Annotated in this window: 58 protein-coding genes and 1 pseudogene (1 of these 59 cut by a window edge); 30 read left to right on the forward strand and 29 right to left on the reverse strand. The window is 59.2% G+C overall.

Going from position 1 to position 55,902, the window contains the following annotated elements:
* Positions 1–73: 73 nt before the first annotated feature.
* A complete protein-coding gene (locus tag JH15_RS11560) occupies positions 74–1,021 on the reverse strand; it encodes an AEC family transporter (RefSeq protein ID WP_043530332.1) in 948 nt (315 codons plus the stop codon).
* Between the two features lie 207 nt (positions 1,022–1,228).
* Here JH15_RS11560 and kdgD point away from each other — a divergent pair, with 207 nt between their 5' ends.
* From kdgD to JH15_RS11595, 7 genes are all read left to right on the forward strand, one after another.
* Positions 1,229–2,146, forward strand: a complete 918-nt coding sequence (kdgD, locus tag JH15_RS11565) for a 5-dehydro-4-deoxyglucarate dehydratase (protein WP_043530334.1) — start codon at positions 1,229–1,231, stop codon at positions 2,144–2,146.
* Positions 2,147–2,213: 67 nt separating this feature from the next.
* Complete coding sequence (locus JH15_RS11570) at positions 2,214–3,224, forward strand: ABC transporter substrate-binding protein (RefSeq protein ID WP_231566423.1); 1,011 nt, start codon at positions 2,214–2,216, stop codon at positions 3,222–3,224.
* A gap of 105 nt (positions 3,225–3,329) precedes the next feature.
* Positions 3,330–3,773: a tripartite tricarboxylate transporter TctB family protein gene (locus tag JH15_RS11575; RefSeq protein ID WP_043530338.1), complete on the forward strand. Its 444-nt coding sequence runs from the start codon at positions 3,330–3,332 to the stop codon at positions 3,771–3,773.
* Positions 3,774–3,789: 16 nt separating this feature from the next.
* Positions 3,790–5,298, forward strand: a complete 1,509-nt coding sequence (locus tag JH15_RS11580; RefSeq protein ID WP_043530340.1) for a tripartite tricarboxylate transporter permease — start codon at positions 3,790–3,792, stop codon at positions 5,296–5,298.
* A 26-nt stretch (positions 5,299–5,324) separates the two neighbouring features.
* Positions 5,325–6,887, forward strand: coding sequence for a galactarate dehydratase (garD, locus tag JH15_RS11585; protein ID WP_043530342.1), 1,563 nt, complete (start codon positions 5,325–5,327; stop codon positions 6,885–6,887).
* Between the two features lie 53 nt (positions 6,888–6,940).
* The gene (locus JH15_RS11590) at positions 6,941–8,266 is read left to right on the forward strand and encodes an enolase C-terminal domain-like protein (RefSeq protein WP_043530345.1); all 1,326 of its coding nucleotides are present in this window, start codon (positions 6,941–6,943) and stop codon (positions 8,264–8,266) included.
* 152 nt (positions 8,267–8,418) lie between these two features.
* On the forward strand, positions 8,419–9,996 hold the full coding sequence (locus tag JH15_RS11595; protein WP_043530347.1) for an aldehyde dehydrogenase (NADP(+)): 1,578 nt from the start codon (positions 8,419–8,421) through the stop codon (positions 9,994–9,996).
* A 75-nt stretch (positions 9,997–10,071) separates the two neighbouring features.
* Here the strand turns inward: JH15_RS11595 and JH15_RS11600 are convergent, their stop codons facing one another.
* Positions 10,072–11,010 carry an AEC family transporter gene (locus JH15_RS11600; protein ID WP_043530349.1) on the reverse strand — a complete coding sequence of 313 codons (939 nt, stop codon included), beginning with the start codon at positions 11,008–11,010 and terminating at the stop codon, positions 10,072–10,074.
* A 440-nt stretch (positions 11,011–11,450) separates the two neighbouring features.
* Here JH15_RS11600 and JH15_RS11605 point away from each other — a divergent pair, with 440 nt between their 5' ends.
* The 10 genes from JH15_RS11605 to JH15_RS11650 all read left to right on the forward strand — a co-directional run bounded on the left by JH15_RS11605 (position 11,451) and on the right by JH15_RS11650 (position 21,240).
* Positions 11,451–12,446 carry a TRAP transporter substrate-binding protein gene (locus JH15_RS11605; protein WP_052384063.1) on the forward strand — a complete coding sequence of 332 codons (996 nt, stop codon included), beginning with the start codon at positions 11,451–11,453 and terminating at the stop codon, positions 12,444–12,446.
* A 54-nt stretch (positions 12,447–12,500) separates the two neighbouring features.
* Positions 12,501–13,043, forward strand: a complete 543-nt coding sequence (locus tag JH15_RS11610) for a TRAP transporter small permease (protein WP_043530351.1) — start codon at positions 12,501–12,503, stop codon at positions 13,041–13,043.
* A 2-nt stretch (positions 13,044–13,045) separates the two neighbouring features.
* Positions 13,046–14,326 carry a TRAP transporter large permease gene (locus JH15_RS11615; protein ID WP_043530352.1) on the forward strand — a complete coding sequence of 427 codons (1,281 nt, stop codon included), beginning with the start codon at positions 13,046–13,048 and terminating at the stop codon, positions 14,324–14,326.
* A 61-nt stretch (positions 14,327–14,387) separates the two neighbouring features.
* Positions 14,388–15,524, forward strand: a complete 1,137-nt coding sequence (locus JH15_RS11620; RefSeq protein WP_043530353.1) for a mandelate racemase/muconate lactonizing enzyme family protein — start codon at positions 14,388–14,390, stop codon at positions 15,522–15,524.
* Positions 15,525–15,527: 3 nt separating this feature from the next.
* A complete protein-coding gene (locus JH15_RS11625) occupies positions 15,528–16,391 on the forward strand; it encodes an amidohydrolase family protein (RefSeq protein ID WP_043530354.1) in 864 nt (287 codons plus the stop codon).
* A gap of 103 nt (positions 16,392–16,494) precedes the next feature.
* Positions 16,495–17,295, forward strand: coding sequence for an NAD-dependent epimerase/dehydratase family protein (locus JH15_RS11630; protein ID WP_043530356.1), 801 nt, complete (start codon positions 16,495–16,497; stop codon positions 17,293–17,295).
* A gap of 126 nt (positions 17,296–17,421) precedes the next feature.
* Positions 17,422–18,177, forward strand: a complete 756-nt coding sequence (locus JH15_RS11635; protein WP_043530790.1) for a FadR/GntR family transcriptional regulator — start codon at positions 17,422–17,424, stop codon at positions 18,175–18,177.
* A 319-nt stretch (positions 18,178–18,496) separates the two neighbouring features.
* Positions 18,497–19,306 carry an alpha/beta fold hydrolase gene (locus tag JH15_RS11640; RefSeq protein WP_043530358.1) on the forward strand — a complete coding sequence of 270 codons (810 nt, stop codon included), beginning with the start codon at positions 18,497–18,499 and terminating at the stop codon, positions 19,304–19,306.
* A complete protein-coding gene (locus tag JH15_RS11645; RefSeq protein ID WP_043530360.1) occupies positions 19,303–20,166 on the forward strand; it encodes an alpha/beta fold hydrolase in 864 nt (287 codons plus the stop codon). The genes JH15_RS11640 and JH15_RS11645 overlap by 4 nt, the downstream gene beginning before the upstream one ends.
* A 24-nt stretch (positions 20,167–20,190) precedes the next feature.
* Positions 20,191–21,240 carry a patatin-like phospholipase family protein gene (locus JH15_RS11650; protein WP_052384064.1) on the forward strand — a complete coding sequence of 350 codons (1,050 nt, stop codon included), beginning with the start codon at positions 20,191–20,193 and terminating at the stop codon, positions 21,238–21,240.
* Here JH15_RS11650 and JH15_RS11655 read toward each other — a convergent pair.
* Positions 21,237–21,812 carry a Smr/MutS family protein gene (locus JH15_RS11655; protein WP_043530363.1) on the reverse strand — a complete coding sequence of 192 codons (576 nt, stop codon included), beginning with the start codon at positions 21,810–21,812 and terminating at the stop codon, positions 21,237–21,239. The two genes, JH15_RS11650 and JH15_RS11655, sit on opposite strands and share 4 nt — an antisense overlap.
* 184 nt (positions 21,813–21,996) lie before the next feature.
* On the opposite strand from JH15_RS11655, the gene prmB reads away from it, so the two are divergent.
* The 5 genes from prmB (at position 21,997) to phaC (ending at position 27,155) form a co-directional block, all read left to right on the forward strand.
* Positions 21,997–22,950 (forward strand): 50S ribosomal protein L3 N(5)-glutamine methyltransferase, encoded by a 954-nt coding sequence (gene prmB / locus JH15_RS11660; RefSeq protein ID WP_043530365.1) that lies wholly within the window; start codon positions 21,997–21,999, stop codon positions 22,948–22,950.
* A 31-nt stretch (positions 22,951–22,981) separates the two neighbouring features.
* Positions 22,982–24,067 (forward strand): chorismate synthase, encoded by a 1,086-nt coding sequence (gene aroC, locus JH15_RS11665; protein WP_043530367.1) that lies wholly within the window; start codon positions 22,982–22,984, stop codon positions 24,065–24,067.
* A gap of 68 nt (positions 24,068–24,135) precedes the next feature.
* Positions 24,136–24,546: a DUF6489 family protein gene (locus JH15_RS11670; protein WP_043530369.1), complete on the forward strand. Its 411-nt coding sequence runs from the start codon at positions 24,136–24,138 to the stop codon at positions 24,544–24,546.
* A 152-nt stretch (positions 24,547–24,698) separates the two neighbouring features.
* Positions 24,699–25,187 (forward strand): phasin family protein, encoded by a 489-nt coding sequence (locus JH15_RS11675; protein WP_043530371.1) that lies wholly within the window; start codon positions 24,699–24,701, stop codon positions 25,185–25,187.
* 135 nt (positions 25,188–25,322) lie between these two features.
* Positions 25,323–27,155, forward strand: coding sequence for a class I poly(R)-hydroxyalkanoic acid synthase (gene phaC, locus JH15_RS11680; protein ID WP_043530373.1), 1,833 nt, complete (start codon positions 25,323–25,325; stop codon positions 27,153–27,155).
* 68 nt (positions 27,156–27,223) lie between these two features.
* Here the strand turns inward: phaC and lnt are convergent, their stop codons facing one another.
* From lnt to miaB, 5 genes are all read right to left on the reverse strand, one after another.
* Entirely contained in the window at positions 27,224–28,708 is a 1,485-nt protein-coding gene (gene lnt / locus JH15_RS11685) for an apolipoprotein N-acyltransferase (RefSeq protein ID WP_052384065.1), read from the reverse strand.
* 28 nt (positions 28,709–28,736) lie between these two features.
* Entirely contained in the window at positions 28,737–29,618 is an 882-nt protein-coding gene (locus JH15_RS11690; protein ID WP_043530375.1) for an HlyC/CorC family transporter, read from the reverse strand.
* Positions 29,615–30,139, reverse strand: coding sequence for an rRNA maturation RNase YbeY (gene ybeY, locus JH15_RS11695; protein WP_043530377.1), 525 nt, complete (start codon positions 30,137–30,139; stop codon positions 29,615–29,617). Before ybeY ends, JH15_RS11690 begins: the two co-directional genes overlap by 4 nt.
* On the reverse strand, positions 30,136–31,218 hold the full coding sequence (locus JH15_RS11700) for a PhoH family protein (protein ID WP_043530380.1): 1,083 nt from the start codon (positions 31,216–31,218) through the stop codon (positions 30,136–30,138). Before JH15_RS11700 ends, ybeY begins: the two co-directional genes overlap by 4 nt.
* Positions 31,219–31,345: 127 nt before the next feature.
* Positions 31,346–32,692: a tRNA (N6-isopentenyl adenosine(37)-C2)-methylthiotransferase MiaB gene (gene miaB, locus JH15_RS11705; protein WP_043530381.1), complete on the reverse strand. Its 1,347-nt coding sequence runs from the start codon at positions 32,690–32,692 to the stop codon at positions 31,346–31,348.
* A 238-nt stretch (positions 32,693–32,930) separates the two neighbouring features.
* Between miaB and JH15_RS11710 the strand changes: the two genes are divergently transcribed.
* The 3 genes from JH15_RS11710 (at position 32,931) to JH15_RS11720 (ending at position 34,800) form a co-directional block, all read left to right on the forward strand.
* On the forward strand, positions 32,931–33,260 hold the full coding sequence (locus JH15_RS11710; RefSeq protein ID WP_043530383.1) for a DUF1820 family protein: 330 nt from the start codon (positions 32,931–32,933) through the stop codon (positions 33,258–33,260).
* Between the two features lie 256 nt (positions 33,261–33,516).
* The gene (locus tag JH15_RS11715) at positions 33,517–34,110 is read left to right on the forward strand and encodes a TIGR04211 family SH3 domain-containing protein (RefSeq protein WP_052384099.1); all 594 of its coding nucleotides are present in this window, start codon (positions 33,517–33,519) and stop codon (positions 34,108–34,110) included.
* Positions 34,111–34,119: 9 nt separating this feature from the next.
* The gene (locus JH15_RS11720; protein ID WP_043530385.1) at positions 34,120–34,800 is read left to right on the forward strand and encodes a class I SAM-dependent methyltransferase; all 681 of its coding nucleotides are present in this window, start codon (positions 34,120–34,122) and stop codon (positions 34,798–34,800) included.
* A 48-nt stretch (positions 34,801–34,848) separates the two neighbouring features.
* Here JH15_RS11720 and JH15_RS11725 read toward each other — a convergent pair whose 3' ends face one another.
* From JH15_RS11725 to JH15_RS11750, 6 genes are all read right to left on the reverse strand, one after another.
* Positions 34,849–35,445, reverse strand: a complete 597-nt coding sequence (locus JH15_RS11725) for a YajG family lipoprotein (RefSeq protein ID WP_043530387.1) — start codon at positions 35,443–35,445, stop codon at positions 34,849–34,851.
* Between the two features lie 72 nt (positions 35,446–35,517).
* Complete coding sequence (locus tag JH15_RS11730) at positions 35,518–36,630, reverse strand: sulfate/molybdate ABC transporter ATP-binding protein (protein ID WP_043530389.1); 1,113 nt, start codon at positions 36,628–36,630, stop codon at positions 35,518–35,520.
* A gap of 2 nt (positions 36,631–36,632) precedes the next feature.
* Positions 36,633–37,454 (reverse strand): sulfate ABC transporter permease subunit CysW, encoded by an 822-nt coding sequence (gene cysW, locus JH15_RS11735; RefSeq protein WP_043530391.1) that lies wholly within the window; start codon positions 37,452–37,454, stop codon positions 36,633–36,635.
* Positions 37,454–38,311, reverse strand: coding sequence for a sulfate ABC transporter permease subunit CysT (cysT, locus tag JH15_RS11740; protein WP_043530393.1), 858 nt, complete (start codon positions 38,309–38,311; stop codon positions 37,454–37,456). Before cysT ends, cysW begins: the two co-directional genes overlap by 1 nt.
* Entirely contained in the window at positions 38,308–39,327 is a 1,020-nt protein-coding gene (gene cysP, locus JH15_RS11745; protein ID WP_043530395.1) for a thiosulfate ABC transporter substrate-binding protein CysP, read from the reverse strand. The genes cysT and cysP overlap by 4 nt, the downstream gene beginning before the upstream one ends.
* Before the next feature lie 125 nt (positions 39,328–39,452).
* Complete coding sequence (locus JH15_RS11750; RefSeq protein ID WP_043530396.1) at positions 39,453–40,628, reverse strand: MFS transporter; 1,176 nt, start codon at positions 40,626–40,628, stop codon at positions 39,453–39,455.
* Between the two features lie 108 nt (positions 40,629–40,736).
* On the opposite strand from JH15_RS11750, the gene rpe reads away from it, so the two are divergent.
* On the forward strand, positions 40,737–41,435 hold the full coding sequence (gene rpe / locus JH15_RS11755; RefSeq protein WP_043530797.1) for a ribulose-phosphate 3-epimerase: 699 nt from the start codon (positions 40,737–40,739) through the stop codon (positions 41,433–41,435).
* Complete coding sequence (locus JH15_RS11760; protein WP_269319793.1) at positions 41,432–41,755, forward strand: GIY-YIG nuclease family protein; 324 nt, start codon at positions 41,432–41,434, stop codon at positions 41,753–41,755. The genes rpe and JH15_RS11760 overlap by 4 nt, the downstream gene beginning before the upstream one ends.
* Here the strand turns inward: JH15_RS11760 and JH15_RS11765 are convergent.
* A complete protein-coding gene (locus JH15_RS11765) occupies positions 41,752–43,050 on the reverse strand; it encodes an NAD(P)/FAD-dependent oxidoreductase (protein WP_043530397.1) in 1,299 nt (432 codons plus the stop codon). The genes JH15_RS11760 and JH15_RS11765 overlap by 4 nt on opposite strands.
* Positions 43,051–43,273: 223 nt before the next feature.
* Between JH15_RS11765 and JH15_RS11770 the strand changes: the two genes are divergently transcribed.
* Both JH15_RS11770 and trpE read left to right on the forward strand, forming a co-directional pair.
* The gene (locus tag JH15_RS11770) at positions 43,274–43,939 is read left to right on the forward strand and encodes a phosphoglycolate phosphatase (RefSeq protein ID WP_043530399.1); all 666 of its coding nucleotides are present in this window, start codon (positions 43,274–43,276) and stop codon (positions 43,937–43,939) included.
* A gap of 18 nt (positions 43,940–43,957) precedes the next feature.
* Positions 43,958–45,457 (forward strand): anthranilate synthase component I, encoded by a 1,500-nt coding sequence (gene trpE / locus JH15_RS11775; protein ID WP_197053310.1) that lies wholly within the window; start codon positions 43,958–43,960, stop codon positions 45,455–45,457.
* 94 nt (positions 45,458–45,551) lie between these two features.
* On the opposite strand, the gene JH15_RS11780 is transcribed toward trpE, so the two are convergent.
* Positions 45,552–45,770 carry a hypothetical protein gene (locus JH15_RS11780; protein WP_043530401.1) on the reverse strand — a complete coding sequence of 73 codons (219 nt, stop codon included), beginning with the start codon at positions 45,768–45,770 and terminating at the stop codon, positions 45,552–45,554.
* Positions 45,771–46,343: 573 nt separating this feature from the next.
* Between JH15_RS11780 and JH15_RS11785 the strand changes: the two genes are divergently transcribed.
* Positions 46,344–47,558, forward strand: a complete 1,215-nt coding sequence (locus JH15_RS11785) for a tyrosine-type recombinase/integrase (protein WP_043530403.1) — start codon at positions 46,344–46,346, stop codon at positions 47,556–47,558.
* On the opposite strand, the gene JH15_RS11790 is transcribed toward JH15_RS11785, so the two are convergent.
* The 13 genes and pseudogenes from JH15_RS11790 to JH15_RS11840 all read right to left on the reverse strand — a co-directional run.
* Entirely contained in the window at positions 47,537–47,725 is a 189-nt protein-coding gene (locus JH15_RS11790) for a helix-turn-helix transcriptional regulator (protein WP_043530406.1), read from the reverse strand. The two genes, JH15_RS11785 and JH15_RS11790, sit on opposite strands and share 22 nt — an antisense overlap.
* A 133-nt stretch (positions 47,726–47,858) precedes the next feature.
* Positions 47,859–49,094, reverse strand: coding sequence for a polysaccharide lyase (locus JH15_RS17550; protein ID WP_052384066.1), 1,236 nt, complete (start codon positions 49,092–49,094; stop codon positions 47,859–47,861).
* A 63-nt stretch (positions 49,095–49,157) separates the two neighbouring features.
* Positions 49,158–49,343, reverse strand: coding sequence for a hypothetical protein (locus JH15_RS11800; protein WP_043530408.1), 186 nt, complete (start codon positions 49,341–49,343; stop codon positions 49,158–49,160).
* The gene (locus JH15_RS17810; RefSeq protein ID WP_081949000.1) at positions 49,340–49,915 is read right to left on the reverse strand and encodes a DUF3850 domain-containing protein; all 576 of its coding nucleotides are present in this window, start codon (positions 49,913–49,915) and stop codon (positions 49,340–49,342) included. The genes JH15_RS11800 and JH15_RS17810 overlap by 4 nt, the downstream gene beginning before the upstream one ends.
* A complete protein-coding gene (locus tag JH15_RS18095) occupies positions 49,902–50,054 on the reverse strand; it encodes a hypothetical protein (protein ID WP_156105295.1) in 153 nt (50 codons plus the stop codon). Before JH15_RS18095 ends, JH15_RS17810 begins: the two co-directional genes overlap by 14 nt.
* Entirely contained in the window at positions 50,051–50,599 is a 549-nt protein-coding gene (locus JH15_RS11810; RefSeq protein ID WP_043530410.1) for a hypothetical protein, read from the reverse strand. The genes JH15_RS18095 and JH15_RS11810 overlap by 4 nt, the downstream gene beginning before the upstream one ends.
* 39 nt (positions 50,600–50,638) lie before the next feature.
* Positions 50,639–51,736, reverse strand: a complete 1,098-nt coding sequence (locus JH15_RS11815; protein WP_052384067.1) for a DNA-methyltransferase — start codon at positions 51,734–51,736, stop codon at positions 50,639–50,641.
* A 43-nt stretch (positions 51,737–51,779) separates the two neighbouring features.
* Positions 51,780–53,477, reverse strand: coding sequence for a DNA cytosine methyltransferase (locus JH15_RS11820; RefSeq protein WP_043530412.1), 1,698 nt, complete (start codon positions 53,475–53,477; stop codon positions 51,780–51,782).
* A gap of 42 nt (positions 53,478–53,519) precedes the next feature.
* Entirely contained in the window at positions 53,520–53,711 is a 192-nt protein-coding gene (locus tag JH15_RS11825; protein WP_043530413.1) for a hypothetical protein, read from the reverse strand.
* Positions 53,708–54,547, reverse strand: a complete 840-nt coding sequence (locus JH15_RS11830; RefSeq protein WP_043530415.1) for a hypothetical protein — start codon at positions 54,545–54,547, stop codon at positions 53,708–53,710. The genes JH15_RS11825 and JH15_RS11830 overlap by 4 nt, the downstream gene beginning before the upstream one ends.
* Before the next feature lie 264 nt (positions 54,548–54,811).
* Positions 54,812–55,327, reverse strand: coding sequence for a single-stranded DNA-binding protein (gene ssb / locus JH15_RS11835; protein WP_043530417.1), 516 nt, complete (start codon positions 55,325–55,327; stop codon positions 54,812–54,814).
* 55 nt (positions 55,328–55,382) lie between these two features.
* Positions 55,383–55,583: a DNA translocase FtsK gene (locus tag JH15_RS18340; protein WP_269319796.1), complete on the reverse strand. Its 201-nt coding sequence runs from the start codon at positions 55,581–55,583 to the stop codon at positions 55,383–55,385.
* A 48-nt stretch (positions 55,584–55,631) separates the two neighbouring features.
* Positions 55,632–55,902 (reverse strand): annotated as a pseudogene (locus JH15_RS11840) (recombination-associated protein RdgC) (its annotated part continues 632 nt past the right edge of the window); the annotation flags it as partial.

Genomic DNA, 55,902 nt, shown 5'->3' on the forward strand with positions numbered 1-55,902 from the left:
GGTAATACCACCTTCGTGCAAGCTCGATGCATCAAGCAGCGCGCGCTGTCTGCACCAGTCGAATCGAGTCGAGTTAGATGAGGCCCAGCACGCGCAAGGCGAACACGCCGCTTGTCACGGTAAGGCTCGCCATCAGGGTGGTGATGGCGATGATATTCGCTGCCAGCTTGGCGTTGCCGCCCATGGCCTTGACCATGACGAAGCTGGCGGCGGCGGTCGGACTGGCAAAAAATAGGAATAGCAGGCCGAGTTCCCGATCATCGAAGCCTAGAAACCAGGCACCCAAGGTGGCCATGAAGGGCAGCGTCACCATTTTCATCACGCTGGCGCCCATCGCCGTGCCATGGGATTCCAGCAAGGCCCTGACTGAGAGCGTGGCCCCAATGCAGATCAGCGCCAGGGGGAGGGTGAGAGACGCAAAGTAATCCCCGGTCGTCATCAGCCAAAGCGGTAACGTCAATTCCATAAACTTGAATGGCAGAGCTACCAGTACAGCGAGGATGAGGGGATTGCGAATGATATGGACAGCGATGCTTCGCCAGTTCGTGGTTCTTCCGGGTCGATAGCTGGATAGTACGATCACGGACAGCACGTTATAGCTGAGGATGACCACACCGAGCAGCAGGCCGCCCGCGGATAAACCATACTCACCATACATGCTCGCGGCCAACGCCAGCCCGACGATGCCGCAGTTACCCCGAAATGCGCCCTGAACATACACGCCGCGGTCTTCATGAGGCACTTGCCATATCGCCCACGTCCAGCTCAGCAGAAACGTCACTAACGTGGCTGCGGCGAAGTAGGTCATCAGCGCGGGGTTGAAGGCAGTATCGATATCGGCTTTCAGCAGGCTGAGAAAAATCAGGGTGGGCATGGTCGCCTTGAAGACCAGTGCCGAAGCCGTGGATACGAACGCCTGGTCGATCCACCCTATGCGGCGTAGCCCAATGCCGAGGAACACCATGGCGAAGACGGGAAGGGTCACTTCAAGCGTGCCGAAGAAGATTTCGGTCAAATTCATGTAAGGCCAGACTCCCTGGCGGGGCGCTCATTTAGGGGTTTCTACAGTACTCAACTTTGGTCTAATTTTGCTAGGGCTTGCTTGTCACGCGGGGGTAGGGTGTTTAGTTTGTGGTTGTATGATGTATGACATGACCTAGCCAGCCAACATCCCAGCATTAATACGTCCGCCTACCAGGGTCGGCGAAACACGCAAGAGGGCATACCTGTGAAGTTTTCCAGACAAGACGTCAAGCAAGCGATTGGCGACGGGCTTCTCTCCTTTCCCATAACCGATTTCGATGCGGCGGGCAACTTCGATCAGGAGAGCTACCGTCGTCGTCTTGAGTGGTTCATCAGCCATGAAATCTCCGCTGTATTCGTTGCCGGCGGCACGGGTGAGTTCTTCAATCTTACCATGGACGAATACCGCGATATCGTGCGTGTAGCTGTGGAGACAGTCGATGGCAAGCTGCCCGTCATCGCCAGCGCGGGCCTCAGCATCGGCAGTGGCAAGGCCTATGCCCAGGCGGCAGAAGAAGCGGGGGCCGACGGCATCCTGCTGATGCCTCCTTACTTGACGGAATGCCCCCAGGACGGCCTGGTAGAGTATGCCCGGCAAATTTGCGACTCGACCAAGATCAATGTGATCTACTACAACCGGGGTAACGGCATCATGAATGCCGACTCGGTACAGAAACTCGCCGATAGCTGCGACAACTTGATCGGCCTCAAGGATGGCAAGGGCGATATCCAGGCGCTCAACAAGATCATCAAGACAGTTGGCGACCGGCTGGTCTACGTCGGCGGTGTCCCGACGGCGGAGATCTTTGCCGAGGCGTATCTCTCTATCGGCGTGAACACCTATTCTTCCGCCGTGTTCAATTTCGTGCCGGAAATGGCAGTCAAGTTCTATAAGGAGCTGCGCAAGGGCAATCGTGAAGTCGTCAAGCAGATCACTCGCGATTTCTTCATTCCCTTCGTGGATCTCAGAGATCGGAAGTCTGGCTATGCCGTCAGCCTGATCAAGGCGGGTGCGAGCATTATCGGCAAGCCTGCCGGTGATGTCAGAGCGCCTCTGGTTATGCCGACCTCCGAAGAGAGCCGTCAACTAGAAGCATTGATTGACGCCAGCAAGAAGCTGTAATCGCAACCCAGCTCATGAGGTACTTATGACAATTAATAAGATTCTACTCACGTTCGGTTCCGCTGCCATGGCACTGTCCATGACAACGGCAAGCAGTGTTGTCCTTGCTCAGGACGGCCCGCTGCGGGGCAATGTGCGTGTGGTTATCGGCTCCACCTCCACCGGTGGTGATACCTACCAGAACTCCAACATCGTCGTTGAGAAACTAGCAGAGCATCTCGACCTCAACATGAAAGTGGATGCGGTGGGTGCAAGCGCGGCCTTCCGGGCCCTCGATCGCGACTCACGCGGCAATACCCTGATGATTTTCCATGACCAGTCCTACCTGGGGCATCTCTACGGGGTTCAGGGCTACGAGGATATCTTCGAAAAATATACTATCGGGCCGACCGTCGCCATCAACCCCGGTAATGCCTATCTCGTCCCCAAGGATTCTCAATACCAGAACCTTGACGAGATCATCGAGGCAGTAGGTAACGGGGAAACCGTAAGAGTGGCAATCCAGCCCGGCGGTGTTTCCGAGATTGGCTTCAGTGCATTGAAAAATGCCATTGCCATTGAGCATCCTGGGAAAGAAGACAACTTGGTTGCGGTCAATACCGGTTCGCAATCGGACAAGAACCAGCAGCTCTTCGATGGCCAGGCCGACGTCATCAATGGTACGGTTCAGGCGAACGAGCAATATACTCGGCTGCCCGAAGACGATCAGAAGGCGATGCGCTTCATCTGGCTGACTGCGCGTGAGAGCACGATTGAACAAGCGCCTGAAGAGGGCTTGGGCCAGACCAGCCGCGAGCAACTGTTGGAATACACCGAGCCCAATGTGACCGTGACCATGGGCGATGATGAGAACTTCACTTTCGATAAGGAGTTCTTCTTCCTTTACAATAAGGACATGGACCAGGCGATTGTCGAACAGATCGATACGGCACTCGCTGAGATCTATGAAGAAGGGGAGATCCAGGAAGTTCAGAAGAATTCGTTCTTCATCCCCAACTTCCTGCCGTCCGATGAGGCGCGCGAGCACCTGGAAGACAAGCGGTCTCGTTACGAAGAGATTATCCAAAACATCCAGTAAGTGAGTAAGCGTGCTGGTGGCGTTATGCCGCCAGCACTCTCGTCGTGTGTCTTGAGGCAGTCGTGAGTCCCTTAGTCAGACTCCCCAGCCGATACCGGAGCCATCATGGAATCAGGTCTGTCAGACTTGCTGAGTGTCTCGGTGGATTTCCAGACCTCACATCTCTATTTCCCTACGATTATAACTTGGATCATGGCGGGTTTATTCGTTGCGATACTCGTGACGAAGGTGATTCCCTTCCTGGCCGCTGTCAAACGGGGCGAGCGCACATTACCCATCCTGGGTGAGCCAATGGACGCGTTTCGATTCTTTGGCACCCTTGCCCTAATTGCGGCTTATTTCTATTTAATGGCAGTAGTGGGCGACATGTTTCCATACACTGGCTATGGATTTCTGTTCGTCTCTATTCCTTTTGTTCTTCTCATGTCGCTGCTATATGCGCATGAATGGACGAAGAAGGCGCTGATCGTCATTTGTATCAATGCCATTGTTGCGCCCAGCCTGGTTTGGTACATCCTTGCCAAGCTATTTAAAATCACCTTGCCGTGACTGAGTGAATGCCACTATGGAATTCTTGTCGCTTCTCGACGTTACTTTTTTCCTGCTGACCGCTCTCGGCGCCTTGGTCGGGATCATTTTCGGTGCGATCCCTGGCATGACGGCCACCATGGCGGTAGCGGTCTGTCTCCCTTTGACTTATGCGCTTGGCCTTAACCACGGTCTTGCTTTGCTTCTTGGTTTATATGTTGGTGGCATATCGGGGGGTATGGTTCCTGCTGTCCTGCTTAATATACCCGGCACCCCTTCCTCCATTACCACGACATTTGATGGCTATCCGATGGCCCGCAAAGGGGAGGGAGAGAAGGCGCTCAAGGTGTGTGTCATTGCATCCGTGGTGGGTGGCCTGATCAGTGCCGCCGTGCTGTTTTTCTTCGCGCCCATCCTGGCCGACTTCTCGATCAAGTTCTCCTATATCGAGAAGTTCCTGATAATTCTCCTCGCACTGAGCGTTATTGCCTCGCTGTCGAGCAATATGCTGGTGGGTATCTTCAGTGGCGTGATCGGTATCTGGTTAAGCCTGATTGGTGACTACAGTATTTCCGATGGCGGCAACGGCAAGACGCGTCTGATGTTTGATTTCATGGAGCCATATCTCTTCGAAGGGTTCTCTCTGCTGCCTGTTTTGATCGGTATCTTTGGTATTTCGACAGTACTTCTCGAAGCCGAAAAGGGCGTCAAGAGCGATTTGAACGACGAACGCGTAAAGATAGGAAAGGGGGGCGGCTTCTCCTTTGGTATCTTCCATGGCCGCTTCACCAACATGATCCGCTCGTCCTTCATCGGCACGTTCGTTGGGATGCTGCCGGGTGTCGGAGGCAGTGCTGCATCGGTGCTGGCGTATACCCAGGAAAAGAACTTGGCTCGCGATTCCTCGGAAATGGGCAAAGGGGCGCCACAAGGGCTTATCGCTTCGGAATCCGCCAACAATGCATTGACGGGTGGTGCGCTCATTCCCTTGCTCTCGTTGGGCATTCCTGGGGACTCCACGACTGCTGTGTTGATCGGTGCCTTTACGCTTCAGGGTATTCAGGTGGGACCGCTTTTCATTCCTGAGAACGTGGACACCTGGTACATCATGATGACGGCCTTGATTTTTGCCAATTTCGTGATGTTCTTCCTGATGTTCTTTGCGATCAAGCATATTGCCAAGGTCGTGATGGTGCCCAAGCATATCCTCTATCCGATCATCGTCATGATGTGTGTGGTAGGTGCTTATGCAATCAATTACGGCATCATGTTTGACGTCTGGACGCTACTCATATTCGGTGTTCTGGGGTATTTGGTTCAAAAGGTGGGGTTGGAAGTGGCACCACTGATCATTGGTTTCATACTGGGCAGCCAGGCTGAAGTCTATTTCGTCAAGAGTCTGGAGTCCTATGGAACGTTCTCGATTTTCTTTACCAAGAGCCCGATAGCTGTGGTGTTGTGGCTGCTGATTTTGGCTTCGGTCGTTTTCTCGATCCTGATGAGCCTCAAAAATCGTGCCAAGCAACGTCAGGCCGATATTAGCTGAATTTGGCTTCTCGAAAAGGAACGGTTATGCCCTATTCCGAAGGTAAGATCATCAAGGTACATCCCGACGATAATGTTGCCATCGTCGTGGAGGCAGGGGGCCTGGCGGAGGGCCAGGGTCTCGGAGAAGGTCTGATTGCCAAGGGCAACGTTCCGCAAGGCCACAAGATTGCTCTCAGCGATATTCAGGTTGACGAGCCGATAGTTCGTTATGGTGAAGTCATCGGTAATGCCGTGGCCGCCATAGCGCAGGGAGAGCATGTCGATGAGGCGCGGGTGCGCCTTCCCCAGGCACCGTTGCTCGGCGATCTTCCGCTCGCGACACGTCCAGCCCCTGCTGCCGAGCCGCTCGAAGGATATACGTTCGAAGGGTTTCGTAATCCGGACGGCAGTGTCGGGACGCGCAACGTATTGGGGATTACTACCAGCGTCCAGTGTGTCGCGGGCATTGTTGAGTACGTCGTTCAGCGCATCAAGCGCGAGCTGTTGCCGCAGTATCCCAATGTCGATGACGTGGTAGGGCTGAACCATAGCTATGGCTGTGGCGTCGCGATCAATGCGCCGGCTGCAATAGTGCCCATTCGGACGTTAAAGAATATTTCCCTGAACCCCAACTTCGGTAACGAGGTGATGGTCATCGGGCTGGGGTGCGAGAAGCTGCAGCCCTCCACCCTGCTCGATGAGCAGCCCGTGAGAATCTACAGCAACACTGAAGCTGCCGATCCTGAGGCCAACGTCCTGAGCCTTCAGGATGAGTCTTTCGAAGGCTTCGGCGATATGGTCGATGGCATTCTTGCCATGGCCAAACATCACTTGGAGCGGCTGAACAATCGTCGTCGTGAAACCTGCCCCGCGTCCGAATTGGCCGTGGGCATGCAGTGTGGCGGCAGCGATGCGTTCTCTGGGGTCACGGCGAATCCGGCTGTAGGGTTCGCAACGGACCTGATCGTGCGCGCCGGGGGCAGTGTCATGTTCTCCGAAGTGACCGAAGTGCGCGATGCCATTCATCTGCTGACGCCACGGACCATCAACGAAGAGGTTGGTACGGCTCTCATCGAGCAGATGGATTGGTACGATCAATATCTCGCGCAGGGACAGGCCGACCGAAGTGCCAATCCCTCTCCGGGGAACAAGCGCGGTGGGCTGAGTAATGTCGTTGAGAAGGCCCTGGGCTCGGTCATCAAATCCGGCAATTCTCCTATCGTGGATGTCATCGGCCCCGGCGAGCGTCTGCGGCGCAAGGGGCTGACCTTCGCGGCGACCCCGGCCAGCGATTTTATTTGCGGCACGCTCCAGTTGGCTGCAGGCATGAATCTTCAGGTTTTCACCACAGGACGCGGCACGCCTTACGGTCTGCCAATGGTGCCGGTACTCAAGGTATCCACCAACTCAACATTGGGGAAGCGGTGGCACGACATCATCGATCTCGATGCCGGGCGCATCGCTACCGGGGATGCCAGCATCGAGGATGTGGGTTGGGAGCTCTTCCATCTCATTCTCGATGTCGCGAGCGGGCGTAAGCAGGCAGCTGCCGATCGGCTTGGCATCCATAACGATCTGGTGCTGTTCAACCCGGCCCCGGTCACCTGATCCCATGAAAACGACTTTACGGTCGAATCGTTAATACCATAGGTAGGCGTATCATGTTTCCGACGATTAAATCTATGCGTGTCGTTCCCGTTGCCGGCTATGACGGGTTCCTTCTGAACCTGAGTGGCGGCCATGCCCCCTGGTTCATTCGTTGCGTGGTGATTCTCGAAGATTCGGCAGGCAACAAGGGTGTCGGTGAAATTCCCTCGAGTGCCGGTATCCTCAAAGGGCTGGAGCAGTGTCGCGAGCTGGTGGAAGGCACTCATGTCAACCAGGTCAAGAACACGCTCAACCAGGTTCGTCTGGCGCTCAGCAAGAATGGTCGTGAGGAGCGTGGGCGCCAGACCTTCGATCTTCGCGTGGCGGTCCATGTGATCACCGGCCTTGAATCGGCGCTCTATGATCTTTACGGTCAGGCGCTGGGTATGCCTGTCGCTGACCTGCTGGGCCAGTATGGCCGTCAGCGTGACGAGGTCGAGGCATTGGGGTATCTCTTCCTGCTGGGCGACCCTGACAAGACGGACTTGCCGTATCCCAAGGCGAGCAATCCTCAGGATGCCTGGGATGAGGTTCGCTATCGCGAAGCCTTGACGCCGGATGCGGTCGCCAATCTTGCCAAGGCAGCCTACGAGCGATACGGCTTCAAGGACTTCAAGCTCAAAGGCGGCGTGTTACGTGGTGAGGAAGAAGCAGACTGCATCCGTGCGCTCTATGATGCCTTCCCTGAGGCTCGCCTGACACTGGACCCCAATGGCGCATGGAAACTCGATGAGGCGGTGAGGGTTCTGACGCCCATCCGCGATCTTCTCAGCTATGCTGAAGACCCATGTGGCCAGGAGGAGAGCTACTCGGGTCGCGAAACCATGGCAGAGTTCAAGAAGCGCACGGGGCTGCCGACCGCGACCAACATGATCGCAACGGACTTCAAGCAGCTACAGTATGCTGTACAGCTCAACTCCGTAGACATTCCATTGGCTGATTGTCACTTCTGGACAATGCAAGGGGCTGTAATGGTGGGTGAGCTGTGCAACGAATGGGGAATGACATGGGGTTCCCACAGCAATAACCACTTCGACATTTCCCTAGCCATGATGACTCATGTGGCTGCGGCTTGCCCGGGTGAGATCACGGCTATCGATACCCACTGGATCTGGCAGGATGGACAGCGTATCACCAAAGAGCCGTTCAAGATCGAAGGTGGCAAACTGACAGTGCCTACCACACCGGGCCTGGGTGTCGAATTGGACGAAGACAAGCTGATGGAAGCTCATCATCTCTACAAGAGCCTGGACGTCACTCAACGCAATGATGCCATGGCAATGCAATACCTGATCCCGGGGTGGGAGTTCGATCCGAAGCGCCCGGCCCTGGCGCGGTAATTGTCGGAAGACGAGACGCATAACGGCCTGCCGATGGGATATCGAGCCCATCTACAGGCCTGAGGTGAAGTTACTTGTCGCCACTTGTCAGCCTGCGGGGCTTTCAAGAGGTCTGAAGTATGCAAGATCACTAAACCCTCATAGGAGGTAACATGACCCTGGAAGGCAAACTACTTATTGGCCAGGACGCCGTCAGCGGCAGTTCCAAGCCCATCAACGCCATCAACCCGGCCACCAACGAGACCCTCGAGCCCACCTACGCCGGTGGTACCAAGGCCGAGGTCGAGCGTGCCTGCGAGCTCGCCGAGACGGCCTTCGCCACCTATCGCGAGACGTCCCTCGAGGAACGCGCGGTATTTCTCGAGACCATCGCCAGCGAAATCGAAGGCATTGGCGATGAACTGATCGAACGCGCCATGGCCGAGTCCGGCCTGCCCAAGGCCCGCCTTGAGGGCGAGCGCGGCCGTACCTGCGGCCAGCTGCGCCTGTTCGCCTCCGTGGTGCGCGCCGGCGAGTGGCTCGACGTGCGTATCGACCCGGCCATGCCGGACCGCCAGCCGATGCCGCGCGCCGACCTGCGTCAGCGCCATATCGGCCTGGGCCCGGTCGCCGTGTTCGGTGCCAGCAACTTCCCGCTGGCCTTCTCGGTGGCCGGGGGCGATACCGCCTCGGCACTGGCCGCCGGCTGCCCGGTGATCGTCAAGGGCCACTCCGCCCACCCCGGCACCTCCGAACTGGTCGGCCGTGCGGTACAGCGTGCGGTGAAAGCGTGCGGGCTGCCGGAAGGCACCTTCTCGCTGATGTTCGGTTCGGGCAACGAGATCGGCCAGGCGCTGGTCGCCGACCCGCGCATCCAGGCGGTGGGCTTTACCGGCTCGCGGGGCGGCGGTACCGCGCTGATGAAGACCGCCCAGTCGCGCCCGCAGCCGATCCCGGTGTATGCGGAGATGAGCTCGATCAACCCGGTGTTCCTGATGCCCGAGGCGCTCAAGGCACGCGGCAAGCAGATCGCCGAAGGCTTCGTCGGCTCGCTCAACATGGGCGCGGGCCAGTTCTGCACCAACCCCGGCCTGGTGATCGCCGTCAAGGGTGCCGAGCTCGATGCCTTCGTCGAGGCCGCGGCAGAAGGCGTCAAGGGCAGTGCGCCCCAGACCATGCTCACCCCGAGCATCTACGATGCTTACCAGCAGGGCGTGGGTCGGCTGTCCAACAGCAGCAAGGTGCGTGAAGCGGCGCGTGGCCAGGTGGGCGAAACGCCCAACCAGTGCCAGGCGGGGCTGTTCGTCACCACGGCGAACGACTTCCTGAACGAGACCGAGCTTCAGGAAGAAGTGTTCGGCTCCACCTCGCTGGTCATCGAATGTGCCGACCAGGATGAAGTGAAGCGTGTGGCGGCCCAGCTCGAAGGCCAGCTGACCATCACCCTGCAGATGGACGACGGCGACCTGCAAGCGGCCAAGGCCCTGATACCGGTACTCGAGCGCAAGGCCGGGCGGATTCTCGCCAACGGCTGGCCGACCGGGGTCGAGGTGTGCCACGCCATGGTTCACGGCGGGCCGTACCCGGCGACATCCGACAGCCGCACCACCTCGGTAGGCAGCGCGGCGATCTTCCGCTTCCTGCGTCCGGTGTGCTACCAGGCGCTGCCGGAAGGGCTGTTGCCCGAGCCGCTCAAGGATGGCAATCCGTGGAAAGTGTCGCGTCTGGTGGATGGCAAGCGCGAAGCGTGATCCGTGGCTGGCTTTTTCACCATGAGACAGGGGCCATCAGGCCCCTGTTTTCATTGGTGTCATGTATAGCCGTACTTATATCAGGCCGAACGTTATCAAGATAAACACCCCGACGATGATGGTGGCCATGCTCAGGAACGTACTGATCACGATGATGTTGGCCGCGAGCAACGAATTGGCTTTCACGGCCCTTGCCATGACATAGCTGACGGCAGCGCCAGGGCTGCCGAGGAAAAGGAATAGCATTCCGAGCTCGGCATTTCTGAAACCGGCGCCAATGGCCGCCAGTACCCCAAGCGCTGGCATCCAGAGGACCTTCCATAGGCTGGCATCCAGGGCTTGCAAGCCACTTTCCTTGATGGAAGCAGTGCTTAGGCTTCCCCCTATACATATCAAGGCCAGCGGTAAGGATAGTGATCCGAAGCGTTCCGCCGTTGTCATCAACCAGGTGGGCATTTCTAAATCTTGAGTGGAAACGGGAAGGGCTAACAGGATGCTGAGAATCAGAGGGTTCAAGGCAATTCCTTTCGCCATTTTCCAAGCGTTGTTACTTTTTTCGACGCTGTAGTACTCCAGAATTAAAGCGGAGAGTATCAGGTTGAGTACGATGACTCCGCCGGCCATTATACCTCCCAAGGAAAGGCCGTAGTCTCCGTACATGCTGGCAGAGAGTGCCAGACCAACGATGCCGCAATTACCCCGGAAACCGCCTTGAACAAAGACACCCCGGTCTTCAGGCGGGTATCTCGCTATTGCCCAGGCCCAAATGCCCAAGAAGCAGATAAACGTTATCCCCAGATAAAAGCTTAATATCCCAAGCTTGGAGGTAACCGATGCCCCAGATTTGATAATGCTTAAGAAGAGAAGGGTAGGCATGGTGGCTTTGAATACAAGGGAAGAAGCGGTATTGATGAAGGCCTGATCAATCCAGCCCGCGCGCCTCAACCCAATACCAATAAAGACCATTGAAAATACAGGCAGGGTTACATTGAGTGTTTCAGTAAATACGCTCATTAATTAAATGTATTCATGTAAGACTTTTTTGAACTTAATGTGAATAACAATAATGATGCAACCAAGGTCGGTATATACGTTGGTATGTAGACCATGGTCGATATTGTTAATTCACCGCTAGCAGGCCACCTTAGGGATGTATGATGTATGACTATCCGGGGGATGTACAGCCTGGCGGCTCGAGGAAGTTAGGGTTGGGATTTCTGGAGCCGAGCAACCGACTGGGGCTATAGCTTTGATGAAGCGAGCCCGGGGAGGGTCAACAAGATCACAGCCTGACCAGGGCTGAAGCGGACTTCGCCGGTAGCCCTGCCGGCGTTGTCAGGGCACCGTTGGCGATGCCCACCTGGACGAGCGCCGTTGGTTGGGAAACCGATGATTGTCGCTCAATAACGATAACTTTTATCCAATCCCATCGAAGCCAGAAAGGAACCACATCAATGCAAACAACAACGTTCATGAAAAAGACGCTATGCGCCACGGCCGTATCCGCAGCCATGGTATCCATGTCCCTGCCAGCTCTGGCTGATAGCTGGCGCGGCTGGAACATTCATCCGCCGGGATACCCCAACACCGAAGCGCTGGAAGCCTTTGCCGAGAATGTTGCCGAGAAGACGGAAGGGCGTGTCGAGCCGCAGGTCTACAACAATGCCGTGCTGGGTGATCAGTCCGACGCCATTGAGCAGACACGTAGCGGTGCGTTGGACTTTGCCAACTTCAATATGGGGCCGATGGGGCCCATCGTGAACGAGACTAACGTTCTCTCGCTGCCGTTCATCTTCAGCAGTGTCGATCACATGCATGAAGTCATGGACGGTGAAATCGGCCAGCGCTTTGCCGATGCACTGGCAGAAAAGAACCTGATCGCGCTTTCTTGGTTCGATTCCGGTGCCCGCAGCCTCTACAACACCAGCCATCCGGTCAATACGCCTGAAGACGTGGAAGGTCTTAAGATCCGCGTCATGAACAACGATCTTTACGTTGAGATGATCGAGGCCATGGGCGGCAATGCGACGCCGATGTCCTATGGCGAAGTTTACCAGTCACTCAAGACGGGTGTTCTGGACGGCGCTGAAAACAACTACCCCTCCTTCGAGTCAAGCAACCACTACGAAGTTGCCAATTATTACTCGTTGACAGAGCACCTGATCATTCCCGAGTGCCTGTGTATCGCCAAGTCGAGCTGGGAAGCGCTGTCCGAGGAAGATCAGAAGATCGTCCGCGAGGAAGCGATCAAGGCGTCCGAAATGCAGCGGCAGCTCTGGGTCGAGGGTTCAAAGGAGAGTCGCCAGATTGTCGAAGATGCAGGTGTCGAGATCAATGAAGTAGAAGACAAGTCCGCTTTCCAGGCAAAAATGGATCCGGTCTATGCCGGCTTCATCGAGGAGAATCCGGAACTCGAGGACCTCATCAACGCGATCCGCTCTTCCAACTAAGCAATGACGCATCCCTCCCGGTGGCCATGGGCCGCCGGGAGAGAGCAGTGCGTCATGAAGGCTTACCTGGACTCATCAGAGGCAATCGTGAATCTATCCCATCTGCAAAAGAGGCTAGGCCGTGCCCTGGATGGTATCGCCAGCCTCTGCCTGATCTCGGCAGGCGTGTTGCTGGTCTTTCTCATTGTGAGTTTTGGCTGGCTGGTGTTCGGTCGTTATGTCCTTAACGATACTCCCACCTGGGTTGAGCAGTCCTCTTTGGTGGTGGTGGTCTATATCACCTGTCTTGGTGCGGCGGCAGGCGTCAGGGCGAATACCCACCTAAGTATTGATTTCGTTCGCGAGAGCATGCCCGAGCCCTTCAAGACGGTCTTCCGTTACCTTGCTGATATCGTCGTGGCCCTTTTCGGCGGATTCATGGCGATCGAGGGCTGGGGATTGGTGGCAACAAATCTGGAACGAGCGATCCCCATGATCGGATTGACTGAAAGCTGGCGTGCAGCCCCGTTGGTGGTTTGTGGCGTCCTGGCCGTGGTATTCGCGCTCTCCAATATTCTCGACCGTATTTGCGGTATCCAACGTCAAGAGGACGTCTGAGCATGGGCCTAGCTATCCTTTTCGGTATCTTCTTTCTGGGCCTGCTGGCGGGGGCGCCCGTGGCTTTCGCGGTGGGCCTGGCTGCGGTCGTGACTTTTATCTACGAAGGCCTCCCTCTGTTCGTTGCCTTTCAGCGCATTCTGTCGGGGATCTCGGTGTTTTCGCTACTGGCCATTCCCTTCTTTATCTTTGCCGGCGAGCTGATGCTGCATGGGGGGATTTCCGACCGCCTCGTTCGGTTGGCGTCCGCAGCTGTGGGCCGGGTACGCGGCGGGCTGGGCATCGTGAATGTCACTTCATCCATGCTTTTCGGCGGCATATCGGGGTCGGCCGTGGCCGATACCTCGGCGCTGGGTTCGCTGCTGATTCCGGTGATGAAAGAGAAGGGCTACGATGCCGATTATGCGGTCAACGTCACGGTGACCTCGTCGGTGGCCGGTGTCGTGATTCCACCGAGTCACAACATGATCCTTTATGCCGTTGCGGCCGGTGGAGGGATTTCAGTCACCCAGCTTTTCATTGCAGGTATCGTCCCGGGCATCCTGATGTGTCTGACCCTCGCCGTTGCTGCCTATCTGGTGGCGATCCGTCGGGGCTACAAGGGTGAAACCTTCCCTGGGTGGACGGCGCTCATCGTCAGCTTCGCCGCAGCCCTTCCCGGCCTGTTGACGGCGGTCATCATCGTGGGGGGTGTGCTATCGGGGGTTCTTACCGTCACGGAATCGGGGGCCTTCGGGGCGATCTATGCCATCGTCATCACTGCACTCGTCTATCGAGAGCTGCGCTGGGCGTCGTTCAAGGCGGCAGTGCTGCAGTCTGTCCGGACTACGGCCCTGGTCATGATCCTGGTGGGCTGTGCTTCGGCCTTCTCGTATCTGCTGGCGCTTTATAACGTGCCGCAGATGCTGACCGAGACGCTCATGGCATTGTCGGACAACCCCATCGTCATCTTCCTGCTCTTGAACCTGTTGCTGTTGGGGCTCGGCATGATCATGGACATGGCAGCCCTGATCCTGATTTGCACGCCGATTTTCCTGCCGGTTGCCATGCAGTTCGGCATGGACCCCATTCAGTTCGGGATCATCATGATGATGAACCTGGGATTGGGGCTTTGCACACCGCCCGTCGGGGCCTGCCTGTTCGTCGGCTGTGTCATCGGTAAGGTCAAGATCGAACATGCCGTACGCACGATCTGGCCCTTTTACCTGGCGCTGTTCGTTGCCTTGATGATGGTGACCTACATTCCGGCCGTGTCGTTGACCCTGCCTCGCTTCTTCCAGTGACCCGCTGCTTTTCGTGACAAGCGAAGTCAGATGACGAAACTGAATCATAGGATTGAAACGCATGAAGGTTGAAGCTGTTCACACTCATATCCTCGATCATGCGCTGGACACCACCTTCGAGAGTGCTTCGATGCATTTCGCCAGGCGTCAGCACTGTCTGGTCGAGATTGTCTGCGACGACGGCACCATCGGTTGGGGTGAGTGTCTGGGACCGGCCAAGCTCAATGCTGCCGTGGTTCAGGCTTATGCCACAGCATTGATTGGCCAGGATCCATTGCAGACCGAGAAGATCTGGCTGGAATTATACAACCGCTTGCGCGATCAAGGGCAGCGTGGCCTGACCGTGACGGCCTTGAGCGGGATCGATATCGCGCTGTGGGATGTCAAGGGTAAGCATTTTGGCGTGCCGGTATCGACCCTATTGGGCGGTCGCTTCCGTGATAGCGTGAAAGCCTATGCCACGGGGTCCTTCAAGCGCGAGGGAGTCGATCGAGTCGAGGATATCGCCCGCGAAGTAGCTGGGTATCGAAAAGAAGGCTTCCATGCGGTCAAGATCAAGATCGGCTTCGATGTCGAAGAAGACCTGCGCGTGATCGAAGCGGTACGTGAGGCGATAGGCCCGGATCTACGTATGATGATCGACGCCAACCACGGGTACGACGCCCTGGAGGCCGTTGAGGTCGGCCAGCGCGCGGCGCGCTTCGGCATCGACTGGTTCGAAGAGCCGGTGCTGCCTGAGCATGTCTCAGCCTACGGCGCGGTACGTGCGGGCCAGCCCATTCCGGTGGCGGGCGGTGAAACCTGGCATGGGCGCTATGCCATGCAAGACCCCCTCTCGACGCGGGCCGTGGACATCGTTCAGCCGGACATTTGTGGTGTTGGCGGGTTCACTGAGATCCGTCGCGTGGCGGACATGGCTGCGCTGCATGGCGTGCGACTGGTTCCGCACGCCTGGGGAACCGCGGTCTGTCTTGCCGCCAGCCTGCAATTCATGGCCGCCATGTTGCCCAACCCGCCACGTCGCAATCCCATCGAGCCGATCCTGGAATTCGACCGCACCGAGAATCCCTTCCGCCAAGCGGTGGTCGAGACGCCCATCGAGCATAGCAAGGGAGTCGTGACGATTCCCGACGCGCCGGGGCTGGGTATCACCATCAATCGAGAAGCGCTCGAGCGCTTTGCTCTCAAAGAGGCCTGATCCATGGAAACGATTCCTGACAACACCCGTCCCCTGGATGGGCCGGCTCCCCAGTTAAAGACCCCGGCCGGCGCCACGGACTGCCATATTCATCTCTATCTACCCGGTTTCGAATCCCAGCCGGGGGGGCCGAAGATCCCCGAACTGGCCACCGTGGAAGATTATCGTCAGGTGCAAAAGCGCCTGGGATTGGAGCGGGTGGTCGTCACGCAGCCCAATGCGTACCAGCGTGACAACAGCGCACTGCTCGAGGCACTGACGCAGTTGGGTGTGCAAACGGCCCGCGGGGTAGCCGCAGTCACGCCTGAAACGCCTACTGAAACCTTGCGCGAATGGCACGAAAAGGGCGTACGCGGTGCCAGGATCATGAACCTCCCCGGCGGGGCCGTGACGCAAGACAGCATGCTCGATGTCGAACGTTTGATTCGTCCGCTTGGCTGGCACTTGATGGTGCAGTTCAACGGGCGGTATCTGGATGACTATCTCGATGGGCTACAGCGGATCGAGGGCGAATACATCATCGATCACATCGGCAAGTTCATGGATCCCGTGCCCGCCGATGACCGCCGTGTGGATGACATCCTGCGCCTGATGGATCGCGGCAATGCCTGGTTCAAGATCTGTGCAGGCTATGAAGCCAGTGTCACCGGTGGGCCGCACTACGAGGACATCGGGGCGATTGCCAAGCGAGTCATCGCCCATGCCCCCGAGCGTATCATCTGGGGTAGCAACTGGCCGCACGTCGGGGTGCCTCGCGAACAGTATCCGGACGATGCCGAGCAGCTCGATGTACTCCTCGAGTGGGCCGAACCCGAAGTACGCCAGCAAATCCTGGTCGACAATCCAGCCAGATTGTATGGCTTCTGAGCGAACAATATTGAGTCGGTAACCTAGCAGGCTGCATTCGATATCTGACACAACACGAACCACGGCCATGGTTGCGCCGTGGCCGCATAAAAGGGAGACAACAATGCTTAACCGTTTATTGGTCACTGGGGCCGCAGGTGGCGTAGGTCAGGCGATTCGCCCGCATTTGAAGACATTGGCACGTGAGGTTCGGCTTTCGGATATAGCCGATCTCGGCCAGGCCGAGAGCCACGAAGAATTGGTGCCGTGTGACCTCTCCGATGCACAGGCGGTCAACGCCTTGGTAAAGGATTGCGATGGGATCATTCACCTGGGGGGCGTGTCCGTCGAGAAGCCGTGGGAAGGCATTCTCCAGTCAAATATCATCGGCGTTTACAATCTTTATGAAGCGGCTCGCAACCTGGGCAAGCCACGCATCGTCTTTGCCAGTTCCAACCACACCATTGGTTATTATGAGCGAACCACGCGAATCGATACTGAAGTCCCGCACCGTCCCGATTCGCTGTATGGCGTCTCGAAGTGTTTCGGTGAGGATCTCGCCAGCCTGTATTACCACAAGTTCGACGTCGAGACGCTGAGCGTACGTATCGGTTCGTGCTTCCCCCAGCCGAAGGACACCCGGATGATGGCCACCTGGCTCAGCGTCGAAGATTTCATGCGCCTGATGAAGCGCGCATTCGTGGCTCCGAAACTGGGGTGTACCGTCATTTACGGTGCCTCGGCGAATGCCGAGCTTTGGTGGGATAATCGTAAGGCTGCCTTCCTCGGATGGGCGCCACAGGATAGCTCCGATCCTTGGCGTGCCGAGGTCGAAGCACAGGATAACGACATCGACCCCAACGATCCGGCGGTAATCTATCAAGGCGGCAAATTCGTCACGGTCGGTCATCCCGATGATGCCTGATGATCGATCTATTCAGGGCGTTTTAGCAGAGTAGGTGTTGTTAAACTTAATACTCGAGTCATCAATTAATATGGCGTTGCGCGATTAGCCAGCGCCTCTTGAAAGATTCAATCAATGGAAGGCGTCATGGCAGGCAATCCCGTACCCGCGGTGAATTTTCATCAGCTCAACCTACGGAAAATACCCCGTGGAGGAAGCCTGTCACTGCATGTCGCTGATCAGCTCGAGGCACTCATCACCAATGGCCGCATCGACGTCGGTGAGAAGTTGCCTACCGAGAACGGGCTTTGCGAAGCGTTTGGTGTGAGTCGCACGGTTATCCGTGAAGCGATCACGCACCTCAAATCGCTGGGGCTCGTCGAGACCCGCCGTGGTGTAGGGACAACGGTTTTGCGGAACAGCGCCCTTGAAGCCATGCCGGCCAGCCGCATTAGCCCAACGACCGTGGAGGACATCCTGCACGTGCTGGAGTTGCGTCTTACGATTGAACCCGCAGCGGCCGAGTTGGCGGCTCAGCGACATGATGATGCGGATAGGCAAGCGATCATGGAAAAGCATGCTGCATTCATTCGGGCCCGGGCCGAGAAATCGCAGGCGCGTATTGAAGATTATGAGTTTCACTATGCTATTGCGCTGGCGACTAAGAACCCCTTCTTCAAGACGTTCTATGAGCAACTAAGTCAGAGCGTGATTCCCCGAGCAAAACTCATGAGTATAGAGATCAATACCTCGGCCACTGATAAGTATCTTGCACGCGTCGAGGAGGAACATACCTATATTCTCGAGGCCATTCTGGCTCGTGATAGCGATGCGGCGAAAGAGATGATGTACCAACACCTCAATCGTGCACGTAACATGTATGCCAAGTTCCAGGAAGCCTGAGATCGATCCAGGCCGTATGTGGAGCGATAGACAGAGGCGGCCATGGGCCGCCCTTTTTATCTGGCCATCCAGAATCCGACGATCACGGCTGCGATGACGATGGCAAAGAACAGGCGGTTACGAAGGCGGGTGTCTCGTGGGGGACGTGGCTCGGTCAAGACCAGCTCCTTTGGGTCGAAAGTTGATTGGATCGAAAGTAAACGATCGTTTAAAAGCGCGGAAAAAATGGTTAGGTTAGAGTAGTCTCGTTACTCACTCCAGGCCATCACTGGCCCGGGCTGGCCCGCCTCGCTTGGCATCGAATCTAGGGAACCGCTTCTTGTCCACTCAGCCTACGCGCGACCGTCTGGTCTTCGCCCACGCCAACGGGTTTACCGGTGCCAGTTACCGCAGCTTTTTGAAGCCATTGGAACGTCACTACGATGTCCTGCCGCTCGATCGTCTAGGACACCATCCGCACTATCCGGTGGGCCGTAACTGGCTGAACCTGAGAGATGAGCTACTCGAGCAGCTCGGGACAGGCCCGTCAGCGGTCATCGGTGTCGGTCATTCCATGGGCGGGGTGCTCATGGCCATGGCGGCTGAGGCCGCCCCCGAGCGTTTTCGTTGTGTCGTGCTCCTCGATCCCCCGCTGATGCTTGGGTTGGACGCCTGGGCGATGAAGCTGGCCAAGGGGCTGGGCCTTGTCGACCGCGTGACGCCAGCAGGCAGGAGCAAGGGGCGCAGAGCGCAGTGGTCCAGCCGCGAGTCAATGCACCACTATCTGCGTCAGCGTGGACTGTTCCGCCGTTTTACCGATGAGGCGCTAGATGACTACATTGACGGCGGAACGCTCCCGGGCGAGGGCGGTAGTATACAGCTGCGCTTCGATCCGCAGATCGAAGTCGAGATATTTCGCCATCTCCCCGACCACCTACATGGTTTGCCAACCCGTTTGACGGTCCCGCTGGCGCTATTGGCCGGCGCCCAATCCGATCTAATAACTGCGCGTCGTCGTAAGCGCCTGAAGCGTTACGGCGTCGAGGTCGGTACCGTACCCGGCGGGCATATGTTCCCCATGGAATATCCCAACGAGGCACGCCAAGCCCTGCTGTCATCGATAGCTTCCCTATCAGGAGAGAATGCATGAGCGAGCCCACGTCACTGGTACTGGCCTCGGGGCGTCTTGCAGCACTGGCTTGGGGGGAGGCGAGCGCACCGACGTGGCTGGCGTTGCATGGCTGGCTGGATAATGCCGCCAGCTTTTCGCGACTGGCGCCACTGTTAGTGGAACGCATGGGTATCCGAATCGTCGCCATCGACTTTGCCGGTCACGGCTTGTCGTTACCCTTCCCGCCAGGGGTCGATTACGCCATTTGGGATTACACCCATGATGTACTCGATGCACTGGATAGCCTCGAGCTGGACCAGGCGCCGCTGCTGGCGCACTCGATGGGCGCGGGGGTGTCCTGCCTGGTAGCGGCGGCCCTGCCGGAACGAATCACCCAGCTCACGCTTATCGATGGGTTGGGTACGCTGACGACTGCAGTCGAAAAGACCCCCGAACAGTTGCGCAAGGGCTTGCTCGGTCATCGTCGATCGCCGTCGCCTGCGCCGCGTTACCCCGATCTCGACGCGGCGATAGTGGCTCGCGTTGCTGGCGGTGTGACGCGTCTCGATGTACAGACGGCGGCACCGCTCGTCGCGCGCCAGGTCGACACACTGGCGGATGGCAGTGTGCGATTGCGAACCGATGGGCGCCTGCTGCGGCCTTCCATGGTGCGCTTCTGTCCCGAGCAGACCTTGGCCATACTGAAGGCGATCGAGCCTCCCGTCCTGCTGATCGAAGGGGACACCGGGATCCTCTCCGAGCGACCGCAGGCTGAAGCGGCTCGGCAGGCCGTGCGCGGATTGCGACGACGGGTGCTGGCAGGGGGGCACCACTTGCACCTGGAACCCTGGGCAGTCAAGGCGGTAGCAGAAGCCATCAGCGACGCATGGCAACAGTGATGAAACGTAAGACGCGAGGGCCACATGAGTGACGGGCAGGCGGGTAAGCGGGTTGCGTTGGTATTGGGTAGTGGCGGAGCCAGGGGATACGCCCATATCGGGGTCATCGATGAGCTCGAGGCACGCGGCTATCAGGTCGTGGCCCTGTCGGGCTGCTCGATGGGGGCATTGATTGCTGGGGTCTACGCAGCGGGTCAACTCTCGGGATATCGTGACTGGGTGACCGAGCTGGATTATTTCGACGTGCTAAGGCTCGTCGACGTGACCTGGAGTCCCATGGGGGCCATGCGGGCCAGCAAGGTCATGATGAAACTCGAGGGCTTGATAGGCGACCTTCAACTCGAAGACTTGCCCATTCCGCTGACCACCGTGGCCACGGACCTGGTGCGTCAGCGCGAGGTCTGGTTTCAGAATGGGCCGCTCCTGCAAGCCATTCGCGCCTCGATCGCTGTGCCCGGGATCATCACGCCGGTGCATATCGGGGATCAGATACTGGTAGATGGTGGCTTGATGAACCCATTGCCCATCATTCCCACGGTGTCTTCTCATGCCGACCTGGTCCTGGCGGTCAATGCGACCGCGCAGAGCCACTATCCGGTTCAGTTGGAGGATCTGCTCCCCCCAGAGGCCGCCGCCGAGGAGCAGGCCAGGGAACAGGCGCTTGACGCACAGGGTCGTGGGTTCGGGGCGTGGATTGGGGGTGTCCGCGATCGTATGTTTCCCGGTACAGGGGAGGAAGAAGAAGCCCCCGAGAACGAAAGAAGGCGGCAACGGGCGCGGCAGCGTGCCTGGAGCAAACTGGATATGATCCTGGCTTCATTCGATATTACGCAGGGCGCCTTGGCCAAATACAAGGTCGCCGGTTACCCGCCAGATATCCTCATCGACATTCCCAAGACGGTCTGTGGCGCCTACGAATTTCATCGGGCCGACGCATTGATCAAGCTGGGTCGGCATCTGGCGGCTCAGGCGCTGGATCGCTACGAGGGGCGGCCTGGCGTGCCGGGTGCGGCGGCTTCTGCGGTAACCGTGGAAGAGGGGACGCCGGTATCGCCAGGAGAGGGAGATGACTAGAACTCGCCTCGGCGCTTGAGCAGGACGTATACCGCTCCCGTACCGCCATCATGTTCACGTGCCGAACAGAAGGCCAGTACGCTCGGCCACTCCCGCAGCCAGGCATTGACATGGCTTTTGAGTACTGGGTAAGCCGTGACCCCGGAGTCGGCCATGCTGCGCGACTTGCCGTGAACGACAATGACGCAACGTGCACGCTGTGCCTTGGCATCGTCGAGGAACGTTTCCAGCTCGGTGCGCGCCTCGTCGAGGGTATAGCCGTGCAGGTCCAGCCCGGCCTCCCAGGGGATATGCCCGCGCTTGAGTTGCAGGTGGGTACGGTACGGCAGGTCGACGACATGAAATTCCAAAAACTCGGAGGGGCGTACGGCCTCGACCCGCCCGTCGGTGGTCCGGCTGGTCGACTGAGTGGTATCCGAGGCCTCGGCCGCGGCACGACGTTCTGCCAAGGCCGCCTTGCGATTGGTACGAGGTTTGCCTGGGTCGGCGCGATTGGTTTTCAGGCGCTTTATGCCCGCGCTCTCGAGTGCTGCACGAAACGCACCGAAATCGTCGTCGTCACCTCGGTTCATGGCAAGGCTTCCGTGTGTCGTCGCACCGGCGGGCTCCGATAGTCGTCAAGAGGGGCCAGTATAGCGTCTATGCTCTCCAGTAAAAGCACCCCGGAACGGGTGCGTTCGGTAGTCACTGGGAAGCCCGGGCCGGGACGGTTACAATGCGGGCCTCGAGCCCATCCGACATTGACAGGATACGCCCTTGGCCGCCTCACGACCCGATGCCATTTCCACCCTGACGCTTGCCGACGGCGAGATCGTCGATCATCTACTGAGCGTGCGCGATTACTTGCGTTGGGCCACGACCGAATTTCACACCCATGGGCTGCATTACGGTCACGGGACCGATTCGCCTTGGGACGAAGCGGTTGCGCTTGTGCTCGGTGCCTTGCATCTTCCTTGGGACGTCGACCCCGCCGTCATCGAGGCCAGGCTGTTGCCCATGGAGCGCCGTCGAATCGTACAGTTCGTGCGCGCTCGTATCGAAGAGCGTCGGCCGCTTCCGTACTTGCTGGGGGAAGCATTCTTTGCCGGGTTTCCATTCACGGTCGACGAGCGGGTATTGATTCCCCGCTCGCCGATCGCCGAGCTCATCGAGGATGGGTTTTCGTTGTGGTTCCCGGAGGAGCCGCCGGCACGGATCATGGACTTGTGCTGTGGTTCAGGCTGTATCGGCATCGCCGCGGCATTGACCCTGCCCACCGCCGAGGTCGACATCACGGATGTCAGCAGTGATGCCCTGGATGTCGCCAAGGCCAATATCACGCGTCACGATGTGGGAACCCGGGTTCGTGCGGTTCACTCCGATGTATTCGAAGGTGTAGCGGGGCAACGCTACGACCTGATCGTGTCGAACCCTCCTTACGTGGATGCCCGCGATCTGTCCACGATGCCAGACGAGTTCGGTCATGAGCCTTCTTTGGCCCTTGGAGCAGGTCAGGATGGCCTGGATATCGTGAGGCGGATCCTGCGCGAGGCACGTGATCATCTCAACGAGGGCGGCGTTCTGATCGTCGAGGTGGGCAATTCGGACCGTCATCTCGAAGCGGCGTTCCCTGACGTGCCGTTTCTATGGTTGGAATTCGAGCGCGGTGGCCATGGGGTCTTCGCGTTGACTGCACATGAGCTCGACGTCCATGCGGCGTCATTTGCCTGAGCCCGCCCCGAGAGAGCCCTGAGGAACGATCATGTCCGGCAACACCTTCGGCAAGCTGTTTACCGTCACCACCTTCGGCGAAAGCCATGGGCCGGCCCTGGGCGCCATCGTGGATGGCTGCCCCCCCGGCATCGAGCTCAGCGAAGCGGATCTCCAGCATGACCTGGACCGCCGCCGCCCGGGGACATCGCGTCATACCACGCAGCGGCGCGAGTCCGACCAGGTCCGAATCCTGTCTGGCGTCTTCGAGGGCAGGACCACCGGCACCTCGATCGGCTTGATGATCGAAAATACCGATCAGCGCTCCAACGATTACTCGAAGATCAAGGATCGTTTCCGTCCGGCTCACGCCGACTACACCTATCACCATAAATACGGCATTCGCGATTACCGGGGCGGCGGTCGCTCCAGCGCACGCGAGACCGCGATGCGTGTTGCCGCGGGTGCGATTGCCAAGAAATACCTGGCGACCCAGGGTATCCGGGTTCGCGGTTACATGAGCCAGCTCGGCCCGATCGCGATCCAGTTCAAGGAGTGGGCTTCAGTCGATCAAAATGCCTTCTTCTGCCCCGATGCGGACAAAGTGCCCGAGCTTGAGGCCTTTATGGATCAGCTGCGTCGCGAGCAGGACTCGGTGGGGGCGCGCATCACCGTCGTAGCGGAAGGGGTGCCTGTCGGCTTGGGCGAGCCGGTATTCGATCGGCTGGACGCCGAGCTGGCCCATGCCCTGATGAGCATCAATGCCGTGAAGGGCGTCGAAATCGGTGATGGTTTCGCCGCCGTGAGCCAACGCGGAAGTGAACACCGCGACGAGATGACACCTGAAGGCTTTCTCTCCAATCACGCAGGCGGTGTCCTCGGCGGCATTTCCTCGGGACAGCCTGTGATCGCTCACCTGGCCCTCAAGCCGACCTCGAGCATTACGCTGCCCGGTCGGTCGATCGACGTGGATGGAAACCCGGTGGACATCGTCACTAAAGGGCGCCACGATCCATGCGTGGGCATTCGCGCTACGCCGATTGCCGAGGCCATGATGGCCCTGACCCTGATCGACCATTTGATGAGACATCGTGCTCAGAACAGTGATGTCAGCGTGAAGACGCCCCGCCTTCGCTAAGTGGATTCGGCTCGGTCGTCATTGCCGCAGACTGCTACACTGTTTGAAACAACCAGTCGAGCCGCGCCATGAAGATCAACGTCGAATTCGATCTCACTCCCGCCGAGTTCCGGCAGGCCATGGGTCTGCCGGATGTCGAGCCGTTCCAGAAAGCCTTGATGGAGCGCATCCAGAAACAAATGGATGCAGGTGTCGAAGGCTACGATCCCATGCAGCTCATGCAACCTTTCTTGCAGCAGCCCTCTTTTCTACAACAGCCCTTGTTCAAGGAAGGTATGGCGCAAGGCTTCGCCAGCTTTGGCAACTACCAGCAGATGATGTTGGACATGCTGCGACAAGCCGGGAATCCGAATACATCTTCCCCGGGCGGAAACACCGCTGAGGCGACGGCTGGGGAAGACGCGTCGTCGACTTCCGAGAGCCGAGCCCGCAAACAAGGGCCCGCAGCGGCGCAATCCCGATCAAAGCGTCAATCCTGAGCGCCTGCAGGCGAATCGCCTTAGTGTGACCGTAATCAGGATTTTGAGCGGTCATGTTGTTGCAACGGTGAAAGGGTAGGATTACGCTTTGTGCACTGCAGCATCAGGGCGTGCTTGACATACCATTCTCGTTCCTCTTGGAGGACTACCCCATGCAAGACAAAACGTTTAGCAACTTTACCGAACAGACTCGCAGCTTCTTCGAACCCATGCGCAAGATGAACAGCATGATGCTCGACAACATGGAGAAGATGACCCATTACCAGCTTGAGTCCATGAAGCGCTATAGCCAATTGGCTACGGAGCGCATGCGCGATGCAGGTGAAATCAAGGATGCAGAAAGCATGCGTGAGTTCGGTTCGCGTCAGGCCGAGGTCATGAACGACATGTCGAAGCAGATGCTCGAGGATGCACGAGCGATGGCGGAGCTCAGCGTTCAATTTACCAATGAAATGAGCACGCTGTTCGCTGAAGCGGGTCGTGAGGTCGCGGAAAAGGCGGCAAACGCGCCCCAGGCCCAAGCCGCCCAGGCGAGCAACGCCGATACCGGTAAGAGCGACAATACCAACTCTACCAAGAGCGACAATGCCAAGAGCGAGCCCGCGAAAGCCACGAGCCAATCGAACCGCAAGAATTCTTGATGATATAGGGCCGCTTCGGCGGCCCTCAATATATGGGTGCTTGTCACGCATAATGAGCGCAAGGCCGTGGTGCCTTGCTCTTAATTCCATAGAACAACAGTTCGTATGAGCGACACGAGTCGTTAGGAGAGGCGAATGCAGTCCGGGTCTCAGCAGCCTTCGCGGGCCGAGTGGGAGCAGTGGTCAGGCCAGCTCGATACGATCGGCAAGGAATATCAAGCATTAATGCGCGACATGCTGGAGCGCGCGATTCCCAGTGAATCAGCGCAAACCGTCTACGATGATATGCGCGATGCGTTTCAATCAGGGCTGAATGCCTTGATGAGCAACCCGATGGCCTGGAGTCAGGTTCAGATGCGTCTGGTTCAGGACCAGGCGGCGTTATGGCAACACGGCTTGCGTGAATTGGCAGGTGAAAAAGTCCCTGCGTTGGTAGAGCCTGACCGAAGCGACCGCCGTTTCAAGGATCCTGGCTGGTATGAAGACCCTGTCTACCACACCATCCTTCAGCAATATCTGCTCTTTTCCCAGCGTGTCGAAGAGGTCATCGAAACGCTCGAGCTGCCTGAGTCCCGCAAGCGTAACCTCGAGTTCTACGCCCGCCAGTGCATCAGTGCCCTGGCACCCTCGAATTTCGTGTCGACCAATCCCGAAGTGGTCCGGCTGACCAAGGAGACCCAAGGGCAGAACCTGCTCGATGGGTTATCGCGCCTAAGGGAGGATCTGGCCAACTCGGCTGAGGGGCTCAACGTCTCAATGACGGATCGGAGCGCCTTCAGCGTCGGAGAGAACATTGCCGTGACACCGGGTAGTGTCATCTACGAGAACGAGTTGATCCAGCTGATCCAGTACAGTCCCACAACGGAAACGGTATTCAAGACCCCGCTACTGATCGTGCCGCCCTGGATCAACAAGTATTACATCCTCGACCTTCGCGAAGACAACTCCTTCGTCAAATGGCTCGTCGATCAAGGCCATACGGTCTTCCTGATTTCGTGGCGCAACCCCGGACCGGAACAGCGTGACCTGACTTGGGCCGACTACATGCAGATGGGGCCCATCGAGGCCATGGGAGCCATTGAGCAGGCGTGTGGTGAAAAGTCGGTCAACCTGATGGGGTATTGTGTCGGCGGGACGCTAACAGCGACTACCGTTGCCTATTTGACCAGTACCCGGCGTGCGCGCAAGGTGCGTTCGGTCACCTACCTGGCGACGCTTCAAGACTTCAGCGATCCCGGCGAGATCGGTGTGTTCCTCACCGAGCCTATTCTCGACGGGGTGGAGAAGCAGTTGGAGCAACAAGGGTACCTGGACGGTCGCGTCATGGCCTTTTCCTTCAACCTTTTACGCGAGAAGGACCTGTTTTGGTCATTCTTCGTCAATAATTATCTGAAGGGTGAACTACCTGCGGCCTTCGATCTACTCTACTGGAATACCGATGGCACCAATCTCCCCGCTGCCACCCATGGATGGTACCTGCGGCATATGTACCTTGAAAATCGCCTGGTCGAGCCGGGGGGCATCGAGCTCGATGGCGTCAAGATAGATCTGCGCAAGGTATCTACGCCGAGTTACTTCATTTCGGCACGGGAGGATCATATCGCCAAATGGAACAGCACCTACGGCGGGACCCAGCTGCCCAAGGGGCCGGTCACTTTCGTGCTGGGCGGTTCGGGACATATCGCCGGTATTGTCAATCCACCGCACAAGAACAAGTATGGCTATTGGACCAACCAGGCGCTCCCCGCAGAGCCACAGGAATGGTTGGACGCAGCGACCTTCAACGAAGGTTCCTGGTGGCCTCACTGGCAGGCCTGGATGACAGACAATGGCTACGTCGATAGCCAGAAACGAGTCACCGCGCGGACACCGGGGGAGGGAGAATTGCCGATGCTCGAGCCGGCCCCCGGCCGCTATGTGCGCCAGACTATTCCCGACGTGTTGGCAGAAGTCCCCGCCAAAGAATAATGTCTGTTCGAGCGACACGAAAAGGCCCGCGATTGCGGGCCTTTTTCATGGCAGCAGGGTGGATTCGTTTACTCGTGATGGCCTGCGGGGGTGCGCTGGAACCAGCGAAGCCCCGTCAGCAACAGCAAACATGCCAATGCCCAGGTGGGCCAACTGCCCGTACGTGTGAATGGTGTATGTCCCTGCATGGCGGTGACCTCCCCCTGCAAGCTTGCGGTCTCGAATTGTGGAAGCCGCTCGGTGACATTTCCCTGGGGATCGATAATCGCCGTGACGCCGTTATTGGTGGCACGCAGCACGTAGCGGCCGTTTTCCAGAGCGCGTAACCGTGCCATTTGAAGATGTTGCAGCGGACCGATCGATTCCCCGAACCAGGTATCGTTGGAGACGGTCAGCAGGATGTCGGCGTCCCTTGCCCGCTTGGCGACCAGCTCTGGGTAAACGATTTCATAGCAAATGGCGCTACCGATGGTCAAACCGGCGGCCTGGATCGGCTCGGGATCGGAACTGCCCGCCGTGAAGCTCGACATTGGCAAGTCAAAGAAGGCGATGATGCCGCGAAGCAGGCTTTCAAGGGGAAGATATTCACCGAAGGGAACGAGGTGTTCCTTGCGGTAGACCCCTTCGACATCACCCGCGCCGATCACGCTATTGAAGTAGCGTCCCTCGGTATCGCGCTGCACGATCCCCGTCAGCAAGGCGATATCTGGGGGCAGGGTGGACTGAAGCCGCTCGAGCACTGGAATGGCATCTTCCTCGAGCATGGGCAGGGCGGTTTCCGGCCACACGATCAAGTCGATATCCTCGCCCTGGGCGCGGGTCAGTTGGGTATAGGTATTGGCGGCGGTCCGTTGGCCCTCGGCAGTCCACTTCATCAATTGGGGCAAGTTGCCTTGCAGGAGCGCCACTCGGTGGTTCGTCTCGTCAGCAGTCGTCCAGGCGTGGGGTAGCAACAAGGGAGCGGCCCATAAGGCAGCGATGGGCAAAGCGGCCAGCCATTGCCGACGCAGCAGTTCGACACCCAGCGTGCCGGTCAGCGCCGTGATCAGACTCAGCGCATAGACGCCGCCGATAGGCGCCCAGGACGCCAACGGAGAGTCGACATGGGCATTGCCGAGGAGCAGCCAGGGGAAACCGGTAAAGGCATAGGTACGCAGTACTTCGCCGAGTACCCAGGCGCCGGCGAAGGAGAGGGCCGCGAAGCGCGCCCCGGCAATCAGGCGATACAGCCACAACGTCGCGGCATAGAAGAGCGCCAGGGTCGCCACGAACAGGACGGTGAGAAAGACGGCCAGCGGAACGCCGGTGTAACCGTAATCGTGGATGGAGACATACACCCAGGACGTTCCGGAGCCAAACAGGCCGACGCCGTAAGCCCAGCCCCTCAGGGCGGCTTGGCGAGGGGTAAGGTCGAGAATACCCCAATACATCAGGGCAATGGCCACCGGTCCCAACCACCAGAGACCGAAGGGGGAGGCGGTGAGCGTGGTCAATCCACCCGCAATCAGCGCGACCAGATAGCCACGCATCGGGGTGAGGTGCAATGCACTCATGCGGATTTCCTTGGCATGGACTGGCGGATCAGTCGTCGTATTCTTCGGCGACGGCGTCCTGGCGGGGTTCAGCCTGAAGCAGGCGGATACGGCGGTTGTCGGCGTTCAGCACGGTGAACCGCCAGATTCCAAGATCGGCATGTTCACCCCGACGGGGCAAGTGGCCGAAACGCTGCATGACCAGGCCACCCACGGTGTCGAAGGCTTCATCGGAGAATTCGGTATCGAAGCGCTCGTTGAAATCCTCGATCGGTGTCAGAGCGCGAATGGCATAGCTGCCATCGCCGAGATCGCGAATATCCTCTTCCTCATCAATGTCATGCTCGTCCTCGATATCACCCACGATCTGCTCGAGAATATCCTCGATAGTGACGATGCCAGCGGTTCCGCCGTACTCGTCCACCACCACCGCCATGTGGTTATGGGTATCCCTGAATTCCTTGAGCAAGCTGTTCAACCGCTTGGATTCCGGAACGAACATGGCGGGACGGAGCACACTGCGCAGCTCGAAGGAATCCTGGCTAGCCTGTTTCTGACACAATAAAGGCAACAGGTCCTTGACCAGCAGGATGCCCAGAACTTCATCCAGGTTTTCGCCGACCACCGGATAACGCGAGTGCCCCGTCTCGAGGATCACCGGCAGATACTCTTCGGTGGGTTGGTCGATCGTGATCGCCGTGACTTGTGAGCGCGGTATGAGCACTTCGCGCACCTGTTGATCGCTGATCTGCAGGGCGCCCTCGATGATGGTAATAGCATCCTGGTCGAGACGCAGGCGTGATCCCGCCTCGCGGAGAAATTCCAGCAGTTCGTCCCGTGAACTGGGCTCGTCGCTCTCTGTGGAAAAAGCGCTAAAAAACTTCTCGAGCCAGGACTTGTTGCCGTGGCTGCTCGATCGGTCTTCGCTCATGCGTCGTGTCTCTCGTCCTCGATTTCCTGAGCCTCGGCAGGATCCCGATAAGGGTCGGCAATACCGAAACGGGACAGTAGCGTCGTCTCGGCACGCTCCATGACCTCGGCTTCATCATCCTCGATATGGTCATACCCCAGCAAATGCAAGGTGCCGTGGATCACCATGTGAGCATAATGGGCTTCAAGCGTCTTGCGCTGTTCCTTTGCTTCGCTAGACACGACCGCATGGCAAATCACCAGATCCCCCAGCAATGGCAGGTCGATGCCTGGCGGGCACTCGAAGGGAAACGAGAGCACATTGGTGGGGCGGTCCTTGTCACGATAGTCATTGTTGAGCGCACGACTTTCTTCTTGCTCGACGAAGCGGACCGTGACTTCATGTCGCGTCTCTTCGGGGTGCAGTTGCAGGACGGCGGTGATCCAACGCTGTAGCGCCTCGCTGTCAGGCAGCAGGTTGGCTTCGCTGGGGTCCTCCAGCGCGACCTGGCGATCAATGATCGCCGGAGGAGGTTCACTCATGAGGAGGGCTCCTGGTCGCCATCGCGCGGCCTTGGCGTGTCCTGCTGCTCCCTGCGCAGCTGATCACGCCGCTGCTTGCGCTCCCGGTCAGCCGCTTCTTCCTGTGCCTCGAAGTGATCGTAGGCCTCGATGATGCGCTGTACCAGGGGGTGTCGAACGACATCCTTGGCGGCGAAGTGGGTCACACCGATTCCCGGCGTGTCCTTGAGCACTTCGAGGACCTGAATCAGGCCGGAATTCTGGCCGCGCGGCAGGTCTACCTGGGTGATGTCCCCGGTAATCACCGCTGTCGAGCCGAAGCCAATACGGGTCAGGAACATCTTCATCTGTTCGCGGGTGGTGTTCTGGCTCTCGTCGAGGATGATGAACGAGTTATTGAGCGTGCGTCCGCGCATGTAGGCCAGTGGCGCCACCTCGATGACCTGGCGCTCGATTAGCTTGCCCACCTGCTCGAAACCGATCATCTCGTACAATGCGTCATACAAGGGGCGCAGGTATGGGTCGATCTTCTGGGCCAGATCGCCCGGCAGGAAACCGAGCTTTTCGCCGGCCTCGACGGCAGGACGCACGAGCAGGATGCGGCGAACCTCTTGCTGGTTCAGCGCTTCCACAGCGGCTGCGACGGCCAGGTAGGTCTTGCCGGTACCGGCCGGGCCTATCCCGAAGTTGATGTCGTGGTCACGTACGCTCTGGACGTAATTCTGCTGGTTGAGTCCGCGCGGCTTGATCAATGCCTTGGGGGTGCGCAGCAGGACTTCGCCATCCTCTGGACCTTCTTCTTCCTCAAGGGCTTCGAGGCCGGATTCCTGAAGAAAGAGATGCACGGTATCGGGCGACAGATCGCCGGCTTCGGCCTCGCGATAGAGATGCTCGATAACATTGGCCGCCGCTTTCACGCGGGCGCTGGGGCCGGCAAGCTGGAAGGTGTTACCTCGATTGCGCAGGGTGACACCGAGCCGCGACTCGATCAGCTTCAAATGTTCGTCGCGTTGGCCGCAAAGGTTGGCCAAGCGCATGGGGTCGTTGGGTTCGAGGGTCAGTGTAATGATTCGATTGGCCTGGGAACTGTTCTGGCTCAAGAGCAGAGGGTCCGTGGGTTGCCGAAGGATGAATGGAGCTTACTGCCCCAGGCGGACCCGGGGCAATGCCTGTCAGTTCAAGGTAGACGATATGCGCAGAACAATGCGACTCACCTTGGGAAGGATCTCAGTAGCGCTCGGGGGAGGCCAGCTCACCGCGTAGCGAATTGGGCAGCGCCTCGGTGATCTCGACGTCGACGAAATAACCGATCAATTCCACCGGGTTGGCCGCACTGAAATTGACGACTCGGTTGTTCTCGGTACGACCTGAGAGCTGACCGGGATCCCTGGGCGAGAAGCCGGTGACCAGGATGCGTTCGGTGTTGCCCACCATGCGCCGGCTGATCTGCGCAGTCTGCTGAATGATGCGATCCTGGAGTATGGCCAGGCGCTGCTTCTTCACGGACTCGGGCGTATCGTCATCCAGAGAGGCGGCCGGCGTTCCGGGGCGCGCCGAGTAGACGAAACTGAATGAGTGGTCGAAGCCGATGCGATGGATAAGATCCATGGTGGCCTCGAATTCCTCTTCGGTCTCGCCCGGAAAACCGATGATGAAGTCTGACGAGAAGCTGATGTCGGGCCGCAGGGCGCGGATGCGCTCCATCTTGTCGACATATTCCTCGACCGTATGGCCGCGCTTCATCGCCGCAAGGATGCGGTCGGAGCCAGACTGAACGGGGAGATGAAGATGGCTGACGAGTTCGGGTATTTCGCCATAGGCCTCGATCAGGCTGTCCGAGAACTCCACGGGGTGCGAGGTGGTGAAACGCACGCGATCGATACCCTCCACGGCAGCCACGCAGGCAATCAGCTCGGCCAGGTCGATCTCGTCGCCTAGCTGGTTCTCGCCGCGATAGGCATTGACGTTCTGCCCCAGCAGGTTGATCTCGCGCACCCCCTGGTCCGCCAGATGGATGATTTCATCCATGACCGCTTCGAAGGGGCGGGAGACCTCTTCCCCGCGGGTATAGGGCACCACGCAGAAGGTGCAATACTTGGAACAGCCCTCCATGATCGAGACGAAGGCCGTGGCACCGTCGGAAGTGGGCTTGGGCAGGTGGTCGAATTTCTCGATTTCCGGAAAGGTGACGTCGACGACCGATATCTGCTCACTGCTACGCCGCGCATCGAGCATGGCCGGAACGCGATGCAGCGTTTGCGGGCCGAAGACCATGTCGACATAGGGTGCGCGCTTGCGCAGGGCTTCGCCCTCCTGGCTGGCCACGCATCCACCCACCCCGATCACCAGGTCAGGGTTGGTGTCCTTGAGTTTCTTCCAGCGACCGAGCTGATGAAACACCTTCTCCTGTGCCTTTTCGCGTATCGAGCAGGTGTTGAGAAGGATGACGTCGGCTTCGCGCTCGTCGTGGGTCAATTCGAGCTGATGGGATTCGCCGAGCAGGTCCGCCATGCGGGCAGAGTCATACTCGTTCATCTGGCAGCCATGAGTCTTGATGAAGAGTTTCTTCGCCATAAGAATACCGTCGAGACGTTGTAAGCGCTCGACCTGTCACCTGTTGGGGAACGTTGAAAGCCTCGGCCCGGCGGCCGCGATTGGATCTGGGCGCGATTATACGTAACCCGCGCCACCGGGGCCAGTGTCATGCCTGAGCGCCCTGGGTCTATGCTATTCTTGCCGCTTCGACGACTGCGACAGTGTCTCGCGGGTCGCAGCCATTAACGGCACTACCGACGTCAACGACAGGGGCACTATGGCGGCCAAGCCCATTTATCGAGTGGTTTTTCACAATCAGGGAGAAATCTGGGAACTCTATGCCCGGGAGATCTTTCAGAGTGATCTGTGGGGATTCATCGAGGTCGAGGCCTTCGTCTTCGAAGATGCCTCTAAACTGGTGGTCGATCCGTCCTCGGAAAAGCTACGGCGCACATTCGATGGAGTGAGCCGTAGTTACATTCCCTTGAACGCCATCGTTCGCATCGACGAGGTAGAACGTGAGGGAACGCCCAAGGCCATCAAGGCCGAGGGCAAAGTGGCGGAGTTCCCCCGCCCGGCGGGTTGGCCACCTCGACCTGAAGAGTGATTAAAAAATAACCGATTTAAGGCGTTGCCAGGCAGACCGGCACTCTACCTGGCGCTCAAAGTCGGTTTTCCCAAGACTTATCCACAGAAAGTGTGGATGAGGTCAGTCTCATCGCGATCGTGGCCACAGGATGTGGAGCGTCGCACGCGGGGGATGTCAGCGCTTCCTGGAGCCTTTCGACAGTTATCAAGATGGCATAAACATGCGTAAACACAATGTTCTTCTGGTGGCGGGCCTTGCCGCTGCCTTCTGGGTCATGCCCGTGGCTGCCCAAGACTCAGGCGATGACGCACAGGCGGGCAGTGACGGCCAGCGCTGGGTGTCAGATGAATTGACGACGTTCGTACGCAGCGGACCGACCGACGGCTATCGTATCGTGGGGACCCTGACCGCAGGTGAGCCGGTCACCGTGCTCGATACCAGTGGTGACTATACCCAGGTCAGGGATAGCGACGGCGAGAGCGTATGGATCCTTTCGAGCGAGCTTCAGTCCGAACCCAGCGCAATCCAGCGGCTGCCTGAAGTGCAGGAACGAGTCATGACGCTCAGCGAAGAACTCGAAGGTATCAATAGCGAATGGCAGGGGCGGGTCGCTTCGATGACCGAGACACTGGAAGCGCGCGATGAGCGCATCCAGGAACTCGAGGCGCGCAACAACCAACTCGATCGACAGGCGAACGAGGCCCAGCAGACCATTCGTGGCTTGCAGGCGAGGCTGGACACGCAGGAAGAAGACTTGCTGATGCGCTATTTCATGTATGGCGGGGGCGTGGCGGGCGCAGGTCTTGTCGTCGGCCTCCTGGTGCCGCATTTGCCCAGACGCCGTAAGAAACGTGATCGCTGGTTCTGAGGATAACGCATGACCGATGATTCACCGCTTACCAATGAATGGCTGGCGCGCTGGCGAGAAGGGCGGATTGGCTTCCATCGTGATACGCCGCACCCCGCACTAAGCCATCATTGGCCTGAGCTTGGCGTGCCGGCCGGGACCAAGGTACTGGTGCCGTTGTGTGGCAAGAGCCTGGATATGCGTTGGTTGGCTGAGCGGGGGCATCCCGTGCTGGGCCTCGAGCTCTCTCTCGAAGCCATCGAGCAGTTCACGGCCGAGGGGGGAGGGGAAGTCCTGCGCTTTCGCCAGGGCGACTTCGAGGTCTGGCGTCAGGGGAGTATCGAATTGTGGGGAGGTGACTTCTTCCATTTTCACATCGAGCAGGCGGCCGAAATCGGCGCCTTCTACGACCGTGCTGCACTGATTGCCCTGCCGGAGGCAACCCGGCAACGGTATGCGTTTCACCTGGCGCAGCTGATACCCCCTGGCGCGCGGGGTCTATTGATCAGCCTGGTCAGAGCGCCCGGAGATGATCGCGGGCCGCCCTACAGCGTCGATGCCCGAGAAGTGATTCGTTTGCTTGGCCCTAACTTCGAACTCACTCATCTCGAAGATGGCGAGCTTGAGGAGAATGGCTGGCAGGAAAGTGTCTGGTCGCTGGTGCGGCGCGGACCGAGAGGCGTCGAGAAGGTGGGTACGGATAACGCGTAATACGGGAGTCAGGACGCTGCGGAACCTACCGCAGCGCCCTGCGTGGCATCAGCGTGCCAGTAAGCGTCCGAGCTCAGGATCGCGGAAGGCGCGATTCAAGCCGTCGCTGAGAAGCTCGTTGACCATTTGGGTATTGTCCTCCCGGTTGGGACGGACCGCGTAGCTCTGGTCGCGGCGCGAGGTGTACGTCCCCGTGTAGGTATGACCGGCGTTTTGCGCCACGTTGCGGAACACGGCCTCGAGCCGCGCATTGCCAAGCACCGGTTGCCCTTCGCCTCGCTCATATCCCAGGCGTACCAGCGTCAGTGTCAAACTCGGCCGGTTTGGGCCAGTTTGCGTCGTGGGTTCAAAGCCCATCTGGCGCACGGCCTGTTCGGCTTGAGCCTGCAGTTGCGGTACCAGGTCGTGAGCATACACCGTGATCGTGGCGGCTGACATGGCGGCACCACTGCGTGTACCCAGCACTTCCGTTTCCCGGTCGTCCACCACATTCACGGTCACCTGCTGGCCGCTTCCGGCTTGTGGAATGTCTGCCGTGATCTTGGGGTTCGGCTGCAGATAGTGCGGGCTGGTGCAGCCAGTCAGTAGCGAGACGAGTAGAAAAAGGACAAATGCAAACCGTCCTTTGAGACTACGTGTTTTCATTCCAAGCTCCTGAGCATCAAGGTCATCGCGAGTATATTCGCTGCAGGCGCGCCAGGCGATGCCTCCCGGTACTCAGGACATCGTCTCGCTGGCAATCGAACGCTGGTTAGCGGCCGGGAACTGGTGCCATTGGCGTGGAATGGCGTAGAGACGTTGTCCTCGCTTTATTCGCAACCGTTCGAAATCGGCATGTCGAATCGTGGCCAACCATGGCTCGGCCAACCAGTCCGCCTCGAGCTCGACGCGTACCTCGGCGCCGACCGGGGCAATTGCCGTGATCGTGACCGGTAGATGGGCCAACTCGGTGGGGTGTTCATCGAGCTTGATCTCATGCGGGCGCAGTAACAACTCGTGCGAACCCTCATCCAGATCCACGTCCAGGCGGGCATCGCCGCACGTTAGCGTCCCGTCATGGACATGACCCTCCAGCCGGTTGACGTCCCCCAGAAACTCGAATACGAACCGATTGGCCGGCGAGCGATAGAGCACCTCCGGTGAGTCGATCTGTTCGATGCGGCCGTTGCTCATGACCACGACCCGGTCGGAGAGCTCCAGCGCCTCTTCCTGATCGTGCGTAACGAATACGCTGGTAAAGTTGAGCTCGTCATGGAGGTGGCGCAACCAGCGCCGCAGCTCTTGGCGGACCTTGGCATCCAGTGCACCGAAGGGTTCATCGAGCAGCAGCACGTCGGGACGCAGGGCCAATGCGCGAGCCAGCGACACCCGCTGTTGCTGGCCTCCGGACAGTTGGGCCGGATAGCGGTTGGCCAGGGATTCGAGCTGTACCATTTCCAGAAGCCGCTGCACCCGCGCGCGGATTTCTCCACTCGAGGGGCGCTGCTTGCGAGGTAGCGCAGTCAGGCCGAAGGCCACGTTGTCGAACACGCTCATGTGCATGAACAGAGCATAATGCTGGAAGACGAAACCGATTCGCCGATCCCTGACGTGGAGGTGAGTTACGTCTCGGTCGCCGAAATGGATACTGCTGGGGCGATCGGACATGGTGTCGGCCGCTTCCAGGCCGGCAATGATCCGCAGCAGGGTCGTCTTTCCCGAGCCCGACGGGCCCAGCAGCCCGATCAGCTCCCCTTCATGGATATCCAGGTCCAGCGGCTCCAGTGCCCGTGACACTCCACGCCCGGCCTTGCCGTACGTCTTGGCGATATTCTTCAGACGGATGCTCATGCTCAAGCCTCCCGGCGCGCAGCGCGCCATTCCAGGCCGGCCTTGGTGGCCAGCGTGAGCAGGGCGATCAAGGCCAGCAAGCTGGCGCTGGCGAAGGCCCCGACGGTATTGTAGTCCTGATACAGCAGCTCGACGTGCAGCGGCAGGGTGTTGGTCTGGCCCCGTATTGCACCAGACACCACCGAGACTGCCCCGAATTCACCGACGGCCCGGGCGTTGGTCAGGATAACGCCATACAGTAGCGCCCAGCGGATGTTGGGTAGCGTGACCCGACGAAACAGAGTCCATCCCGATGCACCCAGAGTGACGGCGGCTTCTTCGTCGCGAGAACCCTGGGCCTGCATCAGTGGAATCAATTCCCGTGCCACGAACGGGCAGGTCACGAAGATCGTCACCATCAGAATGCCGGGCCAGGCGAACATGAGCTGGATGTCATGCGTATCCAGCCAGCCACCGATCCAGCCATTGCGTCCATAGAGCAACAGGTAGACCAGGCCGGCCACGACCGGCGATACGGCGAATGGAATATCGATGAGGGTCTGCAACAGGCGCCGGCCGGGAAATCGAAAGCGCGTTACCAGCCAGGCGAGGGCGACACCGAATACCAGGTTGACCGGTATCGTCAATACGGTGATGAAAAGTGTCAGGCCGATCGCCGAAAGGGTGTCTGGCTGTGTGATGTTGCGCCAGAACACGTCGGCTCCCGCCGAGAAGGCCTGGGCGAAAATGGCAACCAGCGGGAGCAACAGAAACAACGCTGACAGAATGACCGCTGCCGACACCAGGGCGCGGCGAACCTTGGGTGCGTCGCCGATACGATGCATTAGCCCTTGCCTCCATGCAGCCGCTTGATGAAACGCCCTTGCCACAGATTGATGGCAAGCAGCAGGACGAGAGAGGTCGCCAGTACTACCGAAGCGATGGCCGAGGCGCCGACATAATCGTATTCCTGAAGCTTGACGAAGATCATCAGCGAGGTGATCTCGGTTTCGTAGGGCGTGTTTCCGGCGATGAAAATGATGGCGCCGAACTCGCCCAGTGAGCGCACGAACGCCAGCCCCGTACCTGTCACCAGCGCTGGCCACAGGTGGGGCAGGATTACCCGCCTGAACGCCGTGCCGTCGCTGGCGCCCAAGGTGAGGGCGGCCTCGTCGACCTGCACAGGCATATCTTCCAGAATCGGCTGAACAGTACGTACCACGAAGGGGATACTGGTAAATGCCATGGCCAGGGCGATGCCTACCCAGGTATACGCCACCTGAAGGCCGGTCGGGGCCAGCAGTTGACCCATCCAGCCATTGCTCGAATAGAGCGTAGCCAGGGTGATGCCTGCGACTGCGGTCGGCAGGGCAAAGGGCAGGTCCATCAGCGCATCCAGCAGCCGCTTGCCTGGGAACTCATAGCGCACCAGCACCCAGGCCATCAGTAAGCCGAAGGCCGCATTCACCAATGCCGCCACAGCGGCTGCGCCTACCGTGACCACGTAGCTGGCGACCACGCGTCCTTCGGTAATGATTGCCCAGTATTCGGCAAGGCTAAGGCCCGATAGCTGGCCTACCAGGCTGGTCATGGGCAACAGCAGCACCAGCGACACGAAGGTCAGGCTGATGCCCAATGAAAGACCGAAACCTGGCAGCACCCGCTTGGGGGTGCTGCCGGTCATTTGCGCAAGCGTGATCATCGGCGTTGTAGCTGGTCCAGCATGCCACCGCCGCCGAAGTGGGTCTCCATGGCTTCGTTCCAGCTACCGAAATAGTCCTCGACACGCAGCAATTCGGTCTCGGGGAACTCGTCCGAGAACTCCTCGACCACGGTTTCGTCGTGGACGCGATAATTGAAACCTGCCAGCAGGCGTTGGGCCTCTTCCGTGTACAGGTAATCGAGATAGCCACGTGCCAGATCTGCATTACCGTTACGTTCGGCATTGGGCTCGACCACGGCCACCGGGAACTCGGCAAGGATGCTGACCGGCGGCACGACGACCTCGTAGTCCTCGCTGCCGTACTCGCCACGAATGTTGTTGACCTCGGACTCGAAACTGATCAGCACATCGCCCATGCCACGCTCGATGAAACTGGTCGTAGCGCCCCTGCCGCCTGTGTCGAAGACCACGACATTGCGCAGGAAGGTACGCATGAAGTTCTTGATTTTCTCTTCATCGCCATCGAAGGCGTTGTCAGCGAAGCTCCAAGCGGCCAGATAGGTATAGCGGCCATTACCCGACGTCTTGGGGTTGGGGAATACCAGCTCGATGTCCTCGCGTGCCAGATCATCCCAGCTCTCGATGCCCTTGGGGTTCCCTTTACGGACCAGGAAGGCGGTGGTGGAGTAGTACGGCGAGGCATTGTTCTCGAACTGATTTTGCCAGTCCTCGGCCACGAGCCCTTCATCGGCCAGTGCCTGTACATCGGTCACCTGGTTATAGGTGACCACATCGGCACGCAGCCCCTGAATGATGGCGCGGGCCTGTGCAGACGATCCACCATGGGACTGTTTGATGGCGACTTCTTCCCCATGTTCTTGCTGCCACCACTCGATGAATTCGGGATTGATGGCTGCAAACAATTCCCGAGCGATGTCATAGGACGAGTTGAGTATCTCGCGTTCAGCAGCAACGACGGGCGTAACGACACCCGCGCCTAGCGCGGCGATAACGGCTGTGCCGATCAGTCGGCGTGAAGCAGCGTTGCGTAGCATGCTTGTAGCTCCCTCGAATGAGTATGGGAGCAAGGCTAGAGTAGCTTTTGAGTAATGACAATCCCGTTCTTTATTCTTTTTTGAAATATGGCGCATGTCTTCATCACTATCCTCGAGGGCTCGCGCTAGGGAGCGGCGGAAGGGATACGCGCACGTAGACTCCATAAGCCTACCAGCGGGCCGGGAAGAAGTAGCCAGGCCAGCCAGGCACCGAACAGGTTCCACATGGGAATGAGCAGCAGCAGTGACAGCATCGAAATGGCGAAACCGATGGCATTCTGCAGGGTCAGGGCACTACCCACGATCTCCCTTGGGCAGGCCTGGGCCGAAAGTGCCGAGAACTGCGGCGAATCGATGACGGCGAGCGCGCTCCATAGCGCGAGAAAGAGGGATAGCGAGGTCAGGGGCAACGGCCCGATGAAGGGAAACACGGCACAGCAGCAGGCCGAGCCGGCCAGCCCGCATTGCGCGACGCGACGACTGCCGAAACGTAAGCTCAAGGCGCCGCCCAGCCAGCAGGCTGGGCCCCCGATGGCAATAAGGATGAAGGCCCACATGGCAAGTGCAGGTGTGGATAGGCTGGGCTGACTGGCGAGCACGATCAGCGGAATCAGGGCCCATAGCGTGTAGAGTTCCCACATGTGGCCGAAGTAGGCCCCGGCGGCGCGACGAAAGCCGGGGATGCGGAACGCCTTGATGCCAGCCAAGCGAGCGCTCGGAGCGAGAGGGCCATGGCTGGGCGTGCGCATTCCCGGGGCTTCGCCCAGTCGCCATACCATGCCTCCCGCCAGTATCGCCAGGCCGGAGGCCCCCAGGATGCCATCCCGCCACGAGAGGTTGAGCGCGTGCCAGTCGCTCAGCGCACGCAGGCCGTGAGGTAAGGCCGTGCCCAGCACAAGCATGCCCACCAGCAGGGCCAGGCCAAGCCCGGCGCGGGCAGGGGCCCAGCCGACCATCAGCTTCATGCCTACCGGGTAGATGCCGGCCAGACATGCGCCGGTAATCATGCGCAGGATGACGGCTTGCCACAGGCCGCCAGCCCAGGGGAGCAGGGCATTGGTCAACGCGCCGAGTAGACAGCAGGCCGCGAACAGGCGACTCGCATCGAAACGATCGGCGAGTCCGCTGAGTCCTATCAATAGTGTTCCAAGCAGGAAGCCGCCCTGCACGGCGCCGGTCAACCATCCTAGATCGCTGATGCTCAACGACCACAAGGCCTGGAGGTCGTTGAGTACCGCGTTGGGCGTAAACCAGAGTGCGGTACCGAACAGCTCGGACAGGGCGAGGATGAAGATAGCCATGGCGATTCTCGACTGGAACACTGGGGCACACGACCCATTGGCGAGTCAGGTGCGGCTTCCTGCTAGAATACCGTTCTTTATCCCTTCGTCATCCGAATGGCTTCGCTCATGCCCAGCACGCACACCGATTTCAAGATTGCGCCCTCGATTCTCTCCGCCGATTTTGCCCGCCTGGGCGAGGAAGTGGATAACGTTCTCGCCTCCGGCGCTGACATCGTGCATTTCGATGTCATGGATAACCATTACGTCCCCAACCTGACTATCGGTCCGATGGTCTGCAAGGCGCTTCGTCAATATGGTGTCACCGCACCGATCGACGTGCACCTGATGGTCAAGCCGGTCGACCGGCTGATCGGCGACTTCCTCGAGGCCGGTGCAAGCTATATCACGTTTCATCCTGAAGCCTCGGAACACATCGATCGTTCTCTTCAGTTGATTCGAGATGGCGGTGCCAAGGCGGGGCTGGTCTTCAACCCCGCGACGCCACTTTCCTATCTGGACTACGTGATGGACAAGATCGACATGATCCTGCTGATGAGCGTCAATCCGGGGTTTGGCGGCCAATCCTTCATACCGGGCACCCTGGACAAGCTGCGCGAGGCCCGGGCGCGTATCGAATCCAGCGGTCTCGATATTCGTCTGGAGATCGATGGAGGCGTCAAGGTGGAGAATATTGCCGAGATTGCCCGAGCGGGCGCCGACACCTTTGTGGCCGGCTCGGCAATATTCAGCGCGGCCCGCGAAACCGATGCCAATCGCTATGACAGCGTTCTCAAGGCCATGCGCGACGCCCTGGGTCGTGGATGACTGGCGAGTCAACGTCGGGCCAAGATGAGCGAACCGGGGAAGCGAAAGCCAAGGGGCCGCAGTGGCATCTCTACATGATCGAGACGGCGGCAGGCGCCCTCTATACCGGCATCACCACGGATGTAGCGCGTCGCTTCTCCGAGCATGCCGCCGGCAAGCGAGGCGCTAGAGCGCTACGTGGCAAAGGGCCGTTGAGGCTCGTGCATCACCACTCGGTAGGCAGCCGAAGTGAGGCATTACGGCTCGAGGCCCTTCTGAAAAGCCTGTCGGCCAGCCAGAAGCGCGCCTGGCTAGCCGAGCAGGGGGCTCGCTCTGATTAATGCAGTTTCATCTTGGGTCGCAGGTAGCGATTGATCCCATCGACAACGACGGTCATGCCGGTCTTGACTGCACCGTGAATGGCGAATTGATGCATCCGGTAAAGCGAGGCATAGAATAGCTTCGCGATACGGCCCTCGATGAACAGGCTGCGTGCCGAGGCGCCCCGCATCAGGCTGCCCACGGCTTCGAAGTGAGCGAGAGAGATCAACGAGCCGCGGTCACGGAACGTGAACTCCCTGAGTGGGGCATTGTCGAGCAGGGCAACCAGATTGCGGTACACACACGAGGCCTGCTGATGCGCTGCCTGGGCGCGTGGCGGTACCAGTTTGCCGTCTTCCTGGGGGCAGGCGGCGCAATCCCCGAACGCGAACACGCGTTCGTCGTCCTGGCTTTGCAGGGTGCGCTTGACCTTGATCTGATGGTTGCGCTCTGTCGCTAGCCCCAGTTCAGACAGGAAGGCAGGGGCACGGATTCCGGCAGCCCATACGCTCAGGTCGGTCTCGATGCGCTCGCCATCTGCCGTGACGAAGCCGTGTTCATCGGCACGAGTGACACGCGTATCGACATGGATATTGACGCCGAGCTTTTCCAACTCCCGGTGTACAGCCTTGCTGATGCGGATGGGGAGGGCCGGCAGGATTTGTGGTGCTGCCTCGATCAAGTGCACTTCGAGCTGGCCGCTGTTGAGGGAAGTGAAGCCGTAGCTGTGCAGCATTTTCGAGGCATCGAACAGTTCGGCGGCCAGCTCCACGCCGGTGGCGCCGGCACCGACGATGCCTACCGCCAGATTGGGATGAACGCGGCGCTCGGGGGCGCTGTAGCGCAGGAAGGTATTGAGCATGTCGTGACGGAACGACTCGGCTTGCTGTGGGCTGTCCAGGAAGTGGCAGTGGTCGGCGACGCCGGGTGTGCCGAAATCGTTCGAGACGCTACCCAGCGATAGCACGAGATAATCGTAGTCGAGCGTGCGGGCTGGAAGAATCACTGTTTCATCGTCATCGACGATGGGGGCCAATGTGATCTGGCGGGTGTCGCGGTCCAGGTCGCTCAGCGTACCGCGTTGGAATTGGTAGCCGTGAGCTTTTGAATGTCCCTGGTAGGAGACCTCGTCGAGGCCTGAGTCCAGCACCCCCGTGGCCACTTCGTGTAGCAGGGGTTTCCAGATGTGGGTGGGGTTACGATCGACGAGCACGATGTCGGCACGCTTGCGCTTGCCGAGTCTGCGTCCGAGCCGTGTCACCAGCTCGAGTCCGCCCGCGCCACCGCCGACCACCACGATTCGTGGTAGGCTCATGCGAGGCTCCTGAAGGTCAAGATTGCAAAATGAGTCGCCTGGTCAGGAAGAGCGTCTCGGCGCCGAGGGCTCGGCCTGGGATGCGACAGCTGTATCTAGCATATTCCTGTTGTAACGCGATGCCTATGCTTCGACGCGCTTGGCTGGCATTTTTTTCGTAATATTACAAGCATTCGGCTAGGCATGGCTGGTCGCTGAATCAACTCAATTCAAGAGGGCATGCATGCATCCCGTGTTGAAAGGGATTCGTCTGGTAGGCTTCGATCTGGACGGTACTCTGGTGGATTCCGTGCCCGACCTGACAGTGGCGGTCGACACTGTCCTGAGCGAGTGCAACTTGCCCCCTCAGGGCGAGAACCGCGTCAGGGATTGGGTCGGCAATGGCTCGCTCATGCTCGTGGAGCGTGCCCTGACACGTGCGTTGGGCAAAACGCCGCAAGCGTCTTTGCTCGAATCGTCCCACGCGCGTTTTCTTGAGGAGTACGGTCAATCGCCCACCGCACGTACGTGCCTCTATGCCGGTGTCAGGGAGACGTTGGATGCGCTGCGTGAGCGTGGCTATGAGTTGGTCGTCATCACCAACAAGCCTCATGCGCTGATCGAACCGATACTCTCGAACTTCGCCCTGTCCGACCATTTCGGGCTGTGTCTGGGTGGGGATTCGCTGCCGCAGAAAAAGCCCGATCCGGCGCCCCTGCTCTACGCCGCCCGACACTTCGAAGTGTCTCCCGAGGCTTGCCTGATGGTGGGCGATTCACGCCACGATATCGAGGCAGGTCGGCGCGCTGGCTTCCGTACCCTGGCCGTTCCGTACGGCTACAATCACGGCGAACCGGTATCCGACAGTGGGCCGGATGCCATGGTCGAATCGCTTCGAGAACTTATCTAGAGTAAGGAACACCGGTCCATGATCACTCCCGAACGCTTCAATGAACTGGCGCAGGCCGGATACAACCGTATCCCGGTGACCCGCGAAGTACTGGCGGACCTCGACACGCCGCTTTCCACCTATCTCAAGCTTGCCGATGCACCCTGGACTTTTCTGCTCGAATCCGTGCAGGGCGGGGAGAAATGGGGGCGCTACTCGATCATCGGTCTGCCAAGCCGCGAACGTGTCGAGGTGCGGGGCTTTCAGGTGCGTCACTTGATCGATGGCGAGGTGCGGGAGGAATCCCAGGTCAAGGATCCTCTGGCCTGGGTCGAGGCGTTTCAGACCCGCTTCAAGGTGCCGCGTCTGGATGATCAGCCACGCTTCGATGGCGGGTTGGTGGGCTATTTCGGTTATGACACCATCCGCTACATCGAACCGCGTTTGCGAAGCGCCGAGGTCGAAGCCAAGCCCGACCCGCTCGGGGTTCCCGATATCCTGCTGATGGTATGTGACGACCTGGTGGTATTCGATAACCTCTCGGGTCGCCTCACCCTCTGGACCCATGCCGATCCAAGCCGGCCCGAGGCGTTGGAACGTGCACGGGCCAAGCTCGAGAGTCTTGAGCGCCAACTGCGCAGTGCCCCCTTCAATACCGGAAGCCCCGGCACCGGTCGCCGTGCAGTCGAGGAGGAGCATTTCTCCTCGGGATTTACCGAGGCAGGCTACAAGGGAGCCGTCGAGACGATCAAGGAGTATGTGCTGGCCGGGGATGTCATGCAGTGCGTACCCTCGCAGCGTATGTCGATTCCCTACCAGGCGCCTCCCCTGGATCTCTATCGGGCACTGCGCAGCCTGAACCCTTCGCCTTACATGTTCTTCTTCAATCTCGACGATCATCACGTGGTGGGATCTTCACCCGAGATCCTCACTCGCCTGGAGGACGGAGAGGTCACGGTGCGCCCGATTGCCGGGACCCGGGTACGCGGTCGAAACGAGCAGGAAGACCAGGATCTCGAAGCCGATTTGCTCAACGACCCGAAGGAGATTGCCGAACATCTGATGTTGATCGACCTGGGACGTAACGACGTGGGTCGCATCAGCGAGACCGGAACGGTCAAGGTGACTGACCAGATGGCGGTCGAGCGTTATTCCCATGTGATGCATATCGTTTCCAACGTGACCGGGAGGCTCAAGCCTGGCTTGTCAGCGATGGATGTCCTGCGAGCCACCTTCCCGGCGGGCACGTTGTCAGGCGCCCCTAAGGTGCGGGCCATGGAGATCATCGACGAGCTCGAACCGGTGAAGCGGGGAATCTATTCGGGGGCCGTGGGCTACCTTTCCTGGCATGGCAACATGGATACGGCGATCGCCATACGCACGGCAGTCATCAAGAATGGCGAGCTTCATATCCAGGCAGGGGGAGGTATCGTGGCCGATTCCGTGCCCGAGATGGAATGGCAGGAAACCCTCAACAAGGGGCGTGCCCTGTTTCGTGCGGTGGCCATGGCCGAGCGTGGACTGGATAACCTGGAATAACCTGGCACTCACGCCTGCAAGCCGGCTTTTCTCGAGGCGGCTTGCAGGCGTGATGATGCTGAGAAGGCGAAGGGCTTATGTGCCGTACCCTGGGTCAGGCCTCGACCTTCCACAGTTGCAACAGAGGGGCCTTGATTCCGTTGCGCCGTGCCACATACTCGGCTTCACGGCGCGCATTGGCGGCCTGCTCCGTGCTCATGGGCCCGTCGTCTTCCTCGCGACGGCTGGTGACCACGGTACGGCATGCCCAGGTCGCCTTCATGGCGTTAAGGAACGAGGGGGCCGAGACTGCGCTATGACGTTGTGTATCCATCACTGCTCTCCATTTCGATGAGCGGGCATCCATTTCCATTTGCCGCTGACGCTACAACGTGTGTCTTTTAACCAGGTGTGCTGCTCCGGCACATTCCTAGAGGACAGTGTAGTATACATGCTGTTACATTCAAGCCCTTTGTCGCCAATTGCGGGGCAAGGCCAGTTGACAGCGTCCGCCTTCGCCAGCACCATACCCGACATGCGTACACGTAAAGACCTACAGCCAAGCCTCTGGTGGCGCTCCTAAAAAGGGGCGGCCTACCCATGTCTTGGAAACGAGTGCCGCCGTCAGGGCGGCATTTTTGTATCTGGTGCCCCTCACGGCTGGCGAGAGTCCACAAGGCGAATCAAGGCCAAAAGATACGTCGTTTTACAGGAAGACCAAGCCATGTCCGTGCTGATGATCGATAACAGAGAACGCATGCCGCTGTCTTCCGCTGTCTGAATCGAGCCGTTGCGCTCGTTACCTGAACCCTTCGAACACCCTCCGTAGCTTTCCGCTTTCTTACTTACCAATCCGGTGCATTTGTGAGTACGATTGTGAGTATCTTCCCTTGTACTCACATCGATCATGGCGCTATCAGATACCAAAGCCCGCACGGCCAAGCCGCGCGAGAAGCTCTACCGCATTGCTGACGCTCACGGCTTGTGCCTTGAGGTGCGTCCCAACGGCGCCAAGTATTGGCGGCTGCGCTATCGCCTGCATAGCAAGGCGACCATGTGGACGGTGGGCGAATACCCTTCCACAAGTCTGGCTCAGGCACGTGAACGTCGCGAATGGGCGCGCAAGCTGATCGCCCAGGGCCAGCACCCCAAGGATGAGGAGGCGAGGCTCAAGCGCGAGGAACGCCTGCAGCAGGACAACACCTTCGGCATCGTGGCCGAGGAGTGGTTTGCCGAGCGCTCGCCCGCATGGACGGCCTACTACACCAGCCAGGTGCGTAAGGGGCTCGACAACGACATTCTGCCTGCCCTGGGCAAGTTGGCCCTGCGTGATGTCACGGCACCCGAGATTCTGGAACTGCTGAAACGAATCAAGGACCGCGGCGCACCGACCGTAGCAATTAACGTGCGCACATGGATCAGCGGCATTTTCCGCTATGCGATCGTGACGCAGCGCGCGAAGGACGATCCTGCTGCCCACGTCAGAGGGGCGGTCGTGCGCGGGGAGGTGAAGCACGCCGTTGCGCTCACCGAGAAGCAACTACGATTCCTGCTGGGACAAATCGAATTACATGGCGGGTACCGGATCACCCAACTGGCCATTGAGATATTGCTGTTGACCATGGTGCGCGGTATCGAACTGAGGCGGGGACGTTGGGAAGATGTCGATTTCGAGGCGAAGGTCTGGCGGATACCCCGGCAGGATATGAAGAAGCGGCGCGACCATGCGGTACCGCTCTCGAGCCAGGCAATCAGGGTGCTTGAGGAATTGAAAACATATTCGGGCGGGGCCGGCATCCTGGTGCCGGGCATGAAGCATCCCTATCAGCCGATTCATCACACCACGATCAATTCGGCGCTGGATCGGATGGGATTCGGGGGAGGGGAGTTTGCCTCCCATGGCTTCCGTGCCACCGCGTCCACGCTAATGAACGAACACGGCTGGCGAGAGGATGCCATCGAGAGGCAACTGGCGCACGTACCGGCGAATCGTACGCGAGGCTCGTATAACCACGCGAAGTACATGCAGGAGCGGCGGGAGATGCTGCAGTGGTGGGGCGACTACGTAGACAGCTTGCGTGGGGAAGGGGGCCAATCGGATCAGGAGGCCGAGGCCCACTGACGTTCGATCCAGTTGTCGATGTCGCGCTCGAGCCAGAGTCGCTTACCCTGGATCAGCTTGCCGGATGGAAATTCGCCGGCGCGAATCAGTTCGTAGATCTTCGTATGCTTGAAGCCCACCTTATCCTCCACCTTGGGGAGGGGCAGTAGGCGCTGGGAGTTATGCATGGTTTCCTCCAGGCATAGGTAAACCAGCGTGTTAATTTTTCCGCACCAACTGTAGGCGTCTGAAAATTAACACGGGTAGGCCAGACATAAAAAAAGCCGCCTCTGTGGACGGCTCGTTAACTTGATGAACGCCTCATGGCGTAGAGATTCTGAAATTTCTCGTATCGACGTATTCATCCCGGCTCGCAGCCCAGCTCCGATCGCCACCGCCAAAGAAGATGGTGTGCATCATGCCTTCGATCAGCACGCTATCTTTCGTGCGAAGTCGCAGGCCAGTCCTTTCAATAGCCAGCCTGTCGTCGTACCAGACGCGGATGAAGCCATTGCTCTGCCCGACATCGTTGAGCTTCACTTCCTGCCGGATCGTGTGCCAGGCGCCGCTGGTATCGAATGTGAAGCTCCCGCGCCCAATTGAATCCCCGTAACTTTTCTCCATCTCGGGGTAGTAGAGATACAGCTCGCCCTGAGCATCCCGCCGCCACATGATGCGAGCGGTGATTCCGTTGTCAGCTTCCTTGTGTCCGCTTGGAGAATCCCCCGCCATCAGCCCCGGCAACTTGCCGCCCTTCACCGGATCGAAGCCTGGCTTGAGGCGCAGGTCGTACTCCAAAATGGCATGCTCGGCATGCAGCGTACGGGTATCGAATCCCGCCCCGCGCTGCTTGCCCTTGTCGCCGACATAGAGCCCTTCGCCCATATGGGTGCGCAGGTAAGGGCCTTCGCTGTCCTGCATCACCTCGATGTTTTCCCATTCCCAGCCACCGTCATAGACGCCACCCAGTAGGTCGAGAATGTTGCGCTTGGCATCCTGGCCGGGATCGAGTGCCGGGGCATAAGACGTAGCGTCTGGCGTGGGTGCCGGCATGCTGGCTTTAGGCTCAGGCTCAGGCTCAGGTGCTGAAACGCCATCTGACCCGCCGACTGTCTCGGTTTCTTCGGCCTCGATCGTAGTGACCGCTGGCGACAGACTGAACGAATGATCCGAGCCCTTGGCCTTCATCCCGAAATCCCAGGTCTCACCGGGTTCGATGGGCTTGTCTGACGTGATGAGTGCTGAGCCAGCCGCTTGCTTGAACGAGCCGCCCCAGACATCTTCGATAGTGGCGACTATCTGCAAGGGCAGGGATAGGCGTGTAGCAATAGCGCTATTGTTGGTGGCTTCGATCTCGAGCACGAAGCCATCGTCCCATTCGCTCTTGATTCGATGATCGATGCCAATCGCGGGTATAGGATCGACCGCAGGCATCTCCAGCTGGGGAAACGCCACGGCCAGCGCGGACTCTATTCGTACCGCCTGCTCTTCACTCGCGAAGCGTACGCGTATTTCGGTCCCTGTTCGTTGAACGTCGGCTACATCTACTGCCGGCATGATTCCTCCATCAAAAACAAGCCGCCTTGAGGGCGGCGTCATCGGCATAGGGATATCGACTGCCTATCCCTGTCGTCGTTCCAGCACGGCTACCAGTGTCTGCATCACCACATCGACCACGTCCTTCTCGTCAGGGCCGATACACAGCATGGCGGTACCGTCATTGAGGAAGGTCAGGATCGTTTCGCGATTGTTCGCCTTGGCGGTACTGAGCATGGCGGTGCCGGCGGCTTCAACCAGGCCGCTCATGATTCGAGCTCCTCGGCTTGGCGGCGTAGACCTGCAACGTAGTCGTCGATCACTGCGCGAAGGTCTTCATCCTCCCAGTCGTCACCGTGCGTGAGGTGCCGAATGGCGAGGGCTCCTTCGATTTTCTTATCTGCGATCAGGCGGGCGAGTGACTCCAGGGCTGCGCTCGGTCTGTTGTAGCGGAAGTGGTCTAACCGGTGACGAGCTGAGCACTGGTCTGCATCGCTGTCATCAAGGACGTCAGACGCTTCATAGGCTGCGCTGCAAAATTCTTCCGCATACGCCGCCAGTGCGTCTTTCTTCGGGTCGTTGACTGATAGAATTGCCCAACCCTCAATCAAGCCATAGGCTGGCCCTCTCAAGACGTGCGTAACGGTTCGAGAAGCCGCCCGCCCCGTGTATTCAAGTGCGGCGCCTTCGGCCATCTCGGCGCCAGTGCTCACCGTTTCACGTAGAACCAGTAAGTCGCCAACTGCAAAACCTCGGTCGTCTCGGCGGATCGCGTAAGTTTTGGCTCCATCCATCAGGGCGCGAAACACTTCGGGGTCAGTTTTCAATTCATGCGTCGTCATTCACCACCTCCTCGCCCTCGATCACTTCCCGCCAAGATTCCGTCGCCGTGATCATACCGCCACACACCGTGCAGCAGTGATCCAGATTGAACGTACCCGGCCACTTATCGCCGCAAGTGCGGCATTCGAAGTCAGTCATGCGGCTTCCCATTGCTCAAGGTCGTCATTGGTCAGGTCCAGTTCGGTTCGAAGCCGTCTCAGTACCGGCAGCATGCTGGGCCAGTTGGCTGACCAGGGCCGCATGATCACGGCCCGGTCGATGATGTGGTTGGGGTTGCATCCGCTCTCAGCCGCCTCGAGGGTCTCGCGGATGATGGATAGCAACTGATCCTCCATCAGCGGCCCGCCTTCTTCATCAAGCATGAGCTTGCCGCTGTCGTCGCGTCGGTGACGCCACGCTGCAATGCGCTGGTTGGTGCGACCGGAGGCGAACTCGCGGTATTCGCTGCCGTCCTGGGCGCGGCAGTAAACGATGCAAAGCACCTCCCAGTGCTGGGGTGCCAGGTTGGCCATGCGCAGGATGGCCATGTGCTTGGCGCTATCCACCGGGGCAAGAAAGCCGTGCCGGTCGATCTCGCTATCCCAGCTACCCCGGCGGTAGAAGAAGACGAGATTCACCTGGCGCTGGCTGCGGGCGGTCATGGTGTTGTGCTGGGCACGGGTCAGCTTGCGGGCGCGTTTCATGCGGCCTCCAAAGTCTGCCGCCGGAGGGCGGCACCAATTTCAACAGGCCTCGAACAGGCTCATCTGTTCCTTGGCATCGGGGTCGAAGTCATAGTGGTCGAATATTTGCTGAATACGGTCAGGGACCAGCTCGGCGTACTGAGGGCTCAGTTCGCAAAGGATGGCGTTACGATCAAGTGCCAGGGCAACGCCTGCCGTGGTGCCGCTTCCGCCAAAAGGATCGAGCACGGTGCCGCCTTCGGGGCAGCCCGCCAGAATGCAGGGCCGGATTAGGTCGGGTGGAAAAGTGGCAAAATGAGCCCCCTTATATGAGCGCGTCGATACATTCCAGACGGTTCGACGGTTGCGCATCGCAGTGTCCCAGTCGCCTTCGCCACGATCTTCCCGGTGCGTGCCTTTCCTCTGCCCCGGTATGGCCTCATTCCGCTTACTCTCGGTACGCCTGAAACTATCTCGAGCCCTCCTTTTCGTGAGCCCACCCACGGCACGTATTGGACCGTTGGTTTTCCCTGGCTGCCTGGATGAGCCTGATTGTTCTTCGATGTTCTGTGCCCAGCGGGCAATGCTCGACTCTGCCGCCGGCTCCTTTACCGATTCATGGTCGTAGTAATACTGGGGAGATTTACTCAACAGGAAGATGTATTCATGCGCCTTGGTGCAGCGGTCACGCACGCTTTCTGGCATCGGGTTTGGCTTGTGCCAGATAATGTCCTGGCGCAGATACCAGCCGTCCGCCTGCAGAGCGAAAGCAACCCGCCAGGGTATGCCGATCAGGTCTTTGTGCTTCAGACCACTCGGGGGAGAGCGCCACCCTGTTGCACATCCTTTGCCTGACCATGCGTTATCGCCGCGCTCTCGCATATACGAACCGCCGCCACCTCTTCCTCCTGTCGCATAGCTGTCACCCAAGTTGAGCCATACCGTCCCATCATCGCGCAGCACGCGACGCACCTCGCGGAACACCTCGACCAGAGCGGCGACGAATTCGTCAGGGGAAGGCTCGAGCCCGATCTGCCCCTCATGTCCGTAATCACGCAGGCCGAAATAGGGCGGACTGGTGACACAGGTATGCACGGACTGGCCAGGCAGTTCGCGCATAGTTTCAAGGCAGTCGCCGACAAGAAGCTGGTACTCCATGCGAGACTCCAAAGAAATGCCGCCTCAGCGGGCGGTAGGTGATCTATGCAGCCACAGCTGGCGTGGCCATGAACTTGTGCTCGTGCGTGAAGTTGGCCTCGACGATTGCCTTGGCCAGGGGCGGGCAGACGCTGTTGCCGATCAGCCTCACCTGGGCGTACTTCGGCACTGGCTTACCGCCGGCTTCGGCGAATTGGTAACCGTCAGGGAAGCCTTGAGCAGCGGCCAGTTCGTGTGGCTGAAGCATCCGCATGCCAATGTCGGTGATGACATAGTCCTCGCCGCCGATCGTGACGGTGACCAGCTGCAACCGATCCTTGGTGGTGGCTGTTGGGCTTGGCGCCCGCAGGTCGCGGCCTGTCTCGCCGGATCCGCTGCCGTAGTAGGGCGCGAGGAACGCAGCCACGGCGGCGGCATGGGTGCCGCCAGCGCAGATGGTCGGCATCGGGCGATTGATATCGCTGCCGCCACGCTCGGCGCCCTTGAGGTTGAGCAGGCTCACTGCAACCGGTGCGTTGTGGTCGGTGGCGGTGATGGTGGGCAGCGGATGACGGATGTCCGCACCGACGACGCCTGTGAAATGCTTGGCCAGGAATGCCGAGACCAGGGCGCTTTTGCCACCTCCGCCTGCCGTGATCGTACCCAAGGGCTCGTTTGCGCCATGCCCAATGCTCGCCCCGAACTGCCGTGAGATCGTTGCCGACACTAGGCCTAAGGGGGCACAGCCTCCCGGGTTGGCTGTTGAGTCGGTCGCGTTGCTGTTCGCCGTGATGGTGTGCATCGGCTCATCACAGCCATGGCCGATAGCCCCCGTCCGGAACTTGGTGATGTGCGGGGAGACCAGGGCGAAGCTTCCGCCTTTCGGCCAGGCCGTGACCGTGCGCAGCGGCTCGTCAATGGCGTTGACCAGGGTAGAGCCGTTGCCGTAGTTGGCGATCGGGACGATGAACGGGTCGGCATTCTCGACCACGTACCGCATCACGCCTTTGGCGATCCGCTTGAGCGTGTTCTCTGCCAGCGGCCTGGCTCGGTCGAAGATCGAGGGGCAGGGGATCGACCAGTCGATACACTCCGCAGCTGTACGCCACGGCTGTAGCTTGCCCCGGCGAACGGCAGGGGATGCGGGGTCGCCATGCGTTGGCTTGGGCCAGACGATAGGACGCCCATCGCAACGGGCAACCAGGAACAATCGACGGCGGATGGTCGGGGCACCGTAGTCACAGGCCCGTAATATCTTCCATTCCACGTCGTAGCCATGGCGCTTGAGCATCCGCACGAAGCCACGAAAGGTTTGGCCCTTGCGCGCCGGGTCGGGTACGACCTGGCCCTTGTCGTTTTTGATGAGCGGGCCCCAGTCGAGGAACTCTTCGACGTTCTCCAGCGCGATGACCCTGGGCTTCACTTTGGCCGCCCAGCGCGCCGCTACCCATGCCAGGCCGCGCACGCTCTTACTGACAGGCCGGCCACCCTTGGCCTTGGAGTGGTGGCGACAATCAGGGGAGAACCATGCCAGCCCCACCGGACCATTGACGGCCTTGGCGGGATCGACGTCCCACACGTCGGCAACCGAGTGAGCGCTGCCGGGGTGATTGGCGGTATGCACCGCGATGGCGGTCGCATCGTGATTGATAGCGAGATCCACCGGGCGGCCCAAGGCCTGCTCGATTCCTTCGGATGCACCGCCACCACCGGCGAAGTTATCGACCACCAATTCATGGCCAAAGAGGTTGAGGCTGGTCACGTGTTGTTCTCCTGATACGAAAAAGGCCACCGCGTGGGTGGCCTATCGGTAGTGGTTGAGTCGTCGCGCCCGTCGCTGGGCGCGCGCCTTGGCAGCCTTCCGCCTGTCCTGCGCCGCGGTCCGCCGACGCCCGCCATTGGGCTTGGGTGGATCGTCAGCCAACCAACAGGGCGGCATCGACCATGATCGGGCTGTCGTGGCCAGCATGGCGCCGATGGAGGTCATGAGGTTCATGCGGCTGGCTCCAGTAGCTTCTGGAGATCGGAGATCGACTTATTGGAGCGCTCTGCCAAGTCAGCAGCCTGCTTTTCGTAGCTTTCATGGGCTCGCTCTATGGCGACTTCTATCTTGCCTCGCAACACTGTTCGCTCATCGCTGGTCAGGTACTCGGCAACGCTTGAGCAAAGCACGTCGGCGGCCATGCCATGACTGTTCATGCTCTTGTCGAGACGCTGCAAGGTAAGATCGATGCTTTTTCGAGCCGCTTCTTCGAAAGTGGCGAATCCATATACCTGGCAATTGGAGCCTGACCCGTCGCCATAACGGTTGAGCCGATACGATAGGGAGCCATCCGTTTTGCCATAAAGGCTTAGCAACTTGAGTCCGTCATACTCAACGCGACCGTGCCACCCGTCGGTGTCCGTTAATTTATCTTCGAAGCGCACCGGCTCTTCAAAGCCATAACCATCGCAAACCAACCATTTGATATCGCCAGCCAGAAACGCCACCAGGATGCTGAAGTCCTCGGGTTCCATTCCTGCGGCAACCTTGCGTACGAATTTGCCAATGTCGGCGTGCGCCTTTGCCTCGATGTGCGCTGAGCGCTTTTGCTTTTCTAGGCGCTCGATTTCCGCTTTCTGTTCCTGAATACGCTTTTCAATCCGTTCTTCTTCTTTCGCCTTGTAGGATTTAACTGGCGAGTCATGCAGCGACTTGGTGGTAAAGCGCTCTCCGGCGGGGATCTCGTCGCCAGCTTCAGTGACAAACACTTCCTGAACGATGGATTCTTGATTGTTGAGCTGACCGACGACCGCCACCTTGCGGCCATCCGATAAGAATTTGGTTTGCATACCAACCTCCAGAAACGAGAAAGCCCCGGCACTGACAGGGCTGGTTGAATTCGTTGCCGCGTGACGTGCGGCGTACGGCCACCGCCTCCAGCCTCCCGCGTTCGCGGTGCACCCCGCAGGGCGTGAGAGTCGGCTGAATCGGTGGCTGCCGGCTGATTATTCGTGCTACGTGAACCCTCCGCTGCGCCCCATCAGGGCTGGCTGCGCTGGGTGACAGCGGGATGAGAAAGGGATACCGGTACTTAGGAACGCCCCGGTCAGGCGTCAATCAAAAGGGATTTCGTCATCGAAGTCGTCGAAGCTTCCCGGGTTCGGGGCCCCGTAGTTCTGATTGGCCTGCCCCTGGGGTGGCTGCTGGACACCGCCTTGCTGGCCCTGGTTGGGGTAGCCGCCGGTCTGCTGCCCATAGCCGCCCTGCGGTGCGCCCTGTCCCTGGCCACCGTTGCGGCTGTCGAGCATCTGCATATCATTGGCGATGATCTCGGTGCTGTAGCGGTCCTGGCCATCCTGGCCCTGCCACTTACGGGTTTGCAGCCGTCCTTCGATGTAAAGACGCGAACCTTTATTCACGTACTGCTGGGCGATTTCGGCCAGCTTGTTGAACAGGATCACGCTATGCCACTCGGTGCGCTCCTGTTTCTGCCCCGACTGCTTATCCTTCCAAGTGTCGGTGGTGGCGATGCGTAAGTTGGCAACTGGGTTGCCGGACGGCATGAAGCGCACGTCGGGATCCTGCCCCAGGTTGCCGATAATGATGACCTTATTGACGCCGCGAGCCATATGAGACTCCTACTGAATAATGAAAGGGCCCCGCAGGGCCCCGTGAGACGGTTTGCTAGGCTGCCAGCACTTTGCGCGAACCGCTGTTGTTTATGGGCGCGATGATCCCCTCGGCTTCCAAGGCCTCGATGAAACGAGCTGCTCGGTTGTAGCCGATCTTGAATTGCCGCTGGACGGCGGACACCGATGCGTGACCTGAGCCCACAACGAATGCCTTGGTCTGTTCGTACAATGGATCCTCCGTGCCGTCAGGCATCAACGCCCCGGCAGGCGACACGCCATCCAGCAGCGGCGCATGGCCAACTGCCTCGCCACCCAGCCAGTCGATGAGGTTGTCAATCATGCCGCCCAGGGCCTTAGCCATGAGGAAGAAGTCGGTCTCCATGCGAAGCACAGCATCGTCTGCGTCGTCGGTCTGGCTGGCTTCATCGAGCAGGGCGTCGTCGAAGTGAAGGCTTTTGATGCCCAGGTCATCGGTCAGAACGAACGAGGCAAGGCCTTCGATGTGCATCGCCAAGCGCGTGGCTTCCCGGCCACCAGCCACGACCTGCTGTATCTCGTCACTGTCGAGGTCT

The organism is Litchfieldella xinjiangensis (assembly GCF_000759345.1).
Lineage (GTDB): Bacteria > Pseudomonadota > Gammaproteobacteria > Pseudomonadales > Halomonadaceae > Litchfieldella_A > Litchfieldella_A xinjiangensis.

Bases quoted from the DNA above. Each gene is read 5' to 3' on its own strand.
- JH15_RS18340 (WP_269319796.1), bottom strand. From the start codon at position 55,583: ATGCCTGACGGCACGGAGGATCCATTGTACGAACAGACCAAGGCATTC.
- JH15_RS11715 (WP_052384099.1), top strand. From the start codon at position 33,517: ATGCCCGTGGCTGCCCAAGACTCAGGCGATGACGCACAGGCGGGCAGT.
- JH15_RS11800 (WP_043530408.1), bottom strand. From the start codon at position 49,343: ATGAGCGGCCTGGTTGAAGCCGCCGGCACCGCCATGCTCAGTACCGCC.
- JH15_RS11790 (WP_043530406.1), bottom strand. From the start codon at position 47,725: ATGCATAACTCCCAGCGCCTACTGCCCCTCCCCAAGGTGGAGGATAAG.
- JH15_RS11690 (WP_043530375.1), bottom strand. From the start codon at position 29,618: ATGAGCGAAGACCGATCGAGCAGCCACGGCAACAAGTCCTGGCTCGAG.
- cysW (WP_043530391.1), bottom strand. From the start codon at position 37,454: ATGCATCGTATCGGCGACGCACCCAAGGTTCGCCGCGCCCTGGTGTCG.
- JH15_RS11720 (WP_043530385.1), top strand. From the start codon at position 34,120: ATGACCGATGATTCACCGCTTACCAATGAATGGCTGGCGCGCTGGCGA.
- JH15_RS11625 (WP_043530354.1), top strand. From the start codon at position 15,528: ATGGAAACGATTCCTGACAACACCCGTCCCCTGGATGGGCCGGCTCCC.
- JH15_RS11765 (WP_043530397.1), bottom strand. From the start codon at position 43,050: ATGAGCCTACCACGAATCGTGGTGGTCGGCGGTGGCGCGGGCGGACTC.
- JH15_RS11675 (WP_043530371.1), top strand. From the start codon at position 24,699: ATGCAAGACAAAACGTTTAGCAACTTTACCGAACAGACTCGCAGCTTC.
- JH15_RS11650 (WP_052384064.1), top strand. From the start codon at position 20,191: ATGAGTGACGGGCAGGCGGGTAAGCGGGTTGCGTTGGTATTGGGTAGT.
- trpE (WP_197053310.1), top strand. From the start codon at position 43,958: ATGATCACTCCCGAACGCTTCAATGAACTGGCGCAGGCCGGATACAAC.
- JH15_RS11615 (WP_043530352.1), top strand. From the start codon at position 13,046: ATGGGCCTAGCTATCCTTTTCGGTATCTTCTTTCTGGGCCTGCTGGCG.
- JH15_RS11580 (WP_043530340.1), top strand. From the start codon at position 3,790: ATGGAATTCTTGTCGCTTCTCGACGTTACTTTTTTCCTGCTGACCGCT.
- JH15_RS11630 (WP_043530356.1), top strand. From the start codon at position 16,495: ATGCTTAACCGTTTATTGGTCACTGGGGCCGCAGGTGGCGTAGGTCAG.
- JH15_RS11750 (WP_043530396.1), bottom strand. From the start codon at position 40,628: ATGGCTATCTTCATCCTCGCCCTGTCCGAGCTGTTCGGTACCGCACTC.
- aroC (WP_043530367.1), top strand. From the start codon at position 22,982: ATGTCCGGCAACACCTTCGGCAAGCTGTTTACCGTCACCACCTTCGGC.
- JH15_RS11725 (WP_043530387.1), bottom strand. From the start codon at position 35,445: ATGAAAACACGTAGTCTCAAAGGACGGTTTGCATTTGTCCTTTTTCTA.
- JH15_RS11830 (WP_043530415.1), bottom strand. From the start codon at position 54,547: ATGCAAACCAAATTCTTATCGGATGGCCGCAAGGTGGCGGTCGTCGGT.
- JH15_RS11595 (WP_043530347.1), top strand. From the start codon at position 8,419: ATGACCCTGGAAGGCAAACTACTTATTGGCCAGGACGCCGTCAGCGGC.
- phaC (WP_043530373.1), top strand. From the start codon at position 25,323: ATGCAGTCCGGGTCTCAGCAGCCTTCGCGGGCCGAGTGGGAGCAGTGG.
- cysP (WP_043530395.1), bottom strand. From the start codon at position 39,327: ATGCTACGCAACGCTGCTTCACGCCGACTGATCGGCACAGCCGTTATC.
- JH15_RS18095 (WP_156105295.1), bottom strand. From the start codon at position 50,054: ATGACTGACTTCGAATGCCGCACTTGCGGCGATAAGTGGCCGGGTACG.
- JH15_RS11600 (WP_043530349.1), bottom strand. From the start codon at position 11,010: ATGAGCGTATTTACTGAAACACTCAATGTAACCCTGCCTGTATTTTCA.
- JH15_RS11620 (WP_043530353.1), top strand. From the start codon at position 14,388: ATGAAGGTTGAAGCTGTTCACACTCATATCCTCGATCATGCGCTGGAC.
- JH15_RS11655 (WP_043530363.1), bottom strand. From the start codon at position 21,812: ATGAACCGAGGTGACGACGACGATTTCGGTGCGTTTCGTGCAGCACTC.
- JH15_RS11590 (WP_043530345.1), top strand. From the start codon at position 6,941: ATGTTTCCGACGATTAAATCTATGCGTGTCGTTCCCGTTGCCGGCTAT.
- JH15_RS11605 (WP_052384063.1), top strand. From the start codon at position 11,451: ATGCAAACAACAACGTTCATGAAAAAGACGCTATGCGCCACGGCCGTA.
- JH15_RS11785 (WP_043530403.1), top strand. From the start codon at position 46,344: ATGGCGCTATCAGATACCAAAGCCCGCACGGCCAAGCCGCGCGAGAAG.
- JH15_RS11710 (WP_043530383.1), top strand. From the start codon at position 32,931: ATGGCGGCCAAGCCCATTTATCGAGTGGTTTTTCACAATCAGGGAGAA.
- JH15_RS11780 (WP_043530401.1), bottom strand. From the start codon at position 45,770: ATGGATACACAACGTCATAGCGCAGTCTCGGCCCCCTCGTTCCTTAAC.
- JH15_RS11575 (WP_043530338.1), top strand. From the start codon at position 3,330: ATGGAATCAGGTCTGTCAGACTTGCTGAGTGTCTCGGTGGATTTCCAG.
- JH15_RS17810 (WP_081949000.1), bottom strand. From the start codon at position 49,915: ATGACGACGCATGAATTGAAAACTGACCCCGAAGTGTTTCGCGCCCTG.
- JH15_RS11645 (WP_043530360.1), top strand. From the start codon at position 19,303: ATGAGCGAGCCCACGTCACTGGTACTGGCCTCGGGGCGTCTTGCAGCA.
- garD (WP_043530342.1), top strand. From the start codon at position 5,325: ATGCCCTATTCCGAAGGTAAGATCATCAAGGTACATCCCGACGATAAT.
- miaB (WP_043530381.1), bottom strand. From the start codon at position 32,692: ATGGCGAAGAAACTCTTCATCAAGACTCATGGCTGCCAGATGAACGAG.
- lnt (WP_052384065.1), bottom strand. From the start codon at position 28,708: ATGAGTGCATTGCACCTCACCCCGATGCGTGGCTATCTGGTCGCGCTG.
- JH15_RS11825 (WP_043530413.1), bottom strand. From the start codon at position 53,711: ATGAACCTCATGACCTCCATCGGCGCCATGCTGGCCACGACAGCCCGA.
- JH15_RS11635 (WP_043530790.1), top strand. From the start codon at position 17,422: ATGGCAGGCAATCCCGTACCCGCGGTGAATTTTCATCAGCTCAACCTA.
- rpe (WP_043530797.1), top strand. From the start codon at position 40,737: ATGCCCAGCACGCACACCGATTTCAAGATTGCGCCCTCGATTCTCTCC.
- JH15_RS11560 (WP_043530332.1), bottom strand. From the start codon at position 1,021: ATGAATTTGACCGAAATCTTCTTCGGCACGCTTGAAGTGACCCTTCCC.
- ssb (WP_043530417.1), bottom strand. From the start codon at position 55,327: ATGGCTCGCGGCGTCAATAAGGTCATCATTATCGGCAACCTGGGGCAG.
- ybeY (WP_043530377.1), bottom strand. From the start codon at position 30,139: ATGAGTGAACCTCCTCCGGCGATCATTGATCGCCAGGTCGCGCTGGAG.
- JH15_RS17550 (WP_052384066.1), bottom strand. From the start codon at position 49,094: ATGCCGGCAGTAGATGTAGCCGACGTTCAACGAACAGGGACCGAAATA.
- JH15_RS11730 (WP_043530389.1), bottom strand. From the start codon at position 36,630: ATGAGCATCCGTCTGAAGAATATCGCCAAGACGTACGGCAAGGCCGGG.
- cysT (WP_043530393.1), bottom strand. From the start codon at position 38,311: ATGATCACGCTTGCGCAAATGACCGGCAGCACCCCCAAGCGGGTGCTG.
- JH15_RS11815 (WP_052384067.1), bottom strand. From the start codon at position 51,736: ATGGAGTACCAGCTTCTTGTCGGCGACTGCCTTGAAACTATGCGCGAA.
- JH15_RS11670 (WP_043530369.1), top strand. From the start codon at position 24,136: ATGAAGATCAACGTCGAATTCGATCTCACTCCCGCCGAGTTCCGGCAG.
- JH15_RS11810 (WP_043530410.1), bottom strand. From the start codon at position 50,599: ATGAAACGCGCCCGCAAGCTGACCCGTGCCCAGCACAACACCATGACC.
- JH15_RS11770 (WP_043530399.1), top strand. From the start codon at position 43,274: ATGCATCCCGTGTTGAAAGGGATTCGTCTGGTAGGCTTCGATCTGGAC.
- JH15_RS11610 (WP_043530351.1), top strand. From the start codon at position 12,501: ATGAAGGCTTACCTGGACTCATCAGAGGCAATCGTGAATCTATCCCAT.
- JH15_RS11570 (WP_231566423.1), top strand. From the start codon at position 2,214: ATGGCACTGTCCATGACAACGGCAAGCAGTGTTGTCCTTGCTCAGGAC.
- JH15_RS11760 (WP_269319793.1), top strand. From the start codon at position 41,432: ATGACTGGCGAGTCAACGTCGGGCCAAGATGAGCGAACCGGGGAAGCG.